Origin of the sequence: Vibrio sp. 1731, assembly GCF_033339955.1 — a bacterium.
Taxonomy (GTDB): domain Bacteria; phylum Pseudomonadota; class Gammaproteobacteria; order Enterobacterales; family Vibrionaceae; genus Vibrio; species Vibrio alginolyticus.
In genome coordinates, this window is the sequence record NZ_JAWOVO010000001.1 from 1 (window position 1) to 57,671 (window position 57,671).

At 43.6% G+C, this 57,671-nt stretch carries 36 protein-coding genes (1 of these 36 running past the window's edge); 19 read left to right on the forward strand and 17 right to left on the reverse strand.

Going from position 1 to position 57,671, the window contains the following annotated elements; all coding sequences use genetic code 11:
- The coding region (locus R7035_RS00005; RefSeq protein ID WP_318145906.1) for a cadherin-like domain-containing protein at positions 1–1,733 on the forward strand (1,733 nt) is incomplete at its 5' end.
- A gap of 157 nt (positions 1,734–1,890) precedes the next feature.
- Entirely contained in the window at positions 1,891–7,011 is a 5,121-nt protein-coding gene (locus R7035_RS00010; protein WP_318145907.1) for a VWA domain-containing protein, read from the forward strand.
- 87 nt (positions 7,012–7,098) lie between these two features.
- On the opposite strand, the gene R7035_RS00015 is transcribed toward R7035_RS00010, so the two are convergent.
- Together R7035_RS00015 and R7035_RS00020 are read right to left on the reverse strand one after the other, a co-directional pair.
- Positions 7,099–7,713 (reverse strand): OmpA family protein, encoded by a 615-nt coding sequence (locus R7035_RS00015; RefSeq protein WP_005377363.1) that lies wholly within the window; start codon positions 7,711–7,713, stop codon positions 7,099–7,101.
- A 2-nt stretch (positions 7,714–7,715) separates the two neighbouring features.
- Positions 7,716–9,029, reverse strand: a complete 1,314-nt coding sequence (locus R7035_RS00020; protein ID WP_021707835.1) for a TolC family outer membrane protein — start codon at positions 9,027–9,029, stop codon at positions 7,716–7,718.
- Positions 9,030–9,418: 389 nt separating this feature from the next.
- Here R7035_RS00020 and R7035_RS00025 point away from each other — a divergent pair, with 389 nt between their 5' ends.
- Positions 9,419–16,951: a Calx-beta domain-containing protein gene (locus R7035_RS00025; protein ID WP_318145908.1), complete on the forward strand. Its 7,533-nt coding sequence runs from the start codon at positions 9,419–9,421 to the stop codon at positions 16,949–16,951.
- Between the two features lie 52 nt (positions 16,952–17,003).
- Here R7035_RS00025 and R7035_RS00030 read toward each other — a convergent pair whose 3' ends face one another.
- Together R7035_RS00030 and R7035_RS00035 are read right to left on the reverse strand one after the other, a co-directional pair.
- Positions 17,004–18,197 (reverse strand): class I SAM-dependent methyltransferase, encoded by a 1,194-nt coding sequence (locus tag R7035_RS00030; protein WP_256901114.1) that lies wholly within the window; start codon positions 18,195–18,197, stop codon positions 17,004–17,006.
- A 161-nt stretch (positions 18,198–18,358) separates the two neighbouring features.
- On the reverse strand, positions 18,359–19,762 hold the full coding sequence (locus R7035_RS00035; RefSeq protein ID WP_318145909.1) for a methyl-accepting chemotaxis protein: 1,404 nt from the start codon (positions 19,760–19,762) through the stop codon (positions 18,359–18,361).
- 90 nt (positions 19,763–19,852) lie between these two features.
- Here R7035_RS00035 and yccX point away from each other — a divergent pair, with 90 nt between their 5' ends.
- Complete coding sequence (gene yccX, locus R7035_RS00040; protein WP_017634611.1) at positions 19,853–20,125, forward strand: acylphosphatase; 273 nt, start codon at positions 19,853–19,855, stop codon at positions 20,123–20,125.
- A gap of 2 nt (positions 20,126–20,127) precedes the next feature.
- Here yccX and R7035_RS00045 read toward each other — a convergent pair whose 3' ends face one another.
- Positions 20,128–20,457, reverse strand: a complete 330-nt coding sequence (locus tag R7035_RS00045) for a TusE/DsrC/DsvC family sulfur relay protein (RefSeq protein ID WP_005377396.1) — start codon at positions 20,455–20,457, stop codon at positions 20,128–20,130.
- 407 nt (positions 20,458–20,864) lie between these two features.
- Between R7035_RS00045 and R7035_RS00050 the strand changes: the two genes are divergently transcribed.
- Positions 20,865–21,239 carry a chromosome partitioning protein ParB gene (locus R7035_RS00050; RefSeq protein ID WP_005377398.1) on the forward strand — a complete coding sequence of 125 codons (375 nt, stop codon included), beginning with the start codon at positions 20,865–20,867 and terminating at the stop codon, positions 21,237–21,239.
- A gap of 76 nt (positions 21,240–21,315) precedes the next feature.
- Here R7035_RS00050 and R7035_RS00055 read toward each other — a convergent pair whose 3' ends face one another.
- The 5 genes from R7035_RS00055 to R7035_RS00075 all read right to left on the reverse strand — a co-directional run bounded on the left by R7035_RS00055 (position 21,316) and on the right by R7035_RS00075 (position 26,558).
- A complete protein-coding gene (locus R7035_RS00055; protein WP_005494926.1) occupies positions 21,316–21,984 on the reverse strand; it encodes a Bax inhibitor-1/YccA family protein in 669 nt (222 codons plus the stop codon).
- 249 nt (positions 21,985–22,233) lie between these two features.
- Complete coding sequence (locus R7035_RS00060) at positions 22,234–22,983, reverse strand: amino acid ABC transporter ATP-binding protein (protein ID WP_005377400.1); 750 nt, start codon at positions 22,981–22,983, stop codon at positions 22,234–22,236.
- A 23-nt stretch (positions 22,984–23,006) separates the two neighbouring features.
- Complete coding sequence (locus R7035_RS00065; protein ID WP_104979214.1) at positions 23,007–24,104, reverse strand: amino acid ABC transporter permease; 1,098 nt, start codon at positions 24,102–24,104, stop codon at positions 23,007–23,009.
- Between the two features lies 1 nt (position 24,105).
- Positions 24,106–25,311, reverse strand: a complete 1,206-nt coding sequence (locus R7035_RS00070) for an amino acid ABC transporter permease (protein WP_256901113.1) — start codon at positions 25,309–25,311, stop codon at positions 24,106–24,108.
- Between the two features lie 218 nt (positions 25,312–25,529).
- A complete protein-coding gene (locus R7035_RS00075; protein WP_005377403.1) occupies positions 25,530–26,558 on the reverse strand; it encodes an amino acid ABC transporter substrate-binding protein in 1,029 nt (342 codons plus the stop codon).
- Between the two features lie 460 nt (positions 26,559–27,018).
- Between R7035_RS00075 and R7035_RS00080 the strand changes: the two genes are divergently transcribed.
- Positions 27,019–27,939, forward strand: coding sequence for a bifunctional precorrin-2 dehydrogenase/sirohydrochlorin ferrochelatase (locus tag R7035_RS00080; protein WP_318145910.1), 921 nt, complete (start codon positions 27,019–27,021; stop codon positions 27,937–27,939).
- Between the two features lie 100 nt (positions 27,940–28,039).
- On the opposite strand, the gene R7035_RS00085 is transcribed toward R7035_RS00080, so the two are convergent.
- Entirely contained in the window at positions 28,040–28,522 is a 483-nt protein-coding gene (locus R7035_RS00085) for a YajQ family cyclic di-GMP-binding protein (RefSeq protein WP_005377415.1), read from the reverse strand.
- A 21-nt stretch (positions 28,523–28,543) separates the two neighbouring features.
- Positions 28,544–29,602 (reverse strand): 3-deoxy-7-phosphoheptulonate synthase, encoded by a 1,059-nt coding sequence (locus tag R7035_RS00090; RefSeq protein ID WP_005390197.1) that lies wholly within the window; start codon positions 29,600–29,602, stop codon positions 28,544–28,546.
- A gap of 372 nt (positions 29,603–29,974) precedes the next feature.
- On the opposite strand from R7035_RS00090, the gene R7035_RS00095 reads away from it, so the two are divergent.
- A complete protein-coding gene (locus tag R7035_RS00095) occupies positions 29,975–30,472 on the forward strand; it encodes a DUF4442 domain-containing protein (RefSeq protein ID WP_005377418.1) in 498 nt (165 codons plus the stop codon).
- 33 nt (positions 30,473–30,505) lie between these two features.
- On the opposite strand, the gene R7035_RS00100 is transcribed toward R7035_RS00095, so the two are convergent.
- The gene (locus R7035_RS00100; RefSeq protein ID WP_005377421.1) at positions 30,506–31,858 is read right to left on the reverse strand and encodes a hypothetical protein; all 1,353 of its coding nucleotides are present in this window, start codon (positions 31,856–31,858) and stop codon (positions 30,506–30,508) included.
- 192 nt (positions 31,859–32,050) lie between these two features.
- On the opposite strand from R7035_RS00100, the gene R7035_RS00105 reads away from it, so the two are divergent.
- Positions 32,051–32,884: a S1 RNA-binding domain-containing protein gene (locus R7035_RS00105; protein ID WP_054576876.1), complete on the forward strand. Its 834-nt coding sequence runs from the start codon at positions 32,051–32,053 to the stop codon at positions 32,882–32,884.
- Positions 32,885–33,169: 285 nt separating this feature from the next.
- Here the strand turns inward: R7035_RS00105 and rsmF are convergent, their stop codons facing one another.
- From rsmF to R7035_RS00125, 4 genes are all read right to left on the reverse strand, one after another.
- On the reverse strand, positions 33,170–34,606 hold the full coding sequence (gene rsmF / locus R7035_RS00110) for a 16S rRNA (cytosine(1407)-C(5))-methyltransferase RsmF (RefSeq protein ID WP_170890642.1): 1,437 nt from the start codon (positions 34,604–34,606) through the stop codon (positions 33,170–33,172).
- A 150-nt stretch (positions 34,607–34,756) separates the two neighbouring features.
- Positions 34,757–37,405, reverse strand: a complete 2,649-nt coding sequence (locus tag R7035_RS00115) for an MlaD family protein (protein ID WP_017634276.1) — start codon at positions 37,403–37,405, stop codon at positions 34,757–34,759.
- Positions 37,398–38,648 carry a paraquat-inducible protein A gene (locus tag R7035_RS00120; RefSeq protein WP_005377429.1) on the reverse strand — a complete coding sequence of 417 codons (1,251 nt, stop codon included), beginning with the start codon at positions 38,646–38,648 and terminating at the stop codon, positions 37,398–37,400. The genes R7035_RS00115 and R7035_RS00120 overlap by 8 nt, the downstream gene beginning before the upstream one ends.
- Before the next feature lie 24 nt (positions 38,649–38,672).
- Entirely contained in the window at positions 38,673–40,469 is a 1,797-nt protein-coding gene (locus R7035_RS00125) for an ABC transporter ATP-binding protein (RefSeq protein ID WP_033905326.1), read from the reverse strand.
- Between the two features lie 92 nt (positions 40,470–40,561).
- Between R7035_RS00125 and R7035_RS00130 the strand changes: the two genes are divergently transcribed.
- The 11 genes from R7035_RS00130 to R7035_RS00180 all read left to right on the forward strand — a co-directional run.
- Positions 40,562–41,035, forward strand: coding sequence for a GAF domain-containing protein (locus R7035_RS00130; RefSeq protein ID WP_017634278.1), 474 nt, complete (start codon positions 40,562–40,564; stop codon positions 41,033–41,035).
- Between the two features lie 97 nt (positions 41,036–41,132).
- Positions 41,133–41,759, forward strand: a complete 627-nt coding sequence (gene proQ, locus R7035_RS00135) for an RNA chaperone ProQ (RefSeq protein ID WP_005377435.1) — start codon at positions 41,133–41,135, stop codon at positions 41,757–41,759.
- A gap of 17 nt (positions 41,760–41,776) precedes the next feature.
- Positions 41,777–43,783 (forward strand): carboxy terminal-processing peptidase, encoded by a 2,007-nt coding sequence (gene prc, locus R7035_RS00140; RefSeq protein ID WP_062730581.1) that lies wholly within the window; start codon positions 41,777–41,779, stop codon positions 43,781–43,783.
- 195 nt (positions 43,784–43,978) lie between these two features.
- The gene (locus R7035_RS00145) at positions 43,979–44,644 is read left to right on the forward strand and encodes a hypothetical protein (protein WP_262652111.1); all 666 of its coding nucleotides are present in this window, start codon (positions 43,979–43,981) and stop codon (positions 44,642–44,644) included.
- A 226-nt stretch (positions 44,645–44,870) separates the two neighbouring features.
- Entirely contained in the window at positions 44,871–47,477 is a 2,607-nt protein-coding gene (gene pepN, locus R7035_RS00150; protein WP_318145911.1) for an aminopeptidase N, read from the forward strand.
- Between the two features lie 65 nt (positions 47,478–47,542).
- A complete protein-coding gene (locus R7035_RS00155) occupies positions 47,543–47,761 on the forward strand; it encodes a DUF2835 domain-containing protein (RefSeq protein ID WP_005377440.1) in 219 nt (72 codons plus the stop codon).
- A 201-nt stretch (positions 47,762–47,962) separates the two neighbouring features.
- Entirely contained in the window at positions 47,963–52,804 is a 4,842-nt protein-coding gene (locus R7035_RS00160) for an NAD-glutamate dehydrogenase (protein ID WP_086046766.1), read from the forward strand.
- A 311-nt stretch (positions 52,805–53,115) separates the two neighbouring features.
- Positions 53,116–54,126, forward strand: a complete 1,011-nt coding sequence (gene pyrD / locus R7035_RS00165; RefSeq protein ID WP_017634281.1) for a quinone-dependent dihydroorotate dehydrogenase — start codon at positions 53,116–53,118, stop codon at positions 54,124–54,126.
- Between the two features lie 168 nt (positions 54,127–54,294).
- A complete protein-coding gene (locus R7035_RS00170; RefSeq protein ID WP_005377444.1) occupies positions 54,295–54,837 on the forward strand; it encodes a cell division protein ZapC in 543 nt (180 codons plus the stop codon).
- A gap of 486 nt (positions 54,838–55,323) precedes the next feature.
- Positions 55,324–57,444 carry a bifunctional 23S rRNA (guanine(2069)-N(7))-methyltransferase RlmK/23S rRNA (guanine(2445)-N(2))-methyltransferase RlmL gene (rlmKL, locus tag R7035_RS00175; protein WP_132937248.1) on the forward strand — a complete coding sequence of 707 codons (2,121 nt, stop codon included), beginning with the start codon at positions 55,324–55,326 and terminating at the stop codon, positions 57,442–57,444.
- Between the two features lie 21 nt (positions 57,445–57,465).
- On the forward strand, positions 57,466–57,671 hold the 5' portion of the coding sequence (locus R7035_RS00180; RefSeq protein WP_017821808.1) for a glutaredoxin family protein. Its footprint extends 37 nt past the window's final position; only the first 206 of its 243 coding nucleotides appear in the window; the start codon lies at positions 57,466–57,468; the stop codon falls past the right edge of the window.

Here is a 57,671-nt window from a genome sequence, read left to right on the forward strand (position 1 = left end):
ACACACCAACCATCATCAAGGTTTTAGGTAACGACACGTTCGAAGGCGACGACAAAGTGGTGTCGCTCGATAGCAATCACGGTCCAGCGAACGGCACGGTCTCGGTCAACCCGGATGGCAGCGTCACTTACACGCCAAACGACAACTACCACGGTACAGACAGCTTTACCTACATCGTTACGTCCGGTGGCGTCAGTGAGTCCACCACGGTGAACGTCGATGTGACGCCAGTCAATGACAAGCCTGACAGTGAGGACTTTACGCATGTGACTGACAAGCCTGTGACGCAAGTTGTATTTGATACTGATACGAAACCTTTAGGTGATGGCGACTCTCAAGATCATATCGCGGATGTTGAAGACGACTTAAAAGGCAACGATCTACATGTCCGAATTACTGAACTGCCAGCCTCAGGTACGTTGTTCTTTAAAGATAGTGATGGTGAGTTGCACGAAATTAAAGAAGTAAGCGATACGCTTTATGACAAAGACAGCCTTTACTATGAAGCTGATAATGTTGGCTTCTTATTAGGTATCAAAGATCGTCCAAATACGCCTAATGGCTCGGAATCTACAACAGATTTCAATAACTGGGGATTAAGTGAGGATGGTGGTTCATCACATTCCCGTACTGAGCATTTAGCCAATGGAGCTTCTATCACCATTTCTTCTGATAGCGGTGAGCTTGCGCAGTACAACCGCCAGGTGTCACACATCGGCAATGGTATCGCTGACAATGATGGGCAGGGTATTGAGAAAGGTGAAACGATTACGATCGATTTGTCTAATAACCCTGTGGGCAGCGTAAACCTTGGCTTAGATGGATTAGGTGGATTGTTTGATTACGGTGATGACAACGCAGCACTTATTACGGTTACATACTTAGATTCAAATAATGTCCAACAGACTCAAACGTTCGAGTTTTTGAAGCCTGAAGGCAACTTCATGCTATTCCAAGAAACAAGCGTTGGTTATGGGAAAGATCTAGCTCTTCCTGAAGGTTCGGTCATTACTCAGTTAGATTTTTCTACGAAAAATGAAGGTAACTGGGAGTTACGTTATGTAGAAGGTGTTCCTGCCGAAGACAGCTTTGGATATGTTGCAGTCGACTCTGAAAATGGCGTTAGCGATCCATCTACAGTCAATATCGTTAACGAAATGTTAGATGGTAATGTTGCGGAAAACGGGCCAAGTCTGTCTGTGGTCGGTGATAGTGTGACCGAGGGTGACAATATCACGTTCTCGGTTGTTTTAGATGAAGTCACCAGCACTGCTGTTAAGTACCAAGTTGATATGCTTGCTCAAGGTTCTTCAGTTGATAAGAATGACATAAATCTATCGAATGCAACCTACACAAATGGTGTTGTTTTCTTAGGTGGTTACTTGATTGTTCCAGCAGGTATAAGTAGCTTCGAAATATCGATTCCGACTATTGATGACTTGGTTGTGGAAAGCAGCGAAACGGTCGTTCTTGAGCTCGGAGGTGAAACGGGGACGGCAACAGTTCTTGATAATGATAGTACAGAACTTAGCGTAATAGATGCGGGCGATGTAATTGAAGGAACTGACGCAATATTTACCGTTTTACTCTCTAACCCTGTTCAAGAGGCCGTTGTCGTCAATCTGAAGTCAACAACAAATGATAGCTATACTGCGGAAGATGTTGATCTAGGCACTATGGTAGTGACCTATGTGGATACTCATGGTCAAACTCAAACATTAGATAGCGCCTAATGGAGACGTTACTATACCTCCAGGTGTCGCTGAATTTAAAGTCGCAGTCCCGACCAAACTAGATAATGTCCATGAAGGTGATGAGAGCTTTGGTCTTACGGTTACGGAAATCGGTAGTGTCACCAGTAATGGTATTGCAACTGGTAACGCAAATATTGTGGATTCTGATCCTGCACCTTTAGTTAGTATTAGTGCCGATCAAAATAGCGTAAATGAAGGTGAAACGGCAGGCTTTACGCTGACACTTGATAAAGTTGCAGATGAGAGTGTTACGGTTCATTTCGAATATAGCGGCGTGGCCCAAGATGGAAAAGATTTTGTTGGCGTTCTGAGTGTTGAAGTTCCTGCGGGTCAATCTTCAGCTGCTCTTGACTTACTGACGGTCACCGATGGTATTTATGAGGGCGCAGAATCTTTCACAGTAACCATTAAAGAGGTTGATGGCGCTGATGCGAGCATTGCTTCAAATAACAGCGCAAGTGTTGTGATCGTTGATGCCCAAAGTGCACCGAAAGTGACTATTAGCTCAGATCAATCCTCAGTTGATGAAGGTAGTGATGCAAAATTTATCGTCAACATTGACCAAAAAGCAGATGAAGATGTACTGGTAACATTCACAATCGGAGGGAATGTTGATGACAAAGATTATATTGCTCCAAGTACGTACACAGTCACGATTCCAGCGGGTAAAACGTCGGCGCCGATTGATATAAAAACTCTCGATGATGGTATTTACGAAGATCTTGAAAACCTAACCGTGACTCTAATTGATACGGTTGGTGCAGATTCGACGCTTGCAAGTGACTCGAATGAAGCAACAGTCTCTATTATAGATGCTCAGCACGCTCCAGAGTTTATTTCTGGCGGCGATAGTGCTGGTGACAAACCAAATGATGATGTTTACGACTTCGGGTCAGTTAACGAAAACACGGTGAGTGGGGCCGTTATCGGCACGGTCGTTGCTGAAGATCACGATAATGACGTGCTTGTATACCGCTTTGCAGATGGCTCGAGCACTAATGGTATTTTTGATATCGACCCGACAAGCGGAGAGATTTCATTGAACAAGACAATCGATGATGTTGACTTGGGCGATTATACGCTTCAGGTTGAGGTTATCGATGGAACTGGCGGGATTGATACTGCCGAGGTAAATGTATCTCTGGTAAATGTGAATGATGCTCCTGAATCTTCGCCTTCAGTGGTTGAGATGAATGAAGATTCTCAAGTGATGCTTGATTGGTCATCATTCGGTATTAGCGATGTGGACTCTGATGTATCAGATCTTTCCGTCCAAATTACAACGCTTCCTGGCGATGGATCATTAGAGTACAGAGATTCGCAAGGCGATTGGCAGTCTGTCCAAATCGATCAAGTGCTTGATAAGCCGCTCTTTGATGAAAACAGTGTTCGTTTTGTACCTGAATTAAATGAGTCTGGCAGTGACAGCTTCGGCGGAAATCAAGTCGGAGACCAGGAGTCTAGTTACGCTCAAATTGGCTTTAAACCAACAGATGGACAGAGTACCGGTCAAGAGTCAACACTGACAATAGACGTAAACCCTATCGCTGATAAACCGAACTTAATCGCAGTGACGCCATTAAACTCATTGCCTCAACAAGAGTTTAACGTTACGACATGGAGTAATGTTCAAGTTGGTTCTAGTGATGGTATGGGGGTCAATGGAGAGACTCTAATCTCAGCGATCAACGCTCTTAATGAAGCCGATGGTACTCGATTGAGTTGGGCAAATGTGGAAGATTTAGGGACTCATGCAACCTTGGCAAATGAGGCCGTTCTAGTCACATCTCTTGTTTATCTCGAAGCTGGCTCGAGTTACGACTTTGTTGGGCAAGCAGATGATAGCCTTGCAATCAAGTTGGGTGGTACGTTACTTGATCAAGCTCGTTGGGGGAGCGACAGTGGTGATATTAAGGGAGCTAGCTTTACCCCTTCGGTATCTGGCTTTTATCCAATTGAAATTTATCACCATAACCAAAGTGGTCCGGGTAACTTTAATGTGGATGTATCCATTAATGGACAAGCGCCTGTCAACCTGAGCAATAGTAGTCTTTACGTAGTTAGTGATGAAAGTGCACTAGAAGCAACTGATATCAGAACGTCTGAACTACAAGAAGTTAATGGTGTTGCGTTTTACGAAACATACCAGCTGAACGAAGGGTTACAAGATACAGCGATACCGCTCTCTGAAATTAAAGCAAGCTTAAATGATACAGATGGCTCTGAATCACTTAAAGTCACGCTAACTGGCTTACCTGTAGGTGCGATCCTTTCAGATGGAAATAGTTCTATTACTGTCGCAACTATTGATGAAGAACTGGACGTGACAAGTTGGGCATTAGATGCACTTACTGTGACTCCACCTGCGGGCTCCCATGATGACTTCACTATCAATTTGACTGCAACGAGTACAGAAAGCTCGAATGGTGATTCAGCAGAATCTAACTTGGTGATCAATGTTGTAGTACATGAGAACTTACCGACGGAAACGGAAAGTGATTTGGGCGAAACCATAGAAGACAATACTCTACAAGGGAATGTATTGCTTAATGACTCTGACGGCGACAATATTCTGATGGTAGATCATCTTACTATCGATGGTGCTGATTACGAGGTAGGCGAAAGTGTTTCTTTGACTAGTGGTACGTTACTAGTAAACCGAGATGGTAGTTACATATTTGAACCTGCTGAGCATTGGTCAGGTGACGTTCCATTAATTAGCTATACCACAAATACTGGCGTAACAAATACACTTGATATCAATGTTGTTGCTATCGCAGATGCACCTACGATCACGATCAATGTTGGCGACTTAGTTAAACGAGATGCTATTGATCCAAACCATCACTTAGCTACATCGGCAATAAATAATACCAATACCGAAAATGAGGCTGTCGCAGCCAACCTTGGGTTGGATAATGCAGTACCTAAAATTAATACACACGCTGGTGTTGTGTTGGGAGTCAATACTGACTTAAGTGACACCGACAGCTTGTTTGTTGGGACAGATTTCAACGATGTATTCTATGGTGGCGGTGGCGATGACGTATTTGTTGGCGGTGGTAACAATGATACGTTTTATGGTGATGACGCGACCAGTCTTACTCTGCATGATGGTAAAGATACAGTTTACTTAACAGGGAACTTTGATGACTACAAAATGACCTTCAAAGACGATCATGGCGGTAAAGTTCCATATTGGATTTTATTAGATAGTCGTTCTATCGATTCGGTAAACGATCATACAGGTAGTGATGACCGAGGTGATCATTTATATGAAATTGAACGCGTTGTTTTTGCAGACAAAATTGTTGATTTGAAACCTGATGGCACTTATGAAGTGCTTCAAGATCGCTGGATTTCGGTCGATGTGGATGTTGATCTAGTTGATGTCGATGGAAGTGAGGATTTAGCGCAGACTGCTCTTGTACAAGATCTACCAGACGGTGTTGACGTGTATGTTGATGGGCTCGCAATTAAGCAAGATTCAAATGGAGATTACCCTGTCACTCTTGGTACAGATGGTAAGCTTTCCCTGGATATCAGAGTGCCATTCGATTATGAAGGCAGCTTAGAGTTCCCGCTAAGCGTTACTGCTACGTCTGTTGAAGGATCAAATAATGACGCAGCTTCAACAACTGAATCCGTTGAGCTTACAGCTCGTGACTATGTGTTGGAGTCGGGATCACATGGGAATGATCAGATAACGGGTAGTGACGATCACGATATTATTGTTGGTGATGTTCAAGGATTGGAGATCATTGCAGGTCAGGACTACAACATCGCATTTGTTCTGGATACTTCAGGGAGCATGGGTAACTGGGTAGGAACTGCGAAGCAAGAAGTGCTAGACGTGTTTGATGAGCTGTTAAGTGCGGTAAATCAAGGAGAGAAGCCAGGGACAGTGAATATTCACCTTAGTGAATTTGCTTCAAGTGCATCAGCGGTGATTTCTGTTGACTTGAGTTCTCTTACAGCAAGAAAAGAGTTTGTAGAAGAGTTGAATCGTGTAATTGATGATGAGGGTTCTGGCGGCACAAACTATGAGGCGGGCTTACAGTCGGCCGTTGAATGGTTCAGCAGTCAACCTAACCCTAATGGCCAAAATATCACGTACTTTGTTACGGATGGTCAACCAAATAGAGCAACATACCTCTATGGTGTAGCACCGAGTGAATTCTCGAAAGTGATTTTGGACGTCGATAATTCTGGCAAGCTTGTTACCCTGCAAGATATTGCGAGTAAAAACAATTACTCATACGGACAAACAGTTACCTACAAAGGTGATGTCGTTATAGATAGTTACGGTAAGGTTTATTCACCGCTAACAGGAAGAATCCTTGGCGATATCGACAGATATTATGGCTCTATCCGTTATTACGATGAAGGGAATAGCTCGACACAAGCTCAACACATGTATCAAGTACTAGCGGCATTGTCCTCTATAGAAGCGATAGGTCTTGGGAGTGGCGTTGATGAACATACACTCAAGCAGTATGACACTGATGGTGTGGTAGAGTCAGATATTGATGTTACTAAGCTTGCTGAAACGATATTGGGTCAAGATGTACCTCTCAAACAAGGTTCAGACACTATTCAAGGAGGTGAAGGTAACGATATCTTGTTAGGTGACTTAATTGAGTTTGGTGGTAATGAACAAGGCTTAAGTGCGATTCAATCACATGTGGCGCAGCAAACGGGTCAGGATGTGTCTACCGTTGACGGCGAAGATATACATGAGTACGTTAGAAATAACTTGGAAGAATTCAACCAAACTCACCAAGGAGATAAATCGGATAATTTATATGGCGGCGCTGGTGATGACTTACTATTTGGTCATGGTGGCAACGACATACTCGTTGGTGGTGAAGGGGATGATATTCTGATTGGTGGTTTAGGTAGTGATACTTTAACAGGGTCAGAAGGGGCCGACATCTTTAAGTGGAGTGAAGTCACTAACGATGTTGATACTGTCACTGACTTCAATAAAAATGAAGACGCTCTAGACTTCTCAGATCTGTTTGACGACTTATCTAAAGATGAAATTGGAGAGCTTCTTAATGATCTTCAATCAGGTGATCATACTGGTGATGTCGGAGAGTATCATGTAGAAGTGGCACCAGACGGGGGATCTGAGGCAAACCTGAGTATTACAAAAGGGAGCTCGACATTGGACATCCATTTTGACGGTGCAAGTGTTGATGATGTGACTCAAAGCTTAATTGCGAGTTTAGAAGCTCAGTACAAAGACATGTAGTAGCGCTAAACTGTAGTCAAATTTAAAATCAAAAAAGGTCTAGCAATTTGCTAGACCTTTTATTTTTACGGTCTGTTTATTGTTGTGCTAGCTTTTTGGAAGTGTTGTGAAAACGGTCCATTCTTTCTTCACTTCACCCTTGTGGCCAATCACTGTTGCGGTTACTCGACGGTTCAATGCGTGACTAACTTGGTCTGTACCTTGTGTCGCAAGTACTGTGTCTCCATAGCCGACAATGGTAACTCTATCTCCACTAATGCCATTCTTCATGAGCTCTTTTCTAACGTTTTCAGCGCGGCGCTTAGATAGGTCAAGATTATGTTCTGCAGTACCAGTGCGACTAGCATAACCTTGAATCTCTATAGACGTGTTCGGGTACTCTTTCAAAAAGTCGGATAGTTCAAGAATTTGTTGCGTAAAGATAGGGTTGATCACATCGGAATCGTTCGCAAATAGTACTCGAATTTGCATTTCTTGTGAGGAGTCAACGTACGAACCACAACCGTCGTTGTCTATTTCGGCACCCAAAGGTGTACCCGGGCACAAATCTCGCTCGTTAATGACTCCGTCAGAGTCATCATCTATATGATCAGCCCACTGATCGGCAATTGGGGTATCTATGTAATCATATTCATCACCACGATCTGATGAACTGCATGCGGAGAGCATTAATGAGAGTGTAATAAAAGCTATGTGTTTCATAATTAATACTCCACTTCTTCTAGCCATTCTTTAGGCATTTCAACCCTTAATGCACTCAACAGTTGCCCAGTTGCGTTCATCACTCGATATTTGGCGTACTGCTCTGCGTATTTAGAATCTAAGTAGTCTTTACGCGCCTCAAAGAGCTCGTTTTCAGTGTTCAATAGATCAAGCAGTGTTCGTTTACCGATGCGATATTGCTTCTCGTAAGCAATTACGGTCTCAGACGCAGAGTCTACATGATCTGATAGAAACTCTTTTTGTTGTAATGTTAAATCAAGCGCACTCCAAGAAAGCCTTAACCCTTCTTCAACATTGCGATAGGCACCTTCACGCAAGTCTTTTGCTTTATTTAGCTGGTAGGCGAAGTTTTCTGAGTTCGCTGCATCACTGCCGCCATTGAATAGGTTGTAGCGTAGACGCAGCATGGCAAGTGTCTCATCACTTCGACCTTTTAAACCATCAGCGTCGTCACGCCATGTTTGCGAAGCTTCAATGGAAATGGTTGGGTAATTAACACCTTTAGACTGTTTGTATTGAAACTTAGCCGAGTCTACGTCTGCGAGCGCCACTTGAATAACGGGATGAAGTTCAAATGCCAAGCCTACCGCTTCATCAACCGTGTACGGGATAAAGTTTTGGTCCGCTCTCGGAAAGATTAACCCTTGTGGTGTTTGACCGACTAAACGAGTGAACATCGTGTGAGAGTCATACAGGTTATTTTGAGCAGCAGCTAAGTTTCCGTGTGCTTTTGCCAAACGTGCTTCTACCTGCGTCAAGTCAGCAGTAGAGCCGATACCCGAGTTGACTCGTTTTTTAATATCATCGTAAATATCTTTATGAACAGCAAGGTTGTTTTCTGAAAGCTTTAGGACTTCATACGCTTTAACAGCGTCCAAGTACACTTTAGTCACTTCAAGTGCCTTATCTGAAGCATCTGCTAAGAGTTGAAATCTAACAGATTCAGCATCAGCTGCGGTTCGATCAATATCATTTAACGTAGCGCTACCATCCCATATTAGTTGGGTCAGTGTCACTGAAGCTTCCTTTCGAGTGTAATCCGTGTCGCCTCGACCAACTTCATCTGACGGGTCTAATCCTTCATATCCAATTCCAGCATCTAGATCAACAGAGGGGAGGTAAGCACCTGATGAAGCTTCATTTATGTACTTCTGGCTCATAAACTCGTTAAATGCACTTTTAATATCGGGGTTATTTTGTAGCGTCTGTGCAACCGCTTGCTCTAGAGTTTGACCGAAAACTGGTGAAGACACTATTAAGCAACAGCAGGCTATATGTACTCGATTCCATCTCACGTTAGTTCTCCTAAAATCATGTCGCTCTTATTCTGTTTCATATTTGAGACGAGAAGTTACAAACAATGAATTTTCTTAGTGCGTATTATCAACTTGTTGATGTTTAAATGTTTAATTCAATAAAAAACAACAATCTTACTCTCTAAACTCTAGCATACGAGGCAAAGCTTGCTTGGTAAGTGGTCGATTTTTTCGTAGAAAACCTTTTTATCTTAAGAGCATAGCGGAAACTGGTTTAAATGAAGGCAAATTCTTCGGTTATTTTCCTTATTACTCTCAAAAAACTAAATCCTCTTGGAATAAAACGAAAAATTCATATTTTGTCTAAACTATAGACGTGTTTAGTGCAGTAACAAGCCTTTAATTAAACTAATACAAGGATGAAGAGCATGGATCGAGTAGCGTTAAGTTCATTGATGAGCAATGTCGTGGTTATAGGGCTTGATGGGAACCTGAGAAGTCTTGAAAGTGGTCAGCTACCTCAGCCTGGTGAATTAATTATTGAGGAAGTTTCTGATACATCAGAATTAATTGTACAACAGGTAACACCGCAAGGTAGTTCAATTAACGTTACTGATGATGTCACTGCGCTAATCGAGGCTATCGCTAGTGGAGAAGACCCGGCTGCTCTTGGTGAGGATTTTGAGCCAGCTGCTGGTGAGGAAAGTGGTTCTAGCCCCCAAAATACTGGTGCAATAGATCGTACTGGCGCTGAATTGTTGGCTAGTACGAATTTTGAGACCGTCGGTATTGATGGAATCGGACTATCTACAACTCAAGCACTATCTTTGTTGGATCTTTTCAGAGTAATTAATGGCCCTGTACCACCGACTATCTTAGTTCAAGAAATATCTAGTCCGACTATCAACGAAGGTGACCAAGTTGTATTCGATATTACTCTAAGTCAAACAACTGAAGACAATACTGATGTCATTCTTTCTCTCCTTGATGGAACCGCAACAGGCGGCTCAGCTGACGAGAACGGGAGTGACTACGTCAATGAGCGTGTCCTCATAACATTTTTTGATGGTACAACAGAAGAAGTTTCAGTCGGTGAAAGCGGAACCTTTACCATTTCGATCCCACCGGGTGAAAGTGACTTTACGGTCTCTATAGACTCTATTGACGACTCTGTATTTGAAGGCCCAGAAACGTTTACGCTCTCTGGCACGACAGAAGAACAAAGCACACCTGTTACTGGGACTGCCACTATTTTAGATGATGGTAGTGGACCTGGCTCAAATCCTGATGATGATCGCCCAGCGGTAACGATGAGTGATGCAGGTACGGTTAATGAGGGTGAGACAGCGAACTTCAAAGTGACGCTGTCGAATGCCTCCGAGTCCACTGTTCAAGTCGAGCTAGGCCTGAACTTAGGTGATACCGAAGTTGGAGACTTAGGCACCTTAGAATACAACACAGGCTCCGGTTGGGTTGCAGTGCCAAACGATGGCGTAGTAACGGTGCCAGCGGGGCAAACCGAGTTTGATGTGCGTATCGCTTCCATTGATGACGCCGTTTATGAAGGCCCTGAAGATTTCAGCGTGACAGTAACCGGCATTGGCGCAGTGCAAGGCAGCGATACCGGTACGGCAACGATAGTGGATGACGGCAGTGGTCCGGGCCCTGATCCGGATGATGACCGTCCAAGCGTGACTATTTCAGACGCTGGCACCATCAATGAGGGGGATACGGCGAACTTCAAAGTCACCTTATCGAACGCCTCTGAAGCGGAAACGCAAGTGGAGTTGGGTCTTAATCTCGGCGATACCGAAGCCGGTGACTTAGGTACCTTAGAATACAACACAGGCTCCGGTTGGGTTGCAGTGCCAAACGATGGCGTAGTAACGGTGCCAGCGGGGCAAACCGAGTTTGATGTGCGTATCGCTTCCATTGATGACGCCGTTTATGAAGGCCCTGAAGATTTCAGCGTGACAGTAACCGGCATTGGCGCAGTGCAAGGCAGCGATACCGGTACGGCAACGATAGTGGATGACGGCAGTGGTCCGGGCCCTGATCCGGATGATGACCGTCCAAGCGTGACTATTTCAGACGCTGGCACCATCAATGAGGGGGATACGGCGAACTTCAAAGTAACGCTATCGAACGCGTCTGAAGCGGAAACGCAAGTAGAGTTGGGTCTTAATCTCGGCGATACCGAAGTCGGTGACTTAGGCACCTTAGAATACAACACAGGCTCCGGTTGGGTTGCAGTGCCAAACGATGGCGTGGTAACGGTGCCAGCTGGGCAAACCGAATTTGATGTGCGTATCGCTTCCATTGATGACGCCGTTTATGAAGGTCCTGAAGATTTCAGTGTGACAGTGACTGGCATTGGTGCGGTGCAAGGCAGCGATACGGGGACGGCGACGATCGTGGACGACGGCAGTGGTCCGGGCCCTGATCCGGATGATGACCGTCCAAGCGTGACTATCTCAGATGCTGGCACCATCAATGAGGGTGAGACAGCGAACTTCAAAGTGACGCTGTCGAATGCCTCCGAGTCCACTGTTCAAGTCGAGCTAGGCCTGAACTTAGGTGACACCGAAGTTGGAGACTTAGGCACCCTAGAATACAACACGGGAAGTGGTTGGGTTGCAGTGCCAAACGATGGCGTAGTAACGGTGCCAGCAGGGCAAACTGAGTTTGATGTGCGCATCGCTTCTGTTGATGACGCCGTTTACGAAGGCCCTGAAGATTTCAGTGTGACAGTAACCGGCATTGGCGCAGTACAAGGCAGCGATACGGGGACGGCGACGATCGTGGACGATGGCACTGGTCCGGGCCCTGATCCGGATGATGACCGCCCGAATGTGACTATTTCAGATGCTGGCACCATCAATGAGGGTGAGACAGCCAACTTCAAAGTGACGTTGTCGAATGCCTCCGAGTCCACTGTTCAAGTCGAGCTAGGCCTGAACTTGGGCGATACCGAAACCGGTGACTTAGGTACCTTGGAATACAACACAGGCTCCGGTTGGGTTGCAGTGCCAAACGATGGCGTAGTAACGGTGCCAGCGGGGCAAACCGAGTTTGATGTGCGTATCGCTTCCATTGATGATGCTGTTTATGAAGGTCCAGAAGATTTCAGCGTGACGGTGACTGGCATTGGCGCAGTGCAAGGCAGCGATACGGGAACGGCAACGATAGTGGACGACGGCACGGGTCCAGGCTCTGATCCGGATGATGACCGTCCAAGCGTGACAATTTCAGACGCTGGCACCATCAATGAGGGGGATACGGCGAACTTCAAAGTGACGCTGTCGAATGCCTCCGAGTCCACTGTTCAAGTCGAGCTAGGCCTGAACTTAGGTGACACCGAAGTTGGAGACTTAGGCACCTTAGAATACAACACCGGAACCGGTTGGGTTGCAGTACCAAACGATGGCGTAGTAACGGTGCCAGCAGGGCAAACTGAGTTTGATGTGCGCATTGCTTCTATTGATGATGCTGTTTATGAAGGTCCAGAAGATTTCAGTGTGACGGTGACTGGCATTGGGGCGGTGCAAGGCAGCGTTACGGGGACAGCAACGATAGTGGATGACGGTACGGGTCCAGGCCCCGATCCGGATGATGACCGTCCAAGCGTGACTATTTCAGATGCTGGCACCATCAATGAGGGGGATACGGCGAACTTCAAAGTCACTTTATCGAACGCGTCTGAAGCGGAAACGCAAGTGGAGCTGGGTCTTAATCTCGGCGATACCGAAGCCGGTGACTTAGGTACCTTGGAATACAACACCGGAAGCGGTTGGGTTGCAGTACCAAACGATGGTGTGGTGACCGTGCCAGCAGGGCAAACTGAGTTTGATGTGCGTATTGCTTCCATTGATGACGCCGTTTATGAAGGTCCAGAAGATTTCAGTGTCACGGTGGCTGGCATTGGCGCAGTGCAAGGCAGCGATACCGGTACGGCGACGATTGTGGATGACGGCAGTGGCCCGGGTCCCGATCCGGATGATGATCGTCCAAGCGTGACTATTACGGATGCTGGCACCATCAATGAGGGGGATACGGCGAACTTCAAAGTCACTTTATCGAACGCGTCTGAAGCGGAAACGAAGGTGGAACTGGGTCTTAATCTTGGCGATACCGAAGTTGGAGATTTGGGCACCTTAGAATACAACACAGGCTCCGGTTGGGTTGCAGTGCCAAACGATGGCGTGGTAACGGTGCCAGCTGGGCAAACCGAATTTGATGTGCGCATTGCTTCCATTGATGACGCCGTTTATGAAGGCCCTGAAGATTTCAGTGTGACAGTAACCGGCATTGGCGCAGTACAAGGCAGTGATACGGGTACGGCAACGATAGTGGACGATGGCACGGGTCCGGGCCCTGATCCGGATGATGACCGTCCAAGCGTGACTATTTCAGACGCTGGCACCATCAATGAGGGTGAGACAGCGAACTTCAAAGTGACGCTGTCGAATGCCTCCGAGTCCACTGTTCAAGTCGAGCTAGGCCTGAACTTAGGTGACACCGAAGTTGGAGACTTAGGCACCTTAGAATACAACACCGGAAGCGGTTGGGTTGCAGTACCAAACGATGGCGTGGTAACGGTGCCAGCTGGGCAAACCGAATTTGATGTGCGCATTGCTTCCATTGATGACGCCGTTTATGAAGGCCCTGAAGATTTCAGTGTGACAGTAACCGGCATTGCCGCAGTACAAGGCAGTGATACGGGTACGGCGACGATTATTGATAATGATGCTCCTCCTTCTATTTCAAATGTTGTGAATGCAGTTGTTTCGGAAGAAGGTTTAGCTAATGGTATCCCTGATAATACAGGATCACCTTCAGACACCACTAACTCCGCAAGTTTCTCAGGAACATTCACAGTTGCCGATCCAGACACGGCGAATGTTTCAGTGGTATTGGCAGGCCCTAACAACCTAACATCAGGAGGGGAGCCTATATCGTGGACGTGGGACAACAGTACTCAAACGCTGACTGCGAAAACTGCTCACCTGAGCGTTGTTGCTACTGTTGTGCTGAGCGAGCCTTCAGCTTCAGGTCAAGGCTCTTGGGACTATACTATTACTCTGTTTGAGCCACTTGATCATCCTGTTAATGATGTGGAAGACATCATCAACTTTGATTTACAGATTTCTGTAAGTGATGGACAAACAACAACATCTCAAAGCTTAAATGTGGCCGTTGAAGATGATTGCCCATACGTGCCTGTGGTTGTTCAACCCGTCGATGTGTCGCTTACTGGTGCACCTAACGTTCTGACAGGGCGCATAGATTTTGCAGGAAGTGAGGCAGACGCAACCAGTCGAACATTTGGGGATGTTGTTGTGACTGCAAACGGTTTTGTGTCTGACGAATCTGTGATGCTGGGAACAGCTGAAATCAATCAATCATCAGAAGGGATTGGCGTTAAAAGTTCTGGTAACAACGGCTTCCAATTAGAAAACGAAGTCGATTATCGATTCGCGGGTAATGAGGGTGTATCAGAGCAGTTAATCATAGACTTAGGCAATAAAGTTGCTTACGGAGCAGAAATAGAATTTGAGAAAATGTTTGGTGGTGAACTTGAGAAAGGAATCGCATCTTTTTATAGAGATGGTGTATTAATTGCTCAGCAATCGTTCAGCTCTGACGCAAGCAGTGGTGATTACGCGGCAAATTTCAATGTTCAACAGGGAGGCTTTGATAAAATCATCCTCGAGGCGACCAGTAATGGCAATGGCCCGGATACTGAAGACAACAGTGACTTTACCGTTAAATCAATAACCTTTACAGGTGCGTACTCTGGCGTGCCAATTGCTAGTGCGGATGGGAACCTCGGTGCTGTATATGGAGCTGATGGCCCTGGTTCTATAGTCTTAAATGGAGGTGAGGCTGGTTTAGAGACTCTAGATGGTAAAGACGTGTTGATATACGTCGATCCACAAAACTCTAATAGACTGATTGCAGAGGCTGATGGAGAGCTTGCATTCGAAGTTCAACTTACACCTAGCACTGGAAAGTGGGAGTTCTTCCAATACTTGCCTTTGACCTCACCTTATGGCGATGGGGATATCGATTTTAACTACACGATTACTGATAATGATGGTGACAGTAAAACGGGGTACTTTTCTGTCAACCCTTACGCCCCACCAATCGTAGAAGGTGTAACTCTAAACGTTTCTGAGGAAGGCTTAAGCAACGCCATTGCTGATGACTCTGCTCTAAACGGCTTTGATGACACAACTGACTCGAGTACTGATGTAGAACAATTGACGCTGGGTCAAACCGTTGATTCTGTTACGCTCAGTGAACCATCTACAGCTCTTACTAGTAACGGTATCTCTGTAACGTGGACGTTATCAAATAACGACCAAATGCTTATCGGTTCAGCGAACGGTGAAGAGGTTATCAAAATATCAGTCAATGATACTGGAGTGGTATCTACGGAGCTTCTTGGTCCGATTGATCACTCCAACCCATCTGGAGAAGACACCTTAAATATTGAGGTGCCTGTGCTTGTCTCGAATGCTCGTGGTCTTACTAACTCCACAACGGTCAACGTTATTGTGGAAGATGACTCACCAGATTCTGCATCTATTATTCACGATGTAGTTGCAGAAACTAAAGAAAGTGCCAACGTTCAGCTCATAATGGATGTCTCGGGTTCTATGCGAACGGATAATCGCTTGCAGATAATGAAAGATTCGGCAACTCAGTTATTGAATCAATATGAGTCTATCGGTCAAACGCGAGTTCAAATTATTACTTATAGCAGTACAGCATCCACTTACGCTATAGGTGCTGCGACGTGGCTGACGGTCGAGGAGGCCAAAGCGTATATTGAGACGCTAACTGCGGGTGGCGCGACTAACTATAACAACGCGCTAAATGAAGCAAAACAGTCATGGGATGATGTAGGTAAGTTAACCAGTGCGTCGAATGTTAGTTACTTCTTGTCAGATGGTCAGCCAAACCCTGCGTCATCATTTATAAACGACGCTCGCGAGCAGAGTTGGATTGATCACCTAACCGATCCTGATAATCAGATAACAGCCCTAGCGTATGGTATGGGCGTTAATCTTATGCCGGAGCAATTAGATCGCGTAGCATATGATGGCTTTTTGAATCAAGACCTTGATGGTGTTGTGGTTCCTGACGTAACTCAATTACCTCCGGTTATGTTGCAGTCAGTGATTCAACCTGTTGGGGGGAACTTGATGTATACCACTTCTCCAGATACAGGTATTGGTGCAGATGGTGGTTATATTAGCGAAATAGAACATGACGGTGTCACTTATTCGTTTGATGGTACAGACCTAATAGTTACTGACAATAACGATGGTATTTCGCATGCATTTGACGACACAACGATGCAGCTTACTATCTATATCGACAGCAAACATACTCTGGAAATCGACCTAAACGATGGTACGTATGCATTTTATGGTGCGGTGGGTGATACAGTTGAAACGTTAGACTTCGATTATGTATTGACGGATAACGATGGCGATCAAAGTGAGAATACCCTGCAATTCGTTATTGATGAAAACGGAGGAGTAAATGCTTCAAGTAATGGCTCTGCAAATATTATTGAAGCTGAAGTAGATGTAAGTCATGACATCTTGATCGGTAATGATAACGAGGCAGATGTCTTTAAATGGGTCAACGACTCCTTGGATACAGGAACAGATCTAATTAGAGGTTTTGAGAGAGATTTGGACACCTTAGATCTGAGTGAAGTAGTTGAAGATGCAGGGCACAATACGATAGAAGAACTTCTTAATAGTATTGACTTGAACATTGATGGCGATGACTTATCTCTAGAAATAACCCATAACGATGGAAACTCAATTCAAACTATCGTAATAGAAAACGGGGCGACAGAGTTTAGTGATTTAATCGTGGGAAATGCGGACTTTGAGAGAGATGTGTTATCCGCACTAACTAAGGTTAACTTAGAGCCATAATGAAAAGGGCCAGTAGGCCCTTTTCTTCTGCTTTGTCTTACTTATTCGTAGCCTAAAGCACTTTACATGCAAAACCTTTTAAGTAGAAGCCTTCTGGATATGCTGTATCGGTTGGGTGGTCAGCGGCTTGCTCAAAACGCTCCACAAACTTTACTTGGCGGTTAGCGTCTACGGCTGCATCAGCGATGATTTTCTGGAACAGAACTTGATCCATCAAGCCAGAGCACGAGTAGGTCAGTAGCGTGCCGCCCGGTTTTAGAATTTGCATTGCTAGCATGTTGATGTCTTTGTAACCACGACATGCGCCGTTTAGTTGTGCTTTGCTCTCTGCGAACTTCGGTGGGTCCATGATCACAACATCGAACTGAGTTCCTTGATCACGATACTCACGAAGCAGCTTAAACACGTCTGCATTTAGGAAGACGGCACGCTTCTTCGAAATATCAAACTCGTTTAGTTCTGCGTTGAATTTTGCGGTATCTAAAGCAGGTTGTGACACGTCAGCGTTAATCACACGCTTTGCATCACCTTTTAGAGCGTAAAGTCCGAAGCCACCAGTGTAAGAGAAGCAGTTAAGAACTTCTTTGCCTTTCATATATTTCATCGCTTGCTGGCGACTATCACGTTGATCTAGGTAGAAACCTGTTTTGTGTCCGCCAACGATATCTACACTAATCTTTACGCCGTTTTCTTCGATGACGACAGATTTTGGAGGCACTTCACCGTGCAATGCGCCAGTGGTCTCTTTCAAACCTTCTTTCTTACGAACGGCCACGTCAGAGCGCTCGTACACATTACAATCAGGGAAGCACTCAACCAGAGCGTCAACAATAGCCTGCTTATTGTGTTCTGCGCCAGCACTGAGAAGTTGGCACACAAAGAAATTTTGGTAACGGTCGATCGTAACGCCAGGTAAGCCGTCAGACTCTGCTGCGATAAGGCGATAACCCGTAAGGCCATCACGTTCGATAATGTCTTCACGAAGAAGTTGTGCGTCTTTAAGTCGTTTAACGAAAAACGCGGTGTCGATTTCTTCTTTCTCAAAACTCCAAATACGAGCACGAATTTGTGAAGCTGGCGAATATGCCGCCTTAGCTAGCCATTTACCGTCGTGAGTGAATACATCAACCGTTTCGCCAAGAGCAGGTTCGCCCTCAACTTTGTTGATGCCTCGAGAGAAGATCCAAGGGTGCTTGCGCTTGACCGATTTCTCACGACCTTTAACCAAATAGATAGCAGCTGTCATTTCATTAGCTCTTGTTGAATTTTGAAAGGGGCGTATTGTCCGGGATGTGAATGGTAAAAGCAATATCCCTCGGCAATCCAGTACATTGTAGTGACTTTTAAATACAAAAAAGGTCACTAAAGTGACCCTTTTATTTGAATTTGCTGTAACAGATTCCGTTGCTATGCTTTAAGTCCAGTAAGTAGTGCTTCCATTGTGTCGCTTTGCTTACGCAGTTGATCAACGTTTTGTGAAGTCGTGCTTATCATATTGCACACGTTATCTGCTTGAACTCGAATTTCTTCAACGCTTGAGGCGATATTGTCCGCGACTACACCTTGCTCTTCAGCTGCTGTTGCAATTTGAATGCTACTGTCGGAGATAGTTTGATTTTTATCTGCCAAAGAGCCGATTTCGTGATTCACTTCCGTCATGAGGTTTTGTCCCTCATTTGCATTATTAACTGTAACTTCCATCAGCTTAGTAAGTGATTGGCTGTTACGCTGTAACGATTCAATCATCGTTTGGATTTCAGCTGTCGCTTGCTGAGTGCGTCCCGCAAGAGCGCGAACCTCATCCGCAACGACCGCAAATCCACGACCTTGTTCTCCAGCACGTGCAGCTTCAATAGCCGCGTTCAGAGCAAGTAGGTTGGTTTGCTCGGAGATCCCATTGATTGTTGTCACTACTTCATCAATTTGTGCTGCATTGGCATCTAACTCGGCAACGGCTTGAGACGCAGATTGAATCTCATTAGAGAGGTTCGAAATCGAGTGAAGCGTATTCTCAACTTTCACTTGTCCAGACTGAGCCACGTTTCGCGCATCATCGGTTTGCGTGCTTGAATCGTGAGCTAGTGTCGCGACTTCTCGAATCGTTGATGCCATTTGTTCAGTTGCACTCGCAAGAGAGTTGAGGTGTTCCTGCTGAGTCGCTGAAATATCTGAACTGTGATGAATCGATTGATTCAGATCTGAGCTAATTTGTTGCATTAAAGCCACAGACTCTTGAATCGACAGCACCATTTGTTGCTCTCGTTCTGCAACTTTGTCTATCGTAATAGCAATTTCACTAAACTCGTCGCGAACAGGGAAGAAGTTCATTCTCGCAGTTAAGTCGCCACCCGCAAGAGTGTTTAATGCTTTGTTCATCGTGAACATCGCGCCGCCAATAAACGTCATGATGTAGTAAACGCCAAGAGCGAGAATAAACAAGCTCACACAGATAATGCTCACTTGAGTCGTTGATAGGGCAGCCCATAAAGAAAGTTCATGGTTCGCAACCAAACTGTACGTACCATTTAAAACAGACACGGATTGCGGACCAGAGCCAATAGAAACGGTTTCTGAACCCGCTATGAGGCTTGCTACTTGAGATTGAGAAAGGTTGCCTGCCTCTATCAGGCCTTTCATAAGCATGAGCTCTTCTTGGTACATACTTGAGATCAGTGTATTAGCCGCGCTATTAAGGACGAGAGTGAGAATGACTAAAGCAAGAAGAGGGAGAACGAAGAGCAAATAGAACTTTTCTTGAATCTTTAAGTGAATGAGATACTTATCAATCCAGCGGAATGGAATTTCTTTCATAATTATAATAACCGTGCAAAAACCCACTATCCTTAGTGGGGTGAATAGACGAAAAGAATATATCACTCAGTAAAAAGAAGCGGTACAAAGATGAACGTAAAGTGTGAGAGATTTATAGTAAAAGGTCATGTTCAAGGCGTGGGCTTTCGTTACCATACTTCCCATCAAGGATTGAAGCTAGGGTTAACAGGTTATGCGAAGAACCTAAACAATGGTGATGTTGAAGTGATGGCGTGTGGAACAGACGCGCAAATAGTTGCGTTTTCGGAATGGTTACAAGAAGGACCGCGAACGGCAACAGTAGAGCATGTGATGCAGGAACCTGCGTCGTATAAGCCGTTACGCGGTTTTAAAATTTTATGAATCTACAAGCATTTAGCTGGCTTTGGTAGGCCGGCTAATTTGGTTGCTTGTTTGGCTGGCCCCTTTTTAAACAGCTTGAATAGATACTTACTGTTACCTTTTTCTGGGCCGTGCGCTTTTTCCATCGCTTTCACAAGCATACGCACAGCAGGGGAGGTATTAAACTCTTCATAAAAGTCTCGCACAAAATGCACAACTTCCAAATGAGCATCCGTAAGCTCGATGTCTTCTTCTTTTGCTAAAAGCTCAATCATACCTTCTTCCCATTGAGTATGATCCAATAAGTAGCCTTGAGCATCCGTTTCAATTTCTTTGCCGTTGTAAACGAACATAACGTTTTATCCGTTAAGTAAACATGGATGTTTATAGATTAGCGACAGCCGAGAATGTTCTCAACAAAAGAATCTCGAAGTCGTATCGAGCGAATCAAAAGCGTACAAAATGGTGAGTGTTTTTGACTGAGCTAGGCACTTTGATATAAATGCTCTTTTATTCAAATAAATAGGAAACTATTCAGTTTGTTAGAAATTTTACGGGGTGAGTACCAACGAAATTGCATGGATATCCAGGCTTATTCATTTTTGTTTTGGTTTTTTCTTGGCTACTTGTCTGATTATGGGATTTTAAGGTGAATGAATAGCTGACAACGTTGTGTTTGTTTTCATAGACCGATATTCTCTTTGATTGATGAAAAGCCTGTATTCAGGTTAGAAACAACAATGATGACAAGGAGTTAGTCATGTCGAAACAACGTTACATTGAGATTAATGACAATGTAAAATCCACTTGGTCCATCGAGCGTATTTGGCAACTTGCAGAATCCTTACCTGTAGAAGAAATTTCGATTGATGATATCAAAGGCCCAAATGAAGTGACTTGGTTTAGTCATGAAGGGCCACAGCCAACCTGCCGTGAAATTGCAAAACATTGCCAACGAATCAACAATGCTGATTTGTCGTATCCGGTAATCTTAACCAGTGACTATCGTGTTTTTGACGGTATGCACCGAATCGCCAAGCAAATCATGTTAGGAGAGGAAACGATCAAAGTGAGACGCTTTAGAGAAAATCCAGAAGCTGACGAAGTTATAGAGTTGTCAGTAGAGCAGGCGTAATACACTGAATTGCACACAAAGAAAAAGCCCGAAGGAATTACCTTCGGGCTTTTTTATTCTACTTAACGAGAAACGATTAATCGTCGTTCATGATGCCTAGAATGCTTAGCAGACTAGTGAACAAGTTAAGGATGTTTAGGTACATCGAAATTGTTGCACTGATGTAGTTTGTCTCTTCACCACGAACGATACGACTTGTATCGAATAGGATGAAACCAGAGAACACGAGTGCAGAAACACTGCTGATTACTAGGTGAGCCATTGTTGAACCAACGAAGATGTTAATCAGCGCTGCAACGATCACAATGATCAAACCTGCCATCAGGAAGTTGCGCATGAAAGAGAAATCTTTCTTGCTTGAAATGGTGTAAGCCGATAGGCCAAGGAACACCATACCAGTCAAACCTAGAGCTTGAGCAATGATAGTAGGACCGTTTGGAATTGATGCGTAGTAGTTAAGCATTGGACCTAAAGCACCACCCATTAGAGTCGTGAAAACGAATGTCCAAACGATACCAGATGATGAGTTGATTGCCTTTGGCATAACAAAGAACAAAATACCAATCGCTGCAAGCTGCATCACAATTGCCATGATTGGTGAAATTTGCATTGCCATAGTCGCGACTGCTGCGATAGCACTGGTCATCAGTGTCATCGACAGTAGGAAGTAAGTGTTTTTCAGTACTTTGTTAGTTTCTAGTGTATTAGGAACACTTGTTGAACGAGTAAACATTGGACTGTTCATAATTATCCTCAATAAGGGAGTTTACTATTGGTACATTTATGGGGCTGAAAGTTCAAAAAATCAAGCCCTTTTCATGCATATCCTAGATAAAATGATAATGGAAATAAGATGTTATGTATTTGGCAACTTGTAACACAATATTACTGCCTAGCATAGCTATGTTGATTCTCACACGGATTTTTGAATTTAGTAACAAAAAGCACTGGCTTCATAGAAACCAGTGCTTTTTTATGTCGATTCGGCTAAATCTTAGTGGTGTAAGATTTGCGCTAGGAAGTTTTGGGTCCTATCCGATTGAGGATTTTCGAAGAAATCAACAGGGTTGTTTTCTTCGATGATCTCTCCTGCGTCCATGAATATCACGCGATCGGCAACTTCTTTAGCAAAGCCCATTTCATGTGTCACACAAAGCATAGTCATGCCTTCCTCGGCGAGTTCGACCATTACATCCAGTACTTCGCGAACCATTTCCGGGTCGAGTGCAGATGTTGGCTCATCAAAAAGCATGACTTTAGGGTTCATACACAAAGAGCGAGCAATCGCCACGCGTTGTTGCTGACCACCAGACAACTGACCGGGATACTTCTCCGCTTGGTCTGGAATTTTAACACGTTCCAGATATTTCATCGCAACTGCTTCTGCTTCATCTTTTGGCATCTTCTTCACCCAGATAGGCGCGAGCGTACAGTTTTCCAGTACGGTTAAATGAGGGAAGAGATTAAAGTGTTGAAAGCACATGCCCACTTCTCGGCGTACTGCTTCAATGTTCTTTAAGTCTTCAGTTAATTCCGTACCAGAGACGTAAATGCTGCCTGCTTGGTGCTCTTCAAGACGGTTAATACAGCGAATCATCGTTGATTTTCCCGACCCTGATGGACCACAGATAACGATTTTCTCGCCGCGCTTAACGTCGAGGTTAATATTTTTTAGTACGTGAAACTCACCATACCATTTATTCATGTCCTTCAATTGGATCATGTAGTCTTGTTGTTGCGTCATAATACGTCCTTGATCTTGATGAGTTATCGTTTGTGACCGGTATGAAGTTTGTTTTCAAGCCATATCGAATAGCGTGACATGCCAAAACAAAATACCCAAAACACTAACGCGACAAATACATAACTTTCTGTAGCAAAGCCTAACCATTCAGGGTCGGTGTTTGCTGCTTGCCCTATACCGAGTACGTCAAACATACCAATGATGAGTACCAAACTGGTGTCTTTAAACAAACCGATGAAGGTGTTCACGATAGAAGGAATAGTAATCTTTAGCGCCTGTGGCAAGATAATCAGCCCAGTCTTTTTCCAGTAACTTAACCCAAGCGCATCAGCGGCTTCATATTGACCTTTCGGAATGGCTTGTAGACCACCGCGTACCACTTCTGCCATGTAAGCGGAGGCAAACATAACCACACCGATAAGGGCGCGAATCAGTTTATCTGTCTCTGAACCTTCAGACATAAACAATGGAAGCATAACCGAAGCCATGAACAAAACCGTAATAAGCGGAACGCCACGCCAAACTTCAATGTAGACGGTACAAATGCTGCGAATGATCGGCATCTCTGAACGTCTACCAAGCGCAAGCACCACACCAATTGGCAGTGAAACTACGATACCAACTAACGCAATAATGAGCGTAACGAGTAATCCACCCCATTTGTGTGTATCGACCACTTCTAGTCCAAAGACACCCCCGTATAACAGCCCAGCGATGATGAATGGATAGATGTTTACGAAGAAAAGCCAAATCCACATCCGTTTCGGTGTCTTCTCATACGCGAGTAAAACAGTAAATATGGCCAATGTGATATAGAAAAGGCGAGGGCGCCATAGTTCGGACTCTGGATAAAAACCATACATGAACTGCTCCCAGCGCACGCTGATAAATACCCAGCAAGCACCATCTCGGCTACAGTCGTCACGCGTTGAGCCAATCCAGTCTGCGTTAATAAACGCCCAATCCACGATATACCATATTGCAGTTACGACAATATACGCAAGAATGACAGTAACAATGGAATTGACAGGGCCATTAAATAGATTTTTCCGCATCCAACCAACGAAGCCTACAGTATTGGCGGGTGGCGGGAGATCCGGTTGAAATTGATGAGTACTCATATTATCTCTCCACCAGCGCGACTTTACGGTTATACAAGTTCATTAATGCAGACGTAATCAGACTTAATGTCAAGTACACGCCCATCGTCATAGCAATGATCTCAATCGCTTGTCCCGTTTGGTTCAGGGTAGTACCAGCAAACACAGAGACAAGATCTGGATAACCAATCGCCATCGCTAACGATGAGTTTTTGGTGAGGTTGAGATATTGACTGGTTAAAGGTGGAATAATAATTCGTAACGCTTGAGGAATGACAACAAGCTTTAAAGTTTTCGAGCGTGGTAAGCCTAGCGACATCGCTGCTTCGGTTTGACCATGACTAACCGCATTAATACCAGAGCGAACAATCTCAGCAATGAAAGAAGCTGTATAAACACTCAATGCCAAAAGTAGCGCAGCCAATTCAGGAATAATGCTAATACCACCTCGGAAGTTAAACCCTTTTAGTTCAGGATAATTCAGTGAAATTGGCATACCAGCAAGGAAGTACACAACCAATGGAAGGCCAACAACTAAACCCAAAACTATTCTTCCCATTGGGGTTTGTTGCCCAGTGAGACGTTGCTTATTATTCGCCCATACATTAATTAAGAAGCTTGCGATTACCCCGAAGATTAACGCGGCAATAACGTAGCTACTGCCAGGTTCCATAGTCGGTGCAGGGAAATATAAGCCACGAACGTTCAGGAAAATAGCTTCACCAAGACTTAAGCTTTGGCGTGGTGAGGGTAATGCTTGAAGAACAGCGAAATACCAGAAGAATATTTGCAGAAGAAGGGGGATATTTCGGAAAGTTTCGATATAAACTGCCGCTAAACGACTAACCAACCAGTTAGAAGAAAGGCGGGCAACCCCCATGGTAAAGCCAATCACAGTAGCCAGAATAATACCTAATACGGAGACTAACGCCGTATTAAGAAGGCCGATGATAAATGTTCTACCGTAAGAGTACGTTTCATCGTATTCAATTAATGTTAACCCAATACCAAACCCGGCTTCTTGATTCAGAAAACCGAAGCCCGTTGCAATACCACGAGCATCTAAGTTATTGAGAGCGTTGTTTACAATCGTGTAAAAGAAAAATACCAGTGCAGCAATGGCAATGATCTGGAAAATAGCAGAACGAAAGGCAGGATTATAAATCAGGCTCTTGCTTCCGCTTGGTTTGGACATCGTACTTGGCGATGCATCTTGTGTCGGTTTCATACAGCGATAACCTCAAACCTTAGTTATAGATATCGGCCTGTATAACGAAGTTTCGTCCTTGCTGGCTAAAGAATAACGCTCTCATGTCTAGCGGCTTACGAACCTTTAAAGCCGTTCCACAAAGCGAGCGCTTTTCGCCATCCAATGAGCGATCCTTACTCATACAGTGAGATATAATCAAGAAAAAGGGCGGCATGAACCGCCCTGATTAACTCTTTCTATCGGATTGGTGGCGCGTACATAAAGCCGCCTGCATTCCATAGCGCATTAACGCCACGAGAGATTTCTAATGGCGAACCAGTACCGACTGTACGTTCGAAGCTTTCACCATAGTTACCAACTTGTTTGATAACCTGGTAGCCCCAATCGTCGCGGATACCCAACCCTTTGCCTTTAGGGCCATCAACACCAAGGATACGCTTGATGTTTGGATCTGTTGACTTCAGCATTTCATCCGCATTCTTCGAACTAATACCGTATTCTTCAGCGTTAATCATCGCAGACAATGTCCACTTAGCGATGTTAAACCATTGATCATCGCCTTGCCGAACGACTGGACCTAGTGGCTCTTTAGAGATGATTTCTGGAAGAACGGCCGCAGAGGACGGATCTTTCAAATTCAAACGTAGTGCATAAAGGCCAGATTGGTCAGTTGTTAATACGTCACAGCGTCCCGCATCAAAACCTTTCGAAGTTTGCGCCGCTGTGTCGAATACCACTGGTTTGTACGCCATGCCTTGGTTGCGGAAATAATCTGCAAGGTTTAGCTCGGTTGTTGTACCTGACTGAACACATACCGACGCACCATCAAGCTCCTTAGCACTTGATATACCAAGTTCCTTCTTCACCATAAAACCTTGACCGTCGTAGTAGTTCACACCTACGAAGTTTAGGCCCAGTGCAGTGTCGCGGTGGAGAGTCCAGGTCGTGTTACGGGAAAGCACATCAATCTCACCAGATTGAAGCGCAGTGAAACGTTCTTTTGCGGTTAGGGGTACATATTTAACTTTCGTTTTATCCCCAAGAACGGCTGCAGCCAGTGCTTGGCAATATTCTACGTCGATACCTTCCCATTCGCCTTTTGAGTTAGGGTTAGAGAAACCAGGTAGACCGGTACTTACGCCACAAGTAAGAAAGCCTTGTTTTGTGACTTTGTCCAGAGTAGTGTCTGCTGCTTGAGCTGATGTTGCCATCATCGCAGTAGAAGCCGCTACGACGGAAGCAAGAACTGTGAGTTTATTTGCCATTTGTATCCTTCCTGTATGATCCATGTTTAATCAGGAGTGACCTGAAATAACGTGTCCAATTCGTTAGAGTTATCGTCCTACGTGATTGATTTTCGAAGAAACGGCATTCGATAGATCAACCAGTTATAAGCGTAGGAAAGGATCTGTTAATTCTCAAATATATAATTTAAATGAAGTTTTGAGAGAACTTACAAAGTGCCTTGAGATTTAGAATGACGAAATGTTAATTGTTTGTAAATAGTGCAATTCATGGACAATTTGGTGCATCAGAACAATCAATAGAAGAGTGAACAATACAAAAGAATAAAAAGTTGTTATTAAAACTGTCATTAGCTGAGCAAGGTGAAGTTCAGTAAAAATTCAAACAAAAATTATTTGTGATACCGAAACAGGGTGATGAGCTTGCCCCATTTTTGGTAGCATGGTCTACAACAGCTAATTAGAGTAATCATGGATTGAAATGCGATATTTTCCTCTGTTCTTAGATTTAATTAATAAACCCGTTCTCGTCGTGGGTGGCGGTGAGGTGGCAAGCCGAAAGGTGGAAGCGTTGCTAAAGGCTGGGGCGGATGTGACTATCGTTTCTCCGACGTTGGTTGATTTTCTGTCTAAGCTTGCTTCTGAGCGTCAACTGCGCTGGGTACAACGTTTCTATTCGAGTGACATTGTCACTAAAAGCTTTGTTCAAGTGTGGGTGACGACAGACAATCCTGAGCTAAATCACCAAGTGTACAAAGATGCTAAAGAGCTAGGCATCTTGGTTAACGTTGTGGATGATAAGCCTTACTGTGATTTCATCACGCCGTCAATGATTAATCGTGGCCGCATCCAAATCGCTATCTCTAGTGGTGGAGCTTCGCCAGTTTTAATTCGAAACATCCGTGAAAAGCTTGAATCGATACTGCCACAAAACATGGGGTTGATGGCGGATTTTGCTAACTCAAAGCGAAACTCAATTAAAGAGGCATTGCCTAGCGTCGATTTACGCCGTAAGTTTTGGGAGCAATTCTTCTCGAATCCCGAGGTTGAAAACGCACGAGATAATCGAGAGTTAGAAGCAATTTACCAAGCGACCGTGGCAACACCTTTAGATGAAAAGGGAAGTTGTACTTGGGTTCATGTTGGGAAAGATGTTGAGATGTTGCCAATAAAAGCCGTACGCTATATGCAACAAGCGGAGCTGGCTCTGTACTCAACTCGATGTGAAGCGAATGTGTTAGAACTAATACGAAGAGATGCAGAAAGAGAAGCTTTCTCGAGCGCTGCTGAGCTTTCGGATATGCTGGCTAAGGCTAAAGCTGAAAAGCTTCGAATTTGCGTGTTCATACCACAAGGAACGAGCGAATTCGTATTGCTGCAAGGACAGGACTTAGTTATCTAGCAATGCCAAATGCTAAAGTGGATACGTAGTTCGTTACACTAAAGTAAATAAAAACGCCAGCGGATTATGCGCTGGCGTTTTTATTTACTTCTCAGATTGATTAATCACGGAAGTTGTTAAACTGGAATGGGATACCCATCTCTGCTTCACGAATCGCTGCCATTGTCGCTTGCAGGTCGTCGCGTTTCTTACCAGTAACACGTACTTTGTCGCCTTGAATAGAAGCTTGTACTTTTAACTTTGCGTCTTTGATAAGTTTCACTACTTTTTTCGCCGTTGGAGTATCAATACCTTGGCGGAAAAGCAGAGTTTGGTGCCAGTTTTTACCAGTAACGTCTGGGTCTTGTGCATCCATTGCGTTCGCGTCAATGTTACGCTTCGCTAAGTGGCCGCGTAAAATGTCGCGCATTTGCTTAAGTTGGAAGTCACCTTCCGCAGACATTTTTACGTTTTCTTCTACTAGCTCAAAGCTCGCATTTACGTTGCGGAAATCGAAACGAGTAGACAATTCACGGTTAGCGTTATCAACGGCGTTACGTAGTTCAACCGTATCGATTTCAGAAACAATATCAAACGATGGCATGAAGATTCCTTGATTATTTTGTTATAGGGACTTTCGGGACTTAACAGCGCTTGCCAGCATATCTAGCATTGTAGCAGTGTCTTCCCAACCTAGGCATGGATCTGTAATAGACTGACCATACGTTAGGTTATTGATGTCAGTCATTGGCTGATTGCCTTCAAGAATAAAGCTTTCAGCCATGATACCCGCAATACGAGTGCTGCCTGACTTAATTTGGTTACAAATGTCCTGAGCTACGTCGATTTGTTTTCTGTGTTGCTTCTGACAGTTTGCATGGCTGAAATCCACAACCAAACGTTGTGGCAATCCAAACTCAGCTAAAGCATCACATGCTTGTTTGACTGATGCTTCATCAAAGTTAGGGCCTTTTTCTCCACCGCGCAGAATAATATGACCGTAAGGGTTACCACTTGTGCGGTAAACCGTCATTCGACCGTTCTTATCTGGCGAGTAGAAGTAATGCGATGCTTTCGATGCGCGAATTGCATCAATTGCAATTTTTACGTTGCCATTTGTGCCATTTTTGAAACCAACTGGGCAAGATAGTGCCGACGCCATTTCACGGTGAATTTGTGATTCCGTTGTGCGAGCACCAATCGCGCCCCAAGTGATCAAATCCGCGATGTATTGACCAGTGATCATATCAAGAAACTCAGTAGCAGTCGCAAGACCAAGCTTGTTGATATCCAGTAGTAGTTTACGAGCTTTATGAAGACCAGCTTCAAGTGCGTAAGAACCATCTAGGTTAGGGTCCGTAATCAAACCTTTCCAACCAACTACTGTACGAGGCTTTTCAAAGTAAGTACGCATCACGATAAACAGTTCGTCTTTGTACTTGTCTTGGATTTCACTCAGGCGAGTGGCGTAATCAATGGCAGCTTCAGTGTCGTGAACAGAACACGGACCTACAATCGCAAGAAGGCGATCGTCTTCACCCGATAAAATGTTTTCAATCTGACGACGAGATTGAGCGATACGGTCTGCAACGTCATCCGTAATAGGATGTACACTACCTAGCTCTGCTGGGGTAGGCATTGGACCCAAAGGTTGGGTTCTCAATTCATCTGTTTTTATAGGCATGTTATAGCTTTATTCTCTATTGCGAAGGGGTAAAGATAACGGAATTACAGGCAGGAATAAACCGTTTCACGGGAATCTTCGCCAGGAAATACCGAATTGTATACAAAGGTGTAGGTATTCATTTAAATGACTTATGTATAAATGACAAAACTTGATCATTAAATCAATATATATACATTTGAATTTATAACCATTTTATCTATCTCGCTGTAAGGTAATCTAAGTAACTGCGATAAACTTCATACCTCACGGGTGACGCCGTCACTTCCTGAAGGTTAAATAACTCGTGAGATCGAGCTTTTGTTAACATTTCTTTGACATCTATTTCTTTCGTTGATTAACTGGTCTGACTAGATTGGTAAGGAGACCAAAATGTTATCAGCTCTACGTCGTGCGAATTTGTATCTAAATCTGTTTGGCTTTTCAAAAGTGCCGCTGATTTGGCTTTGCCACCCTAAAATCATTGCGATAGATAGCAAGCATGTTGAGGTTCGTATCCCATTGCGCAGAAGGACGAAGAACCACCTGAATAGCATGTATTTCGGTGCTTTAGCCGTTGGCGCTGATGTTGCTGGTGGTTTTCTTGCTATGAGTAAAGCGCAAGAAAAGGGAGAAGCGATCTCGCTGGCATTTAAAGGTGTGAAAGCCGAGTTTTTAAAGCGCCCGGAAGCCGATGTGCACTTTGTTTGTAACGATGGTCATGTCATTGATGAGATGCTCGAGCACACCTTGGCAACGGGTGAACGAGTAAATCGTGACGTAAAAATTGTCGCGCTGTGTCCTAACTTACATGGTGACGAGCCAATGGCTGAATTCTCGCTTACTCTTTCGATAAAAAAAGCAGCCCAACAAAGAAAAGAGGCTGCCTAGTGGTTTGTGGCTCGCTTGTTTAAAGGTGGTGGCTTAATTGAGTTCAATCTTCTCGATAGAGACGATTTTGGAGCGATTTAAGACCACTTTCCAGCGGTAATAAACAGGCTCATCGGTGTGGTTGTCCTCTTTGACAATCACATTGAGCAAATGACGTTTCTCTACTGACTCTTTGGTTACTTGACCTTCATTTAAACGGTAAACTCGGTTTGAGCTTTTATCCATCAAGCGGATGATAGGGCGCAAACTGATGTTCAATGTTTCTCTCGTTTGTTCGTAACCACTCAAGAAAAGAGAGGTCGCCATTTCGGTTTTCTCGTGATAATGAAGAATCTGCTCTTCACGTTGCACGACGCGTTTTTTACGTATTCTTTGAATCTTATCCGGCAAGCTACTTAAGGTACGATAATCGAGCCACTCCAATTTTTTGCCAACCACTTTTTTCGTCGTTGGATCAACATACTTCTTACGCCATTTTGGCTTGCCTTTACGGATCCATCGCCACATGGCATCGCGTAAATCATCTTTAAAGATTTCTCGTAAAGCGTAAATAAAAGACATCGCGATAATGAATGAGGCAGAAATTTCCCCCAGATAATCGCGAGCGAGAATCACTGTCGAGGTCACGACAACCATCACTAAACCGGTTGCAATACCTTTGATAGCGCGCTTAATGTTGTTACCCATCGATATGGTTTCTTCACGAAGCACGATAGGGTGTTCAATCAATCGCCTTAGCAAGCGCATTTTGTTAGATAGGCGAGTAACGTCTTCAACGACTCTTGATGAGTTGTATTTGTTGAGTTTACGATGGGCTTGCTCTTTCTCACATAGCGTGATCAGACGCTTTTTGATCGTGCCATAGTCGCCTTCACGTGGTAGATGGGCCACCAGTGACAGGAACTTTTGCTCGGTATACCAAGACAGATAGTTATCGATGTTAACGTAGTAGCGTTTTAAGTTCTCTTCATAAGGAATAGAACGCCGCAAGCGCTTTAAGATCTCAAGCGTGAGCTCGATAACTTCGTCCACTTCATCTTCCGTTACGGAGTTGTTCTCATGCTTGTTTAAACTTGCTACCGCTTTGTCTAGCGCGATAACGTATTGGTAAGCGAACAAACTCAAACTTACTCGGTATTGCTGATTCGACAGGCGTCCACGTTTGGCAAGTCGACTGTGTACTAGCGGAAGAAGGATTTCAGTACTGTAATAAGATCGTTGCTGTGTGATTGAGGTGTAATAAAATTCGGATTCACTGATGATATCGGCGTTTAAACCAAGCTCACCAGGTATAAAAAAGTAAATATCTAGGTCGACACTTTTGCTCTTTGCGAGTGCATGACTGATTTTTAATGTTATTGAGTCTTGTTTATCGACGGTGACCAAAGAAAGCTCCTGACTTTGCTAAAGCATTCTTAACTTATGCGTTCCGTTGAGCAGGTAAGTATAAGAGTGCTAAAAGAGTGACTGGGGCATATAGCTGAACGACAACAGCATAACAGAGCACTATGCTTTTCTCTCTGATTTTCTTGTTAGTTTAGGTATAATTCCACGTAAATTTAAAAAGAGACAAAATCAATGATTAAAATTGGTCAAATTAACAGCTTAGAAGTCATTAAAAAGGCTGATTTTGGCGTATTTCTGGATGGCGATGATTACGGTTCTGTTCTACTACCTAGTAAGTATGTACCAGAGGGTACTGAAATTGGTGAGTATGTAGACGTATTTCTGTACTTCGATTCAGAAAGCCAACTTGCTGCGACCATTGAAAGACCAATTGCCCAAGTGGGTGAGTGGGGTTTAATGAAGATTGAGGGTGTGAATGCGACAGGTGCTTTTGTAAATTGGGGCATCAAAGAAAAGGACTTACTGATTCCTTTTAGTGAGCAACGCACTCGCTTCTCTGCCGGACAAACCATTTTAGTGTATGTTTATACCGACAAAGCGTCAGGTCGCATTGTTGGTACGACTAAGTTCAATAAATGGTTAGATAAAACTCCAGCGAATTATGAAGTTAACGAACAAGTTGATTTGATCATCGCAGAGCGTAGTCAACTTGGTTATAAAGCTATCGTTAACGGTAAGCATTGGGGCATGATTTTCCCATCGGATGTTTTTGGTAAGCTTTACATCGGTAAAAAGCTGAAAGGCTTTATTAAGCACATTCGTGAAGATGGTAAAATCGACCTTGCTCTACAAAAAGTAGGTGTGGCGAAAATGGACGATCTTTCTAGTAAGATCCTTGACCTGCTAGAGAAGAAAGGCGGATTTTTGCCTTTGAATGACAAGTCGTCTCCTGAAGCGATTTTTGATGCTTTCCGCACAAGTAAAGGGACTTATAAAAAGACCATCGGTGGCTTATACAAGCAGGGTAAAATTGTCATTGAGAAAGACGGTATTCGTCTAGCGTAGTCCAAACTCACGTATAGCGGATCTACAGCCAAAAAAACGGCCCAAACTTTTCCTTTTTTTGGGCCTAGGGGAAACGGCTCCGCAGAGCCTGCGCTAAACTTGTCCAACAATAATTTTGTTGGTGAACATAGAGAGAAATGCCACATCAAAGCATTACTTTGATACAACTAGTTTAGTACAGCGTGTCCGGATCGCTAGCGAGCCCACTTGCTTTCATACTTACGAATTAAAAAGCCATCGCAAATACGATGGCTTTTCATTTATTTATGGTTCGTTTTACGTCTTTTAAAATAAGTTCTTATCTCGTACTAATTCGCGAGGGAGACCATTCTTTATTCGGTTGCTTACCCACTTGCCAAGGCCAATAACTGCGCCTTGATAGGTGACAAGCACTTCGCCTTTACCTGTTTTCATTCCCTCAGGAATGGTTTGTGGGCGAACATCACGCCCCATGTACCATTCGCGCGCTTCTTCAATACTGAGTTCAATGGCGTTGCTTTCAGAACCTGTCGCCAGGGCAGTCGCGACTTGGTGTTGCCAACGGTAGCCATTTTTATGTGCTTCCGCGATCTTTATACCCATACGGGAGAAGCGTAATTCGCCGATCATCGCTTCTAAAGCATTAGGGAATAACCAGACATCTTTATCGCGAAGCCATACAGAACTGTCATTTGGAAGTTTAATACCTAACGCGCTTTGGAGTTGTTGAGCAATTTCTGTCGATTCTTTTTTTGAAGTTTTAGCAAAGGGGAATTTCCCCATGCGCTTTTTGACTTCTGGCGCCTCAACAGCAGCCTGTTTGCGAATTCTTGCAACAAAGAACCCTTCACAGTCGTAGACCTGCGGGAAAATATGCAAAAAGCCTTCTTCAGTTAGAGCTGCCTCTGCGTTTTCAAACAAGTTCTCAAGGCTTTCAAACTCTACAGCATCCCCAAAGGTTTCTTTCAAGTGTTGACAAACTTGTTGGTTTTCTTCTGTACTGAGCGTACATGTTGAGTAAACCATCACACCACCGGGCTTTAATGCATGGAAGGCGCTTTCAATAAGATCTTTCTGTGTGTCAGCGATGTCGAGTACGGAAGCTTGCGTCCAGTTTTTCATCGCATCTTCGTCTTTGCGAACGGTGCCTTCTCCAGAGCAAGGCGCGTCGAGCAAAACCGCATCAAATTGTTCTGGTAGCCAACCGCCAAAAACGCGCCCATCGAAGTTACTTAGTGCGGCGTTACGTACTCCACAACGTTCCACATTAGCGTGCAGTACTTTTACACGACTTGCGGCGTATTCATTGGCCACAAGCACACCTTCGTTGTTCATTAAAGCTGCAATTTGAGTGGTTTTTGAGCCTGGAGCGGCTGCGGTATCTAACACGGCATCGTAAGATTCATCATTCATAAACAGAGCAGATACCGGCATCATCGAACTGGCTTCTTGAATGTAGAATAAGCCAGACATGTGTTCTGCTGTGTTGCCTAATGGTACAACTGACTCGTCCGCTTCAATCCAAAAACCTGTGTCACACCAAGGCACGGGAGAAAGCTTCCAGCCTTTTGCTTCTGTTCGTTCTAGAAACGCTTCAACACTGATCTTCAACGTATTAACTCGAATACTTTTGCGCAGTGGCTTTTGGCACGACGCGATAAAGTCTTCCATGTTGAGGTGAGCAGGAAGAATAGTTTGGATTTTTTCCAGAAACGCGTCTGGGATGTAAACATTAGGATGCAATGTGGGATCTCGTTTGCAGAATTTGTGGCAAATAATATACGAAAGCGAAGCAGAAACGAATAGTGACAAGGGCCGAGCAATAAAAAAGAGCAGCGATTGCTGCTCTTTTAAAATGATCAAACTTCAATTGTACGTGAATTGAGCTTTATTCTACGGCTTCGGAATTGCTGTACGCCATTGAGTCCAACCTTCTTCAGCTTGTGGATACAAAAAGAAAGATTGCCCACTCTTTGCCGCTGGTGGAATAGTCGATTGCTCTGGCGTTGAAAACGCAATTCCTCCGCGAACTAAACTATCAAAGGTTCCCGCTTTGATGTTAGCGCCGGTAAGCCCGATGGAAACATCTACTCCTGAAACATTCCAGAACACACTGTTTTGACGAACGAGGTAAGCATATTCAGGCTGTATTTTGATAGTCGTGACGATGCGATCAGCAAATTCTCCTAGGCTTACGTCGGTCACTTGGCCAACTTCCATCTGGCGGTAAAGAATAGGGGTACCGACTTGTACTGAGCCTCTTTGTTCACTTTGTAACGTAAACATGATTCCATGCACGCGTTCTGAACTATTTTCTAATTGAAAATCAAATTTAGCTTTACCTTTACCTGGTTCAACACTGATGGATTTCGACACCAACGCCCCGAGGTTTTTAACGCCACCTAAACCAATTTCTGGTTCAGTTAGCCAAAAATGTGAGCCTTCAACTGCAATGTTTTCTACGTATTCAGGTAGGATCCTTGCAGTGACTTCAACCATGTTACGACGAAAATTCGGTACAACCAGAGTGATTTCACCAACTTTAACACCTTGATATTCAATCGGCATTCCTTTAGCAATCTCTTGCGAACCGTCGGTTTCTAAAGCAATGACGCGCCCAAACTTGCGAGCGGTTTTTTGATCAGAATACAGCTTCCAGTTTTCTCCGATTTTGTTTTCAACGCCTGGTACGGAGTCAAAAGCGATGCCACCTTCGATTAACGACTTCAAAGGGTGCGCTTTCACACTGACGCCAGCTAATGATGCATCTATCTCAATCCCTGAACGATTCCAAAAAACGGTTTGTGGCGTTACAAGATAAGCGAAGCGGTTTTCGATAGTAGCCTTAATTAGTACTCCGCCATCAACTAGTTGGAAATCGGAGACGTTACCAACTGGAAGATTACGATAGAGTAGAGGGCTGCCTTTGGAAATCGGCGGCAATTCAGAAGCAAATAGTGTTAGCGCCCTAGAGCCACTTTGATTGTACTGCGCCAATTCAGCCAATGATTCATTTTGGAACAGTTGATACTCTTTTTGAATATCCTGCTTGCCTTCGCTCACAAAACTAATTGACCCGGTTAACAACTGCTTTGCTGGAGGAACGGTAACGCTGAGCCCCGATTCAGTTAACTCTGCTGATGCACTGCCGGTTACATAAAAACGATTGTTTGATTTGATCAGATGTTTGTATTCATGGTCAATCAATACATCCATAAATACTTCGTGTTGTGATTTTTTATCTTCCTTAACTAGGCCCACTTTGATGATTGAACCAACAACGATGCCTTTATAAAGTACATTGGCACCGCTATCTAGGCCAAACGAATTGTCGGACACCAACCGAATCGCGATAGACTTTTCTTGCTGTTGGTTAAACACGTTTTTACGAATCGCAGTAAAGCGGCGAGAGCGTTCACCCGCGCCCGGTACGATCGTTAAGAAGTTTCCTCGCACTAAATTAGCAATGTTTTCAACACCAGAAAGGGACACCTTTGCTTCTTCTAAGACAAATCGAGTACCTGTCGTCAGCATGTCACTAAAAGCGGGTTGAATTGCCGCTGACGCCAATATCACTTCTCGGCCTTCGGAAAGGCTCAAGTCCGTAACTTGGCCAATTTCGATTCCGCGATACATAATTGGAGCGCCTTCTCCGCTGATCTTGCTGTCATCAGGTAGGACGATTTTAACCGCGATGCCTCGACCAGCAGTTTTCAAATCTTTATACAAACGGAACTCGGTGTTCTCTTCTACAGGCTCACCATCATCCGGAGAGTCGACGGCGATGGCGCCACCTAGTAAGGCACTCATGCTTTCTAGTCTTACATCGACACCTTCAAAACCGATGCTGGCACCAATTCCACTGACGTTCCAGAATCGACTGCGGTTGTTAATGATATGTCGGTATTGATCCTGAATGTTGGCTTGAATAGTGATAGATTTTGCATCTTCATCTAGCTGGTAACTGTACACTTCACCGATTGGGATTTTCTTATAAACAATTTGAGAGCCAACCGATACACCACCTAAATCACGGCTTTTGAGCTTAATATTCAAACCTTGAGAAACGCGTAAATCTGTTGGGGCAGAGTCTAACGCATGGAATGTTGTCTCAAACTCTTGACCATCTCCGGGTTGAATCGAGATGTAGTTACCTGAGACGAGCGCATCCAGTCCGGAAACTCCCGTTAGGCTAGCTGTTGGTTTTACTAACCAAAAGCGTGTTTTATCGTTCAGTAACTTTGCAGCTTCAGGATAGATATCAGCATCGACATAAATACTGCCGAGATCTTCGGTGAGGTTAATGTCTCTTACCATGCCGACTTCTAATCCTTGGTAACGGATAGTGGTTCGGCCGGCGACAAGACCAGCGGCATCAGAAAAATAGATTTGCACTCGTTGTCCTGCATCGTGTATCGACTTCACAACAAGCCAGCCAGCTAAGACCATGGTCAAAATTGGCAACAGCCAAAGAGGAGATATGCCTTTACTCCGCTTTACATCTGGTACGTATGACGTTTGAGAACTGTTCTGATCACTCATTCATTGACTCTTTTTCTGATTGTTTTGGGCTTGTTTGGTCCCAGATTAGCCTTGGATCAATACTTTCTGCTGCAAGCATGGTCAATACAACGACAACACCAAATGCTACCGCGCCATATCCTGGTGTGAAATCCAGTATCTGACCACGATCGACTAACGTCATCATGATAGAAATAACAAACAAATCCATCACAGACCATTTACCGATCCATTTAACAACAAAGTAAACCATCATTCGTTGTCTCTTAAACACCGAACGTTTGAATTGGATGCAAAGCATGATGTAGGCGAGCCCAAGTATTTTAATCACCGGGACAACGATACTGGCAACAAAAATGATCGCAGCGATTCCATACATGCCGCTTTTTACCAAACCAGCCACGCCTGAAAAAATAGTGTCCTCCAAACGCTTACCATTGGTAAGCAAGATGGAAATAGGGATCAGGTTAGCAGGGAAGATGGCGACCGTTGCTGCGATGAGGTAAGCCCATGTTTTCTGAATGGAGTTTGGCTTGCGATGATATAACTCGTGATGACAACGCTGGCAATGGTCACCTTCAGGTTGGGACAAGTGGCATTCATGGCAATGCACATCTTTATGCTCAAAAGCATATAAACTTTCTGGCTTCCAAGCTTCCCAATAACGACGGACGCTGATTCTTGAAACTAACAAAACGGTAAATATCTGCAAAAGAACCAGACCAATTAACCCTGGACCGACGAAAATGTCGGAATAATCTTGGAGTTTAAAACAGGAAATGGCGATGCTAACTAAGAACACATCCAACATAACCCAATGCTTCAAATGTTGAATTAGCCACAGTGAGATACGAAGCCCACGGAACCATCGTTGATGTAAAGAAATATGTGCCGTTACCACTGAAACACAAACCGTCAGTGGCGCAAGAGAGCTACAAAATAGAATGAGCAATGAAAGAAGAACAAATCCTTCTTCCATCAATGTGATCATCCCTGAAGGTAGGGTTGCCGGAATCATCACACCAAAGAGTCGGATGCTAATAAAGTTAAAAAAGTGCGATGGAATAAATAGTAGGATGCAGGTTATCGCGACGGCTAGATTACCAGAGAGGCTAGGGCTACCTCCGCGATATAATTGTGTACCACAACGAGGGCAGTGTGCATTTTTGCCATGGGGTAAGTCGACGATGTCGACAGGCAATTCACAACCTTGGCACAAACGTACGTTATTGGGTTGCATGGCGTGCTTAGACAGAGAGGTCATAACGACCTCTCTAGCTTGAACGATTTAAGCGTGGGACTGTATGCCCCCATATAAGGTTTGATATAAGCCTTCTTGCTCAACTAACTCACCATGAGTACCTGTTTGCGTCACTTTCCCATCTTCAAGCACGTAGATCAAATCGGCTTGTTTAACAGCGGACAGTCGGTGCGCAACGATTAATGTTGTTCTACCACGTAAGAACTCGGTCAGTGCTTTGTGTAAAGCCGCTTCAGTAGCGGTATCTAGCGCAGACGTGGCTTCGTCTAAAATAACAAATTGAGGATTACTCAGCACCATTCTAGCAATGGCCAGCCGTTGTCGTTGACCTCCTGACAAACGAATGCCATTACGACCAACTTGAGTATCCAAGCCGTGGTTCAGTTGAGAAATAACATCTTGCAGCTGAGCCACTTCAAGCGCACGCCAAAGTGACATTTCGTCAAAATCCCCACCAAGCGTTAGATTATGCCTCAAGGTGTCGTTAAATAGTATAGGTTGCTGTAATACCACGGCAATTTTGTCGCGAATTACTTCAAAACCAATATCTTCTGTTAATTCATCATTAAAGCGAATGCTACCGGAGTTTTGACGGTAAACCCCAATAAGTAATTGTATCAAGGTTGACTTACCACCGCCGCTTGCACCAACTAACGCCACTTTCTTTCCTGCCGGCATATGTAAAGAAAGATTATCTAGGACTTTGTTTTCATTATTGTAAGAGAAATTAATGTTTTCTACTTTAACATCAACTTCTCTACCTTCTTTGAAAGGATTTACCTTAGAAACCGGTCTCTGCTCTTCTTCTAACTCTAATAAGTCGTTGATGCGTTTTAATGCCGCTTTAGCGCTATACCAAGAAAACTGAATCCCAAGCAACTCTTGAACAGGAGACAGCATGAACCATAGGTAACCAAAAACGGCAAATATTTGGCCAATAGTAAGGTCACTGAACATGACCATTAACATTGCTACAGCTCTGAATAATTCAAAGCCGATCAAAAAGAGAAGGAAAGATACGCGACCAGCAGCTTCAGATTGCCAAGCATACTTGTCTGCATCAACGCGAACTTGGTTCGCACTGTCTTTGAGTTGCTGGAGAAATTCTCGTTCTTTATTGGCCGCGCGTAGTTGGTAGATTCCATCTAATGTTTCAACTAAACGGTTTTGGAAAATTTCAAAAGAATGATTTTCCTTCCGTTTCAGATGTTTAACCATACTGCCTAGTTTACGTGAGAAGTAAATGACAATAGGGTTAACTAACAGGATAAACAGACCAAGTCGCCAATCGAGCCAAAGTAGAACGATAGCAGTACCAATAACAGTCAGAAAACTGATAACGAATTTTGCTAACGTAGAACCAATAAATTTATCAATGGTCTCAATGTCAGTGATAAGGTGTGCGTTGATTCCTCCGCTACCTTTGGTTTCGTATTGTCGGATGCTGATACGGCCGAGTTTGTCGATCATTTTACTGCGCATCTCAAACGTGATGGTTTTTGAAACAAGCGTAAATTGTCGGCTTTGAAGGATATTTAATCCTTGGCTCGCAGCTCGCATAAGAACAACCAAGAATAGGGTGAAGAAAATATAGCCTGTCGGAGTGTGCCACGCTTCAGGGAGAATGGCATTCATGGCATCTAAACCTTTTGCAGGTTGGTCCAATAAGACCTCATCAACCATCAAAGGCATGAGGAGGGGAATTGGAACACTAATCAAGGTTGCAAGCACCGCTATCAAGTTCGCTATGATCAGCTTGGACTTGTGCTTTTTTACTTGTGTTATCAACCAAGAACGGCTAATAGTGTCATTTTTCAGAAGCATTGTAATTGAGAATAAGTCCTATTATAAAGTAGGGCTGCATTTTAGCGCCATACATTGAGAATGGAAGCTTTTATAGTAAGTAGGAAGTTAATATGAACTTAGAACAATACCAAAGACTAACCAAACAAGCTGTTGCTCTAATTGAGTCTGAACCAGACTTTATTGCGAACCTAGCAAACTTGAGCTCATTGCTTTTCATGGAACTTGACGATCTTAACTGGGCAGGCTTTTACCTAACAAAAGGTGAAGAGCTTATTCTTGGTCCGTTCCAAGGAAAACCAGCTTGTGTTCGTATCCCAATGGGTCGAGGCGTCTGCGGTACTGCTGCACAAACTAATACTATACAAAGAGTATACGACGTTCACGAATTTGAGGGGCATATTGCGTGCGATGCAGCGAGCAATTCAGAAATTGTGATTCCATTTTCTATTAATGGAAAGGTGGTTGGTGTACTTGATATTGATAGTCCAAGTATTGGCCGATTTAATGAAACAGACGAAGAAGGTCTCACTCATTTCATGGTTGAAGTAGAAAAGCTGCTTAATTCACACGCGAACGACGCATAAATTAGCCTTCGAGTGTGGTTTTTCCTTGGCATGTCACTATAATACGAGAATATTTTTTCTTAATGCTCGCGGAAATCCGCTCAAATCAGGACCCCTCATGACTGAAAAGTTAAAAAACAGCAAAGAAGTTATTGCATATATTGCTGAATGTTTCCCTAAGTGCTTTACTTTAGAAGGTGAAGCAAAACCTCTGAAAATTGGTATTTTTCAAGATCTTGCGGAACGTCTAAATGAAGACGAAAAAGTAAGCAAAACACAGCTTCGTGCAGCGTTAAGACAGTACACTTCATCATGGCGTTACCTACACGGTGTAAAACCAGGTGCAGTACGTGTAGACCTAGATGGCAACCCTTGTGGTGAGCTAGAAGAAGAGCACGTTGAACACGCGAAAGCGACACTTGCAGAAAGCAAGGCGAAAGTTCAGGCTCGTCGTAAAGAACAAGCACAAAAAGCTCGTGAAGAGGGTAAGGCGAAAGCGAAACCTGCGGCTAAAAAGCCTCAACAGCCTCGTCGTACTAATAAACCAAAAGTACAAAAACCAACTAAGCCTGTAGAAACGCGCGCTCTAAATGCTGATGAAATCACAGTAGGTAACGCAGTTAACGTGAACATGGGCAAAGGAAACATGGCAGCGACCATTGTTGAAATCAATAAGGATGATGTACGTGTTCAACTTGCTAACGGCCTACAAATGGTTGTGAAAGCGGAGCACTTGCGCGCATAAAGGAGATACTCCTACGCATGAATTGCCGTTCAAAAGTGACCCTGATTGCTGCTAGCTTATGGCTAGCAGCATCAGCTCAGGCTCTTGAAGCCAAACTACATAAAGATGACCTGCCGGTTCTTTCTCCTGAAGTTCAGCATGAAACAGCTAGCAAACGAGTCACCTCGCGATTTACCCGCTCTCATTATAAGCACTTCAGCCTCAATGATGATTTCTCTAAAGCGATATTTGAACGCTATGTAGAGTTGCTTGATTACAATAGAAATATTTTCACTCAAGCAGACATCGATTCATTTAAAAATTGGTCAGTCGAGCTTGATGATCAGCTTAAATCGGGCAACAACCAAATTGCTTTTGATGTTTACAACCTCTCAATGCAGAAGCGTTTCGATCGTTTTGCTTATGCGTTAACTCTACTCGATGAAGAGATCAAGTTTGATACCGATGACGAGATAGAGTTAGACCGCTCTGAGGCCGCATGGCCAAAAGACGAAGCAGAGCTCAACGAGTTGTGGCGCAAGCGTGTGAAATATGACGCGTTAAATCTGAAACTGACTGGCAAAGAGTGGCCAGAGATTAAAGAAGTTTTAGAGAAGCGTTATAACAACGCGATGAAGCGCATCACACAGACCAACAATGAAGACGCATTTCAGTTGTATATGAATGCCTTCGCGCGACAGGTTGACCCTCATACAAGCTACCTTTCTCCACGTAATGCCGAGCAATTCCAATCGGAAATGAACCTTTCTCTAGAAGGCATCGGCGCCGTTTTGCAAATGACAGACGATTACACAGTAATTCGTTCACTTGTTGTTGGCGGTCCGGCATCAAAGAGTAAGCAACTTGGTGAAGGGGACCGAATCACTGGTGTTGGACAAGACGGTGAAGAAATTGTCGACGTGATCGGTTGGCGTCTGGATGATGTTGTTCAGTTAATCAAAGGCCCTAAAGGCACAAAGGTTAATCTACAGATCTTGCCAGAAGGTAACGATGCGAAGAGTTACATCGTCACAATTGTTCGTGACAAAGTTCGCTTAGAAGATCGTGCGGTTAAGTCAGAAATCATCGAAAAAGACGGTAAGAAGATTGGTATTTTAGAAGTACCAAGTTTCTACGTCGGCTTATCGAAAGACACCGATAAATTACTAGCTGAGTTGAAAACCAAAAACGTTGACGGCGTAATCGTTGATCTACGTAACAATGGTGGTGGTGCGCTAACAGAAGCGACGGCATTGACAGGTTTATTCATTAAAGAAGGTCCTGTAGTTCAAGTTCGTGACAGCTATGGCCGCATCAAGGTGAATGCCGATACCGATGGAAAAGTGAGTTATGATGGCCCATTGACGGTATTGATTAACCGCTACAGTGCTTCAGCATCTGAAATTTTTGCAGCGGCAATGCAAGATTATAATCGTGCAATCATCTTAGGTGAAAACTCTTTCGGTAAAGGTACAGTTCAGCAACATCGTTCACTGAATCATATTTACGATCTTTTCGATAAAGAGCTAGGTTATGTTCAGTACACGATTCAGAAGTTTTATCGTATTGACGGTGGAAGTACGCAAAATCGTGGTGTTGCACCAGATATTTCGTACCCAACGCCAATTGAGGCTTCTGAAACAGGTGAAAGTGTTGAAGACAATGCTTTACCTTGGGATCAGATTGATAAAGCACAATATCAAACGTTTCCAAGTAACGACGCCTTAGTTGAAAAACTTACTGCTCTTCATAACAAGCGTATTTCTGATGAAATGGAGTTCCGCTTTATCAATGAAGACATCGAGAAATATCGTAAAGAAAAAGACGATAATACTTTGTCTTTGAACGAAAAAGTTCGTAAAGCTGAATCGGATAAAGCGGAAGCACTTCGTTTACAACGCATCAATGAGCGTCAAGCTGCTTTAGGTAAGGAAGCATTCAAAACATTGGATGATATACCTAAAGATTATGAAGCGCCTGATGTTTATTTAGATGAGTCTGTCGCGATTATGGTTGATCTACTCAAGCAGAAAAATCAGTCATAATAACTGGCAATTCAAAGTAAAAAGAGTGAGTCTTTCAGGCTCACTCTTTTTTTATGTCTTTTCATCTTTGTTTGTATTGAGTATCAAGTAAGATATTCGCTTATTTTTTCCCAATAATTTACGTGATCTACATCTAAAATTTCGCGAAAGTGAAGACTACTGGCTAAGCTAAAAGAAAACGATAAGGATGCCGATATGAAGTGGTTCTTTATTTTACTTAGCTTTTGCTGCTTTAGTGTGGTTGGTGGAGAAAACACCAGAGAAGATGAATTAAGTCACTTTGACACGCCGTTTCTCATCGGAGACTGGTATTTAATGAACCCAAACCCCGAAGAGTCGGCTGAAAACTTTCGCGCGATCAAACTCTCATTAGGTTCGGACTACAGCTTTTCTATTGATATTCAAAAGAAAGACTATTCCGTTGACCATTGGGAAGGGCTGTATAACGCAAATGAAGACACCATCGTTCTTGGTTTAAACACCGACGAGCCTCAAATTTATGCCTATCGCAACAACCATAATACGCTTGATCTTAATGGTGTAACATTCACTAAGGGATTATCCAATTCACTTGCAGGTATTTGGTCTAGCTCTCACGTATCTGGCGACGGTCTTGTGGCAAACAACATTAATCAGATGGATTTGATACTTCAACCTGATTTCGTGTTCATGTTTAGGGTTTCGAACGAAGAAGGGGATGAGTCCATCAAACAAGGTGTGTTTTACACAGAAGATGAGTTTCTGGTTCTGTTTTATGAAAATGGCGAGCATGGAACCACGTATAAGCTCAACAAGAATGAGCTAACGATCGAAGATTCCAATGGTGATATGTACGCCGTACTCAATAGAGTTACGCCATGATGCCTTTAACATGCGCTAAATTACGCGTGCGTACGGTAAGTCATTAATGTTGTTTAAATGTTAATCAAAAAACGGAGCTAGAGCACTAAAAGCTCCGTTTTTTGATGGAAAGACTTGTATTCTGATACCACAACCCCTACAAATAGCTTATATAGTGATACCAGAACTGCATTTTTGATCATGCAGTCTGGTATTTTTGTTGTTCGACATACAAGGATTTATGCTCATGTCTCAAGCTCCCCTGGCCAAATATCGTAAAGATTATAAAGAGCCATCTCATGCGATTACTGATATCGATCTTACTTTTGATCTATATGACAATGACACAATCGTTACGGCGGTATCAAAAGTTGCTCAAAAAGGCGATACAACAACGCTAGAACTCGATGGCGAAGGGCTTGAGCTACGCGCTGTAAAGGTAAATGGTGAGGATTGGGCTCATCACGAGGTGAAGGAGTCATCGCTGGTACTGACCGATCTTCCATCCGAGTTTGAACTTGAAATCGTCACCAAAATTGATCCTGAAGCGAATACAGCACTCGAAGGTTTGTACAAATCAGGCGGCGCATTTTGTACTCAGTGTGAGGCTGAGGGCTTCCGCCGTATCACGTACTATCTAGACCGTCCGGATGTTCTAGCAAAATACACAACAAAAGTGATCGCAGATAAAGCGGCTTACCCATATTTGCTGAGCAATGGTAACCGAATTGCAGAAGGTGATGCAGAGAACGGTCGTCATTGGGTTCAATGGCAGGATCCGCATCCAAAACCAGCTTACTTGTTCGCCCTTGTTGCAGGCGACTTTGATGTATTGCGTGACAAATATACAACGATGTCAGGTCGCAGTGTTGATTTAGAAATCTTTGTTGATAAAGGTAACTTAGATCGTGCAGGTCATGCGATGACATCTTTGATCAACTCGATGAAGTGGGATGAGGAACGCTTTGGCCTGGAATACGATCTGGATATTTATATGATCGTTGCTGTTGATTTCTTCAACATGGGTGCAATGGAAAACAAAGGCTTGAACATTTTTAACTCAAAATATGTTCTGGCGAACGATCAAACTGCGACAGATCGTGACTATTTAGGTATCGAAGCTGTGATCGGTCATGAGTACTTCCACAACTGGACTGGCAACCGTGTCACTTGTCGTGACTGGTTCCAACTAAGTCTAAAAGAAGGCTTAACCGTATTCCGTGACCAAGAATTCTCTTCTGACTTAGGTTCTCGTGCTGATAACCGTATTGATAACGTACGTATTATTCGTGGTCCTCAATTTGCGGAAGATGCAAGCCCAATGTCTCACCCGATTCGTCCTGACAAAGTCATTGAGATGAATAACTTCTACACGCTAACGGTGTATGAAAAGGGCAGCGAAGTTATTCGCATGTACCATACACTCCTTGGCGAAGAGGGCTTCCAAAAAGGAATGAAACTTTATTTTGAACGTCACGATGGTACCGCCGCGACGTGTGAAGACTTTGTTTCTGCAATGGAAGATGCCACCGGTGTTGATTTAAAACAGTTCCGTTTGTGGTACAGCCAATCGGGTACACCAACGCTACGCGTAAATAGCGAATACGACGCTGATGCAAAAACTTACGCACTAACGGTAGAGCAATTTACGGAGCCGACGCAAGACCAAGCAGAAAAACAAGCGCTGCATATTCCGTTCGATATCGAGTTGTATGATTCGAAAGGTCGAGTTATCCCACTGGTAATTAACGGTGAATCTGTTCATAACGTGCTGGATATTAAACAAGATAAGCAAACGTTCGTATTTGAAAATGTCGAAGAACAGCCAGTGCCATCTTTGTTGCGTGAATTCTCGGCACCAGTCAAATTAGAATACGATTACAGCGATGACGAGTTAGTCTTCTTGATGAAGCACGCAACGAACGATTTTGCTCGATGGGACGCTAGCCAAATGCTATTGGCTAAATACATTCGTCAGAATGTGAAAAACGTTCAAGCGGGACAAGAAGTATCGCTTTCTGAAGGTGTGATAGATGCTTTCCGCGGTGTGCTGTTGGATGAAACGCTTGAGCCAGCTTTCATTGCTCAAGTTTTCTCTATGCCTTCAATCAATGAGATTACTGGTTGGTACCAGCAAATTGATATCGATGCCGTAGACAAAGTGCTAAACAGCATTACAGTGTCACTTTCTAAAGAGTTAGAAGATGAGCTAAGTGCAACTTATCACACGCTTAAGCAAACAGAGTATACGATCGACCATGCTGCTATTGGTAAGCGTGCTTTACGTAACCGTTGCCTTCAGTACCTAGCACATACGGAAAAAGGTAATGATTTAGTCAACGCGCAGTACGCATCTGCAAATAACATGACAGATACGATTGCTGCGATGAGTGCTGCAAATAACGCTCAGCTCGAGTGTCGTGAAGCACTTATGGCTGATTATAGCGATAAATGGAAGCACGATGGTTTGGTTATGGATAAGTGGTTTGCACTTCAAGGTAGCAATCCTGCAGAGGATGCTCTTGAAAAAGTAAAAGCAACCATGAACCACGAAGCATTTAGTTTGAAAAATCCGAACCGTACGCGCAGCTTAATTGGCTCGTTCTTAAGTGCGAACCCTGTACGTTTCCATGATAAATCCGGTGTAGGTTACCAGTTTGCCGGTGAAATTCTTCGCCAACTAAATGATTCGAACCCACAAGTAGCTTCTCGAATGATTGATCCTTTGCTTAAGTTCCGTAAATACGATGAAGCTCGCCAAGCAATGATTCGTGCAGAACTTGAAAAGCTCAAAGCAATGGATAATCTTGCTAAAGATCTATTCGAAAAAGTGACTAAAGCACTAGACGAATAGTAAACAACACAATAGGGTGGTCATTTAGACCACCTTATTTGTTTATGTCACTTAGTTTTCACTTCATGAACTATTACTACTTCAATCTCAACATTTCATATCAAACGTTTTTATCTCATTATTCTGGTGCGGCAAGTGTTGTTCAAGTTGTCACACACAACGGTTTGCGTTTGCAGTTACCCGCCGCGAGATTTAGACCATTTCTTAGTCAATTGGGCGTTAGAGGCCAGTTTAGACTAACAACTGACCAAAATAATAAGTTTCTTAAGTTAGAAACTCTGTGATGTATTGTATTTGCAGAGAGTTAAATAGGAATCTTAGTCACAGAATCGGACATTTCACCTCTTACCACTACGATTAGTTGTTAAACATTTGTAATTATGCTTTTACAATGGGCACATGCATTACCTATGCTTAGTTTCTAAGGTAACAACCTAGCTACTAAGTCCCCCTACAAAACAACAATTCTAATGTGGAGTGTGAATATGACCGCGCGTGAAAATGTAGTGCCGGTTCTGCTTGAAAAGGTTTACCAACTGATTCAAGACAAACTCGAGCTTTCTCACCAAACGCTTGTAACTAAACTTGCTCAACACTTATTCAGTAACATTGCTGATGATGATCTAATTCAGCGAAACGAATCCGACCTTTATGGTGCTGTCGTTAGTCTTTGGCACCATATCAATGAAAAAAAACCAGAAGAGATTTCGGTTCGAGTATTTAACCCGACCGTAAGTCGTCAAGGCTGGCAATCCACACACACAATCGTAGAAATTGTTGTTCCAGATAGTCCATTCTTAGTGGACTCAGTCAAAATGGCTTTAGCGCGTTTGGATCTTGTTTGTCACCTAATGTTGAATAACCCAACACAGATTCAGCGTGATAAAAAAGGCCAAGTTACAGACGTAAACGGTGAGGGTGGTGTTCTTCAATCACTTTTCCACATAGAGGTAGACCGCCTTACTAGTAAAGACGAGATGCAAGCGCTTAAAGAAGAGCTGTTAAGAATTCTATCTGATACTCGCTTAGTCGTTGATGACTGGAAGCAGATGGTTGATAAGCTTAAGTTTGTTACTGATGAACTTGAGAAAAATAAAGATCGTGTTTCTATCCAAACTGATCGTATGGATGAAACGATCGCATTTCTTCGTTGGCTAGAAGATCATAACTTTACCTTTATGGGTTATAAAGATTATGACTTAAAAGAGGTCAATGGTGATACCGAACTTGTTCCTGCTAAAGAAAAAGGACTAGGTCTGTTTGCTGATGACAAGCGCGTGCGTAGCGTCAAGCTCTCTGAATTATCAGATTCAGCGCGATTAGAAGCGAAAAAACCATACGCTCTGATCATCACCAAAGGTAACAAAGCATCTCGTATCCACCGTCCGGCTTATACTGATTACATCGGTATTAAGAAGTTTGATGAAAACGGTAAAGTAATAGGTGAGCATCGCTTTACTGGTTTATATACCTCCGCCGTTTACAACCAAGCGGTACAAAGTATTCCTTTGATCCGCGAAAAAGTTGACCGTATCCTTGAAGCAAGTGGATACCGTCACGGATCATACTCATACAAAGCATTGCACAATATCTTAGAAAACTACCCACGCGACGAGTTGCTTCAAGCTAATGAAGAAGAGCTGCTTGAGGTGGGAATGGGTGTTGTACAAATGCAAGATCGTGACTTGCTGCGTTTGTTTGTTCGTAAAGACCCATTTGGTCGTTTCTTCAGTTGCATGGTTTATGTCACTAAAGATCGTTACAACACAGAATTGCGTCGTCAAACTCAACGCATTCTTAAGCAGTACTTTGGTTGCGAGCAAGAGGTTGAATTTACAACGTACTTCTCAGAAAGCCCACTAGCGAGAACACATTACATTGTTCGTGTAGACAATAACAACATTGACGTAGACGTGAAAAAGATCGAGCAAAATCTAATGGAAGTTTCTACCTCATGGGATGACAGACTAAAAGAATCCATCATTGCTAACTTTGGTGAAAGTAAAGGCCTTCCTCTTTCAAAAGAATATATGAGTGCGTTCCCTCGCTCATACAAAGAGGACATGATGCCAGGTTCTGCGGTTGCAGATATCGAGCGCTTAGAAGCGTTAAGTGATGATAATAAACTTGGTATGTTGTTCTACCGACCTCAAGAAGAGGGAGCAGATTCCAAAGCTGTCCGCTTAAAGTTATATCATCGCGATGAACCAATTCACCTTTCTGACGTAATGCCGATGTTGGAAAACCTTGGTTTGCGTGTGATTGGCGAATCGCCATATGAGATCGAGAAAAACAACGGTCAGACTTTCTGGATCCTTGACTTCTCTATGCTGCATAAGAGCGAGAAAACCGTTGACCTTCGTGAAGCTCGTGATCGTTTCCAACAAGCATTTGCTGCCATTTGGGCGGGTAATCTTGAAAGTGATGGTTTCAACCGATTGTTATTAGGTGCGTCTTTATCTGGCCGTGAGATTTCCATTCTTCGCGCTTACGCACGATACATGCGCCAAGTCGGCTTCCCATTCAGTCAGCAGTACATCGAAGACACGCTAAGCCACTACCCAGACTTAGCGACAGGTCTAGTCAAGCTGTTCACCAAGCGATTTGATCCGAAACACAAAGGCAGCGAGAAAGGCCAAAACGATCTAATTAAAAAGCTAACAGAGCAGTTGGATCGTGTAGAGAGCTTGGATGATGATCGTATTATTCGTCGTTATATCGAAATGATCATGGCGACGCTTCGTACCAACTACTACCAAGTAGACGAGAATAAGCAGCCTAAGCCTTGGTTATCTTTGAAAATGAAGCCAAGTGATATTCCTGAGATTCCGCAGCCTGTACCTGCATTCGAGATCTTTGTTTACGCACCAGATATTGAAGGTGTTCACCTTCGTGGTGGAAAAGTGGCTCGTGGTGGTTTGCGTTGGTCAGATCGTCAAGAAGACTTCCGTACGGAGATTCTTGGCTTAGTGAAAGCGCAACAGGTTAAGAACACTGTTATCGTACCTGTGGGTGCAAAAGGCGGCTTCGTTTGTAAACGCCAGCCATCTCTCACCACGCGTGATGAAATTTTTGCGGAAGGTCAGCGTTGTTACAAACGCTTTATCCGTGCACTGCTAGATGTGTCAGATAACATCATTGAAGGAGAGGTGGTACCACCACAAAACGTTGTTCGTCACGATGAAGATGACCCATATCTAGTAGTGGCTGCCGATAAAGGCACAGCAACCTTCTCAGATTTGGCAAACTCTGTTTCTGCAGAATACAACTTCTGGCTAGGTGACGCATTCGCTTCAGGTGGTTCAAACGGTTACGATCACAAAGCAATGGGAATCACCGCAAAAGGTGGTTGGGAATCTGTTAAACGTCACTTCCGTGAAATGGGCATCAACTGTCAGACCACTGATTTTACTGCAATCGGTGTAGGTGATATGGCAGGTGACGTGTTCGGTAACGGTATGCTGTTATCGAAGCATATTCGATTGCAAGCTGCGTTTAACCACATGCACATCTTTATTGATCCAAATCCAGATTCAGCCAGCAGCTGGGAAGAGCGTAACCGCTTGTTTAATTTGCCAAGATCAAGCTGGGAAGATTACAACAAAGACTTGATCTCTCAAGGTGGTGGCATCTTCTCTCGTCGATCAAAATCGATCCAGTTGACGCCAGAAATTCAGAAAATGTTAGGTACGAAGAAAGCATCTTTAGCGCCTAACGATCTGATAAAGATGATCTTGAAAATGAAAGTCGATCTGCTTTGGAATGGTGGTATCGGCACTTACGTTAAATCATCGACAGAAACTCATACAGATGTTGGTGACCGTGCTAACGACATGCTGCGCATTGACGGCCGTGACTTAAGAGCCAAAGTGGTTGGCGAAGGTGGTAACTTGGGTATGACTCAGCTTGGTCGTATCGAATACGCACTAACTGGCGGTCGAGTGAACACGGACTTCGTTGATAACGTAGGTGGCGTTGACTGTTCGGATAATGAAGTCAACATCAAGATCTTCCTCAATGGACTGGTTTCAAATGGCGATCTTACGGTTAAGCAACGTAACCAAATTCTAGAGTCTATGGAAGACGAAGTGGGTGAAATTGTCTTGGATGATGCTTACCGTCAGTCGGAGTCGATCTCTGTTACTGAACAGCAAGGTGTTGGCATTGTTAAGGAGCAAATTCGATTCATCCACACTATGGAGAAAGCAGGGTACTTGGACCGTGCTCTCGAATACATTCCTGATGATGAAACGCTAATCGAGCGTGAAAAACAGGGACTAGGCCTGACTCGCCCTGAGCTATCAGTGTTAGTTGCCTACGGTAAAATGGTACTTAAACAGCAACTTGTTACGGATGAAATCGCAAATGATGAATTCCATGCAAAACAACTTGTTGAATATTTCCCAAGTGCGTTACGACGTAACTATAAAGATCAAATGGTTAATCACCCACTGCGAGCTGAAATTATAGCTACAGCATTGGCTAACCAGATGGTTAATGAAATGGGCTGTAACTTCGTTACTCGTTTGCAAGAAGAAACTGGTGCAAGTGTTGTCGATATTGCCAATGCTTACAGTGCGGCTAGAGAAATCTTTGATTTAGAAGCAATCCTCAAGCAAACTCGCAAACTTGATAACGTTGCGACAGCGCAAGCTCAATACGAAATTATGTTTTACGTGCGCCGAGCACTGCGTCGAATTGCACGCTGGTTGCTTCGTAACCGTAGCGGCAAATGCACGGTCGGTGAGTTGATTGCTATCTACAAGCAAGATGTCAATGTTATCACTGAAACCCTAGACACTATGTTAGTTGAGTCTGAAGTTGAAGAACACAATGAGTTGGCTCAAGGTTGGATAGAGAAAGGGGTTGAAGAGAAACTCGCTCACCAAGTTGCCCGCTTATCAAGCTTACAATCTGCACTGGATATTTCATCAGTAGCAAGTGAAACAGGTAAAACGGTTGAGCAAGCATCGAAACTCTACTTTAACTTGGGTGACCGTTTATCGTTGCATTGGTTCTTGAAGCAAATTAATAGCCAAGCCGTTGATAACAACTGGCAAGCACTTGCAAGAGCGGCATTCCGTGAAGATCTGGACTGGCAACAACGTCAACTTACCGCTCAGGTACTGACTTGTGGCTGCTCAACCGAAGAGCTTGACGTGATGGCTGCGTTAGAAGATTGGATTGAAACTAACGAGCAATCGTTGCACCGCTGGGAGAGTATCTTAAACGAGTTCAAAGTTGGCTCAGTACACGAATTTGCTAAGTTCTCTGTAGCACTTCGAGAGCTAGTACTTTTAAACCTCAACTGCTCATCGAAAGAGTAGTGGAATAATCAAGTCATAAGTAAAAGCCTCGTTATTTAACGGGGCTTTTTATTATCTATTATTCACATTTGGAACGAAAATAGTTACATTGTCACATTGAGTTGAAATTAAAACAGAGTGAAATCGATTGCTTTTAAGCGGTTAGTTACGATTTTTATCGCAGAAACTTGATTGTAATTGTTTGTTTTATATTTGAAAATCTTATAAAGATATAGGTTTTTACTTATTACGTTCATTTTCATTGAATTACGATGAAAAACGGTAAATAATGTTGTCCCGTTTATACGGGGCTTTTTTCTTTCGGAGGCACAATGCTTTACCGTCTAGCCAGAACTGGCTTTTTCCAACTCGATGCCGAGAAGGCACATGATCTTGCAATCAAGAACTTCCAACGCTTTAACGGCACACCACTTGATCTCTTTTACCGCCAACAGTTACCAACTCGTCCAGTTGAGTGTATGGGTCTAACATTCCGTAACCCTGTTGGTCTTGCGGCTGGTTTAGATAAAAACGGCGAATGTATTGAAGCATTTGATGCCATGGGCTTTGGCTTTGTCGAAGTCGGCACTGTAACGCCACGACCACAACCAGGTAATGATAAACCACGCCTATTCCGTTTAGTGGAAGCAGAAGGGATCATCAACCGCATGGGCTTTAATAACCTAGGCGTTGATAATTTGATCGAGAATGTTAAACGAGCAAAATTCAATTGTGTTCTCGGAATTAATATCGGTAAAAATAAAGATACGCCAATTGAGAAAGGGGCAGAGGACTACCTGATTTGTATGGAAAAAGTGTATGAGTATGCTGGCTATATTGCAGTAAACATCTCATCGCCAAACACTCCAGGTCTTCGTTCACTTCAATATGGTGAAGCCCTTGATGAACTGCTTTCCGAATTAAAGGCGAAACAAGCGGAGTTATCAGAGAAGTACAACAAGTACGTCCCGTTAGCATTAAAGATTGCGCCAGATTTAAGTGACGATGAAATCTGCCAAATTTGCGATTCTTTATTGAAAAACAATATAGATGGTGTGATCGCGACTAACACAACTTTGGATCGCACGATCGTAGAAGGGATGAAACACGCCAATGAGGCAGGTGGCTTGAGTGGTCGCCCTGTGCAATCACGCTCTACGGAGGTCGTACGTAAGCTTCATGAAGAGCTTGGAGACAAACTTCCAATTATCGGTGTTGGTGGTGTAGATTCCTATGTTGCAGCCAAAGAAAAGATCATGGCAGGCGCTAAGCTTGTTCAAGTCTACACTGGCTTTATTTACCACGGCCCAGGTCTCGTACGTGATATTGTTAAGAATCTTTAACATATACATCAAAAACTACTGAAAAATCAGTACCTGTTACATAAAAAAGAGGACTTTGTTTCCTCTTTTTTTTTATCCGTTCGTTTGTAGAATTTAAAAATCACGAGTAGGTAATTAAGCGTCTTACCTCTTTACCACTGATTTAACTAGTCAAGAGAGAACGGAATAATGCTTAAACCCAGCGACAAATGGAATTGGTATTTTGACGAGCAAAAAGCTTGCTTAATGCTGGATCTGGGGGAGGAAATGATTTTCCAAACCAATCTATCCCGAAAATTGTTGGTTAACTGTGCCTTCTCAAACAGTGAATTTACCGTTGATGACGCCAGCGCATTTCAAACGTTTAATGAGCGCATTCGCTGTCTCGATATCAGTGAATATCGCCAAGCTGAATTAACACTGTATTGTGTTGCTGCAAAGCGTTTTCATAAACCTGTACAGCCTAAGAGCTGGTTCTTCGATGCACAGTCCTCTGATTATGAACCTCAAGAAGGGGACATGGTCTTTCTCACAAATCAATATTCTGATGGTATGTTCATCGTTCTAGAACCAGGCGAAACATCGAGCTTATGTGCTTATGTTAACCAAGAAGCCTTTGTTCTTGATGGCAATAAGGCGCTTCAATTTGGGCAGCCGATTAAAGTAATGCATGATCGCATGGCTTGTGCAAATCACCTCTTTGCAATGACCCCTATGGCAATGGTGGGTTAAAGCTGTTTAATTTTTCTTTATTTCGTTCCTTTGTTTGCCTTAATCGACCTTATTGGGTCGATTTTTTTTGTCCTTTCCTCTGACACTCCAATCCGAAAGACCATGAAACTGTTTGTTTTCTATGCATGCAAACATGAAGCTGGTCACTTTTATTTTACTTATTTCAATTTGATTACTCCTTTAATTAGGCAACCTAGCGCCTAAAACAACCCTATTTATTCCCCTATAAAGGGCATTTGTAAGTAATTTACATCAACCAATCACGACTGGTATATGCCAAAATGCATGTAAATAAGTATTCACTTCTTCTAAAGGAAACAAAATACGTTCATGAATGAAAAACATTCAAACTAAAGATGTTGAAAGTTTTAGATCATTTGAGTGGTGATGATTTGAACTAACGGGTGGGAAAATACCTTTAAAAACGAGGCATTGATCGTAAAGTCAGGTATAATTGAAGCCATTTTTTATCAGCGAAAGAACACTATGAATCAATATCTCGCGGTAACTTCAAATGGCATGGAAAATTTGCTTGTTGAAGAACTGACTAAACTAGGCATTGAAAATGCGAAACCAGTACAGGCAGGCGTAAAATTTAAAGCGACAAACGAACAGGTTTATCGCTGTTGTTTGTGGAGCCGTTTAGCGTCTCGATTTGTACGTGTTTTATCTGAGTTCACGTGTAACAACGACATGGACTTGTATCTATCCACTTCCACTATTAACTGGGTTAACCAATTTCATAGCTCTAAACGCTTTGTTGTGGACTTTAACGGCACAAACCGTGAGATTAGAAATAGCCAATACGGGGCTATGAAGGTCAAAGATGGCATCGTAGATTGCTTTGAGAACAAAGGCTTGCCACGTCCTAATATCAGCAAAGAACGCCCAGATATTCGTATTCACGTTCGTTTGCATAAAGATAAAGCGTTGCTTGGGGTAGACATGGTAGGTAGTGGTCTTCATCAGCGTGGTTATCGACCAGAATCGGGTCGTGCGCCATTACGTGAAACGCTTGCTTCTGCGATTATCATGCGTTGTGGCTGGGATGGGCATCAACCATTACTCGATCCAATGTGTGGTTCTGGTACTTTGCTTATTGAAGCAGCAATGATGGCAGCCAGCATGGCACCTGGCGTTAAGCGCAAACAATGGGGCTTCGAAGTTTTGGAAGACTTTGAACCGGAGACCTGGGCTGAGATTAAATCAGAGGCTAATGTTCAAGCTAGACGAGGTGTCAAGAAAGTTGACGCTAAGTTTTTTGGATTCGATAACGACCCCAAAGTATTAAAAGTCGCTCAAGAAAACGCCCGCAGAGCAGGTGTTGAAGAGTTGATTGAGTTTGCGCAAGGTGATGCTGCAACTATTACTCGTCCCGCAGGATTTGAACACGGTGTTATCGTTTCAAACCCACCTTACGGTGAGCGTCTAGGAACTGAGCCGGGGCTGATTGCGCTCTATACCGCATTCGGTGGACAGCTAAAATCTGAGTTTGGCGGATGTAAAGCATCTATCTTCTCTAGCTCAGACGAGCTCTTGAGTTGCCTTCGCATGCGCGCTGATAAACAGTTTAAATTGAACAACGGTGCGTTACCGTGTCACCAAAAGAACTACAGCATTGCCGAGCGCAGCGCTGATGAAGTTAAAGGTGCAGATACTAACGTTCAAATCGCACCAGACTTCTCAAACCGTTTGAAGAAAAACATTGGCAAGATTGGCAAGTGGGCTCGTAAAGAGAAACTAGACTGCTATCGTATCTACGATGCAGACCTTCCAGAATACAACGTAGCGATCGACGTGTACGGCGATCAAATTGTGATTCAAGAGTACGCAGCACCTAAGAACATCCCTGAAGAAAAAGCCAAGCGTCGTCTAACGGACATTATCCGTGCGACGATTCAGGTGACCGGTGTCGAAGCGAACAAAGTTGTACTGAAAGTTCGTGAGAAGCAGAAAGGTCGAAGCCAGTACCAAAAATTAGGTCAGGTATCAGAGACGCTCGAAGTAAACGAGTACGGTGTGAAGCTGATCGTGAACCTTCATGACTACCTAGACACAGGCCTGTTCTTGGATCATAAGATCACTCGTCGTCGTCTTGGCGAAATGGCACAGGGTAAAGATTTCCTTAACTTGTTTGCTTACACTGGTAGTGCAACAGTGCACGCTGCAGTTGGTGGTGCGCGTTCCACTACAACTGTCGATATGTCAAACACCTACTTGAATTGGGCGAAAGACAATATGCAGCTTAATGGCTGTGTAGGGCGCCAACATAAATATGAACAAGCGGACTGTTTGCAATGGCTAGAAAACGCAAAAGGTGAGTACGACTTGATCTTTATTGACCCACCTACGTTCTCTAACTCTAAGCGTATGGAAACATCATTCGATGTACAACGTGACCACATTAAGCTAATGAAGAACCTCAAACGTTTACTGAGAAGTGAAGGCACAATCGTATTTTCAAATAACAAACGTCATTTCAAGATGGATGAAGAATCACTCGCTGAATTGGGTTTGAAGGCTCAGAATATTTCTTCTCAAACGTTACCATTAGATTTTGCGCGTAATAAACAGATTCATAACTGTTGGCTAGTAACGCACGCGTAGTATAAACAAAAGGATTAATACGTGCTGATATTGTATAGCACGGAGGGATGCCATCTTTGTGAGATGGCATTTGCTCTAGTAGACCAAGTCGGTTTGGCCGAGCAAACAGATATCATCGATATTGCGTTCGATGATGTACTATTTTCTCGTTACGGCGTCACAATACCCGTCTTAAAATATCAAGATTCTGAGTTGAACTGGCCGTTTGACTTAGAACAACTCACACA

Coding starts and splice junctions, on each gene's coding strand:
- R7035_RS00015 (WP_005377363.1), bottom strand. CDS start 7,713: ATGAAACACATAGCTTTTATTACACTCTCATTAATGCTCTCCGCATGC.
- R7035_RS00025 (WP_318145908.1), top strand. CDS start 9,419: ATGGATCGAGTAGCGTTAAGTTCATTGATGAGCAATGTCGTGGTTATA.
- R7035_RS00030 (WP_256901114.1), bottom strand. CDS start 18,197: ATGACAGCTGCTATCTATTTGGTTAAAGGTCGTGAGAAATCGGTCAAG.
- R7035_RS00035 (WP_318145909.1), bottom strand. CDS start 19,762: ATGAAAGAAATTCCATTCCGCTGGATTGATAAGTATCTCATTCACTTA.
- yccX (WP_017634611.1), top strand. CDS start 19,853: ATGAACGTAAAGTGTGAGAGATTTATAGTAAAAGGTCATGTTCAAGGC.
- R7035_RS00045 (WP_005377396.1), bottom strand. CDS start 20,457: ATGTTCGTTTACAACGGCAAAGAAATTGAAACGGATGCTCAAGGCTAC.
- R7035_RS00050 (WP_005377398.1), top strand. CDS start 20,865: ATGTCGAAACAACGTTACATTGAGATTAATGACAATGTAAAATCCACT.
- R7035_RS00055 (WP_005494926.1), bottom strand. CDS start 21,984: ATGAACAGTCCAATGTTTACTCGTTCAACAAGTGTTCCTAATACACTA.
- R7035_RS00060 (WP_005377400.1), bottom strand. CDS start 22,983: ATGACGCAACAACAAGACTACATGATCCAATTGAAGGACATGAATAAA.
- R7035_RS00065 (WP_104979214.1), bottom strand. CDS start 24,104: ATGAGTACTCATCAATTTCAACCGGATCTCCCGCCACCCGCCAATACT.
- R7035_RS00070 (WP_256901113.1), bottom strand. CDS start 25,311: ATGAAACCGACACAAGATGCATCGCCAAGTACGATGTCCAAACCAAGC.
- R7035_RS00075 (WP_005377403.1), bottom strand. CDS start 26,558: ATGGCAAATAAACTCACAGTTCTTGCTTCCGTCGTAGCGGCTTCTACT.
- R7035_RS00080 (WP_318145910.1), top strand. CDS start 27,019: ATGCGATATTTTCCTCTGTTCTTAGATTTAATTAATAAACCCGTTCTC.
- R7035_RS00085 (WP_005377415.1), bottom strand. CDS start 28,522: ATGCCATCGTTTGATATTGTTTCTGAAATCGATACGGTTGAACTACGT.
- R7035_RS00090 (WP_005390197.1), bottom strand. CDS start 29,602: ATGCCTATAAAAACAGATGAATTGAGAACCCAACCTTTGGGTCCAATG.
- R7035_RS00095 (WP_005377418.1), top strand. CDS start 29,975: ATGTTATCAGCTCTACGTCGTGCGAATTTGTATCTAAATCTGTTTGGC.
- R7035_RS00105 (WP_054576876.1), top strand. CDS start 32,051: ATGATTAAAATTGGTCAAATTAACAGCTTAGAAGTCATTAAAAAGGCT.
- R7035_RS00115 (WP_017634276.1), bottom strand. CDS start 37,405: ATGAGTGATCAGAACAGTTCTCAAACGTCATACGTACCAGATGTAAAG.
- R7035_RS00120 (WP_005377429.1), bottom strand. CDS start 38,648: ATGACCTCTCTGTCTAAGCACGCCATGCAACCCAATAACGTACGTTTG.
- R7035_RS00125 (WP_033905326.1), bottom strand. CDS start 40,469: ATGCTTCTGAAAAATGACACTATTAGCCGTTCTTGGTTGATAACACAA.
- R7035_RS00130 (WP_017634278.1), top strand. CDS start 40,562: ATGAACTTAGAACAATACCAAAGACTAACCAAACAAGCTGTTGCTCTA.
- proQ (WP_005377435.1), top strand. CDS start 41,133: ATGACTGAAAAGTTAAAAAACAGCAAAGAAGTTATTGCATATATTGCT.
- prc (WP_062730581.1), top strand. CDS start 41,777: ATGAATTGCCGTTCAAAAGTGACCCTGATTGCTGCTAGCTTATGGCTA.
- R7035_RS00145 (WP_262652111.1), top strand. CDS start 43,979: ATGAAGTGGTTCTTTATTTTACTTAGCTTTTGCTGCTTTAGTGTGGTT.
- pepN (WP_318145911.1), top strand. CDS start 44,871: ATGTCTCAAGCTCCCCTGGCCAAATATCGTAAAGATTATAAAGAGCCA.
- R7035_RS00155 (WP_005377440.1), top strand. CDS start 47,543: ATGAACTATTACTACTTCAATCTCAACATTTCATATCAAACGTTTTTA.
- R7035_RS00160 (WP_086046766.1), top strand. CDS start 47,963: ATGACCGCGCGTGAAAATGTAGTGCCGGTTCTGCTTGAAAAGGTTTAC.
- pyrD (WP_017634281.1), top strand. CDS start 53,116: ATGCTTTACCGTCTAGCCAGAACTGGCTTTTTCCAACTCGATGCCGAG.
- R7035_RS00170 (WP_005377444.1), top strand. CDS start 54,295: ATGCTTAAACCCAGCGACAAATGGAATTGGTATTTTGACGAGCAAAAA.
- rlmKL (WP_132937248.1), top strand. CDS start 55,324: ATGAATCAATATCTCGCGGTAACTTCAAATGGCATGGAAAATTTGCTT.